At 73.5% G+C, this 46,948-nt stretch carries 40 protein-coding genes and 2 pseudogenes (1 of these 42 running past the window's edge); 28 read left to right on the top strand and 14 right to left on the bottom strand.

Translation table 11 applies throughout. The features are described from left to right. Positions 1–263: 263 nt before the first annotated feature. The gene (locus tag KBX63_RS26020) at positions 264–1,382 is read left to right on the top strand and encodes a phosphatase PAP2 family protein (protein WP_210915666.1); all 1,119 of its coding nucleotides are present in this window, start codon (positions 264–266) and stop codon (positions 1,380–1,382) included. Between the two features lie 33 nt (positions 1,383–1,415). On the opposite strand, the gene KBX63_RS26015 is transcribed toward KBX63_RS26020, so the two are convergent. The 3 genes from KBX63_RS26015 to KBX63_RS26005 form a co-directional block, all read right to left on the bottom strand. Further along, positions 1,416–2,915, bottom strand: a complete 1,500-nt coding sequence (locus KBX63_RS26015) for a PH domain-containing protein (protein WP_247663091.1) — start codon at positions 2,913–2,915, stop codon at positions 1,416–1,418. A 43-nt stretch (positions 2,916–2,958) separates the two neighbouring features. After that, positions 2,959–3,552, bottom strand: a complete 594-nt coding sequence (locus KBX63_RS26010) for a PH domain-containing protein (RefSeq protein ID WP_374102265.1) — start codon at positions 3,550–3,552, stop codon at positions 2,959–2,961. A gap of 327 nt (positions 3,553–3,879) precedes the next feature. Next, positions 3,880–4,110 (bottom strand): hypothetical protein, encoded by a 231-nt coding sequence (locus KBX63_RS26005; protein WP_210915665.1) that lies wholly within the window; start codon positions 4,108–4,110, stop codon positions 3,880–3,882. A gap of 241 nt (positions 4,111–4,351) precedes the next feature. Here KBX63_RS26005 and KBX63_RS26000 point away from each other — a divergent pair, with 241 nt between their 5' ends. Genes KBX63_RS26000 through KBX63_RS25990 form a run of 3 tightly spaced genes read left to right on the top strand, consistent with a single transcriptional unit; the run spans position 4,352 to position 7,385 of the window. Next, the gene (locus tag KBX63_RS26000) at positions 4,352–5,458 is read left to right on the top strand and encodes a MoxR family ATPase (protein WP_210915664.1); all 1,107 of its coding nucleotides are present in this window, start codon (positions 4,352–4,354) and stop codon (positions 5,456–5,458) included. Then, positions 5,437–6,438, top strand: coding sequence for a DUF58 domain-containing protein (locus KBX63_RS25995; protein WP_210915689.1), 1,002 nt, complete (start codon positions 5,437–5,439; stop codon positions 6,436–6,438). The genes KBX63_RS26000 and KBX63_RS25995 overlap by 22 nt, the downstream gene beginning before the upstream one ends. Then, positions 6,435–7,385 carry a VWA domain-containing protein gene (locus KBX63_RS25990; protein WP_210915663.1) on the top strand — a complete coding sequence of 317 codons (951 nt, stop codon included), beginning with the start codon at positions 6,435–6,437 and terminating at the stop codon, positions 7,383–7,385. The genes KBX63_RS25995 and KBX63_RS25990 overlap by 4 nt, the downstream gene beginning before the upstream one ends. A gap of 409 nt (positions 7,386–7,794) precedes the next feature. Here KBX63_RS25990 and KBX63_RS25985 read toward each other — a convergent pair whose 3' ends face one another. The 4 genes from KBX63_RS25985 to KBX63_RS36080 all read right to left on the bottom strand — a co-directional run bounded on the left by KBX63_RS25985 (position 7,795) and on the right by KBX63_RS36080 (position 11,863). Next, entirely contained in the window at positions 7,795–8,964 is a 1,170-nt protein-coding gene (locus tag KBX63_RS25985; RefSeq protein WP_210915659.1) for an acyltransferase family protein, read from the bottom strand. Beyond that, positions 8,961–9,866 carry an alpha/beta hydrolase gene (locus tag KBX63_RS25980; protein WP_210915656.1) on the bottom strand — a complete coding sequence of 302 codons (906 nt, stop codon included), beginning with the start codon at positions 9,864–9,866 and terminating at the stop codon, positions 8,961–8,963. Before KBX63_RS25980 ends, KBX63_RS25985 begins: the two co-directional genes overlap by 4 nt. A 99-nt stretch (positions 9,867–9,965) precedes the next feature. Further along, the gene (locus KBX63_RS25975; RefSeq protein WP_210915654.1) at positions 9,966–10,628 is read right to left on the bottom strand and encodes a response regulator transcription factor; all 663 of its coding nucleotides are present in this window, start codon (positions 10,626–10,628) and stop codon (positions 9,966–9,968) included. Beyond that, positions 10,625–11,863, bottom strand: a complete 1,239-nt coding sequence (locus KBX63_RS36080; RefSeq protein WP_210915651.1) for a sensor histidine kinase — start codon at positions 11,861–11,863, stop codon at positions 10,625–10,627. The genes KBX63_RS25975 and KBX63_RS36080 overlap by 4 nt, the downstream gene beginning before the upstream one ends. Before the next feature lie 155 nt (positions 11,864–12,018). Between KBX63_RS36080 and fabG the strand changes: the two genes are divergently transcribed. From fabG to KBX63_RS25950, 4 genes are all read left to right on the top strand, one after another. Continuing rightward, entirely contained in the window at positions 12,019–12,723 is a 705-nt protein-coding gene (gene fabG / locus KBX63_RS25965; RefSeq protein ID WP_210915649.1) for a 3-oxoacyl-ACP reductase FabG, read from the top strand. Positions 12,724–12,763: 40 nt separating this feature from the next. Continuing rightward, on the top strand, positions 12,764–13,531 hold the full coding sequence (fabI, locus tag KBX63_RS25960) for an enoyl-ACP reductase FabI (RefSeq protein ID WP_074312674.1): 768 nt from the start codon (positions 12,764–12,766) through the stop codon (positions 13,529–13,531). Positions 13,532–13,654: 123 nt separating this feature from the next. After that, on the top strand, positions 13,655–14,683 hold the full coding sequence (locus tag KBX63_RS25955) for a ferrochelatase (protein WP_210915646.1): 1,029 nt from the start codon (positions 13,655–13,657) through the stop codon (positions 14,681–14,683). 36 nt (positions 14,684–14,719) lie between these two features. Further along, positions 14,720–15,499, top strand: coding sequence for an HAD-IIA family hydrolase (locus KBX63_RS25950; protein ID WP_210915645.1), 780 nt, complete (start codon positions 14,720–14,722; stop codon positions 15,497–15,499). 133 nt (positions 15,500–15,632) lie between these two features. On the opposite strand, the gene KBX63_RS25945 is transcribed toward KBX63_RS25950, so the two are convergent. Beyond that, positions 15,633–16,427, bottom strand: a complete 795-nt coding sequence (locus tag KBX63_RS25945; protein WP_210915644.1) for a hypothetical protein — start codon at positions 16,425–16,427, stop codon at positions 15,633–15,635. A gap of 263 nt (positions 16,428–16,690) precedes the next feature. Between KBX63_RS25945 and KBX63_RS25940 the strand changes: the two genes are divergently transcribed. After that, positions 16,691–17,503 carry a DUF3097 domain-containing protein gene (locus tag KBX63_RS25940; RefSeq protein WP_210915643.1) on the top strand — a complete coding sequence of 271 codons (813 nt, stop codon included), beginning with the start codon at positions 16,691–16,693 and terminating at the stop codon, positions 17,501–17,503. Between the two features lie 79 nt (positions 17,504–17,582). Here KBX63_RS25940 and KBX63_RS25935 read toward each other — a convergent pair whose 3' ends face one another. After that, complete coding sequence (locus KBX63_RS25935) at positions 17,583–18,923, bottom strand: serine hydrolase (RefSeq protein WP_210915642.1); 1,341 nt, start codon at positions 18,921–18,923, stop codon at positions 17,583–17,585. 131 nt (positions 18,924–19,054) lie between these two features. Between KBX63_RS25935 and KBX63_RS25930 the strand changes: the two genes are divergently transcribed. From KBX63_RS25930 to KBX63_RS25915, 4 genes are all read left to right on the top strand, one after another. Beyond that, positions 19,055–19,528 carry an NfeD family protein gene (locus KBX63_RS25930; RefSeq protein WP_210915687.1) on the top strand — a complete coding sequence of 158 codons (474 nt, stop codon included), beginning with the start codon at positions 19,055–19,057 and terminating at the stop codon, positions 19,526–19,528. Positions 19,529–19,533: 5 nt separating this feature from the next. Further along, a complete protein-coding gene (locus tag KBX63_RS25925) occupies positions 19,534–20,640 on the top strand; it encodes an SPFH domain-containing protein (protein ID WP_210915639.1) in 1,107 nt (368 codons plus the stop codon). Between the two features lie 151 nt (positions 20,641–20,791). Beyond that, a complete protein-coding gene (locus KBX63_RS25920; RefSeq protein ID WP_210915636.1) occupies positions 20,792–21,553 on the top strand; it encodes a hypothetical protein in 762 nt (253 codons plus the stop codon). Between the two features lie 291 nt (positions 21,554–21,844). Continuing rightward, complete coding sequence (locus KBX63_RS25915; RefSeq protein WP_247663090.1) at positions 21,845–24,043, top strand: transglycosylase domain-containing protein; 2,199 nt, start codon at positions 21,845–21,847, stop codon at positions 24,041–24,043. Positions 24,044–24,138: 95 nt separating this feature from the next. Here KBX63_RS25915 and KBX63_RS25910 read toward each other — a convergent pair whose 3' ends face one another. Next, positions 24,139–25,986, bottom strand: coding sequence for a thiamine pyrophosphate-requiring protein (locus KBX63_RS25910; RefSeq protein WP_210915624.1), 1,848 nt, complete (start codon positions 25,984–25,986; stop codon positions 24,139–24,141). A 128-nt stretch (positions 25,987–26,114) separates the two neighbouring features. Between KBX63_RS25910 and KBX63_RS25905 the strand changes: the two genes are divergently transcribed. The 3 genes and pseudogenes from KBX63_RS25905 to KBX63_RS36865 all read left to right on the top strand — a co-directional run. Beyond that, a complete protein-coding gene (locus KBX63_RS25905) occupies positions 26,115–26,924 on the top strand; it encodes an RNA methyltransferase (protein WP_210915621.1) in 810 nt (269 codons plus the stop codon). 72 nt (positions 26,925–26,996) lie between these two features. Continuing rightward, positions 26,997–28,269, top strand: a pseudogene (locus tag KBX63_RS25900) (PucR family transcriptional regulator ligand-binding domain-containing protein); the annotation flags it as partial. Between the two features lie 101 nt (positions 28,270–28,370). Next, a pseudogene (locus KBX63_RS36865) lies at positions 28,371–28,805 on the top strand (PucR family transcriptional regulator); the annotation flags it as partial. A 215-nt stretch (positions 28,806–29,020) separates the two neighbouring features. Here the strand turns inward: KBX63_RS36865 and KBX63_RS25895 are convergent. Continuing rightward, positions 29,021–30,370 (bottom strand): hypothetical protein, encoded by a 1,350-nt coding sequence (locus tag KBX63_RS25895; protein WP_210915616.1) that lies wholly within the window; start codon positions 30,368–30,370, stop codon positions 29,021–29,023. A 91-nt stretch (positions 30,371–30,461) separates the two neighbouring features. Between KBX63_RS25895 and murD the strand changes: the two genes are divergently transcribed. Continuing rightward, positions 30,462–31,811, top strand: a complete 1,350-nt coding sequence (murD, locus tag KBX63_RS25890; RefSeq protein WP_210915614.1) for a UDP-N-acetylmuramoyl-L-alanine--D-glutamate ligase — start codon at positions 30,462–30,464, stop codon at positions 31,809–31,811. 18 nt (positions 31,812–31,829) lie between these two features. On the opposite strand, the gene KBX63_RS25885 is transcribed toward murD, so the two are convergent. After that, positions 31,830–32,807 (bottom strand): hypothetical protein, encoded by a 978-nt coding sequence (locus KBX63_RS25885; protein WP_307871848.1) that lies wholly within the window; start codon positions 32,805–32,807, stop codon positions 31,830–31,832. An 84-nt stretch (positions 32,808–32,891) separates the two neighbouring features. On the opposite strand from KBX63_RS25885, the gene KBX63_RS25880 reads away from it, so the two are divergent. From KBX63_RS25880 to KBX63_RS25865, 4 genes are all read left to right on the top strand, one after another. Next, complete coding sequence (locus KBX63_RS25880; RefSeq protein WP_210915611.1) at positions 32,892–33,761, top strand: hypothetical protein; 870 nt, start codon at positions 32,892–32,894, stop codon at positions 33,759–33,761. A gap of 25 nt (positions 33,762–33,786) precedes the next feature. Further along, the gene (locus KBX63_RS36280; RefSeq protein WP_210915608.1) at positions 33,787–34,683 is read left to right on the top strand and encodes a hypothetical protein; all 897 of its coding nucleotides are present in this window, start codon (positions 33,787–33,789) and stop codon (positions 34,681–34,683) included. A 107-nt stretch (positions 34,684–34,790) separates the two neighbouring features. Further along, entirely contained in the window at positions 34,791–36,089 is a 1,299-nt protein-coding gene (locus KBX63_RS25870) for an aspartate aminotransferase family protein (RefSeq protein ID WP_210915607.1), read from the top strand. Then, positions 36,086–37,579 carry a CoA-acylating methylmalonate-semialdehyde dehydrogenase gene (locus KBX63_RS25865; RefSeq protein ID WP_210915606.1) on the top strand — a complete coding sequence of 498 codons (1,494 nt, stop codon included), beginning with the start codon at positions 36,086–36,088 and terminating at the stop codon, positions 37,577–37,579. Before KBX63_RS25870 ends, KBX63_RS25865 begins: the two co-directional genes overlap by 4 nt. Here KBX63_RS25865 and KBX63_RS25860 read toward each other — a convergent pair. Then, entirely contained in the window at positions 37,551–38,948 is a 1,398-nt protein-coding gene (locus tag KBX63_RS25860) for an acyltransferase (RefSeq protein ID WP_210915605.1), read from the bottom strand. The genes KBX63_RS25865 and KBX63_RS25860 overlap by 29 nt on opposite strands. A 205-nt stretch (positions 38,949–39,153) precedes the next feature. On the opposite strand from KBX63_RS25860, the gene ngcE (KBX63_RS25855) reads away from it, so the two are divergent. The 4 genes from ngcE (KBX63_RS25855) (at position 39,154) to KBX63_RS25840 (ending at position 42,960) form a co-directional block, all read left to right on the top strand. Continuing rightward, positions 39,154–40,569: an N-acetylglucosamine/diacetylchitobiose ABC transporter substrate-binding protein gene (gene ngcE, locus KBX63_RS25855; RefSeq protein WP_210915604.1), complete on the top strand. Its 1,416-nt coding sequence runs from the start codon at positions 39,154–39,156 to the stop codon at positions 40,567–40,569. A gap of 61 nt (positions 40,570–40,630) precedes the next feature. Then, positions 40,631–41,539: a carbohydrate ABC transporter permease gene (locus KBX63_RS25850; RefSeq protein WP_210915602.1), complete on the top strand. Its 909-nt coding sequence runs from the start codon at positions 40,631–40,633 to the stop codon at positions 41,537–41,539. Continuing rightward, the gene (locus KBX63_RS25845) at positions 41,536–42,441 is read left to right on the top strand and encodes a carbohydrate ABC transporter permease (protein WP_210915601.1); all 906 of its coding nucleotides are present in this window, start codon (positions 41,536–41,538) and stop codon (positions 42,439–42,441) included. The genes KBX63_RS25850 and KBX63_RS25845 overlap by 4 nt, the downstream gene beginning before the upstream one ends. Positions 42,442–42,585: 144 nt before the next feature. After that, positions 42,586–42,960, top strand: coding sequence for an Imm51 family immunity protein (locus tag KBX63_RS25840; protein ID WP_089019942.1), 375 nt, complete (start codon positions 42,586–42,588; stop codon positions 42,958–42,960). 143 nt (positions 42,961–43,103) lie between these two features. On the opposite strand, the gene KBX63_RS25835 is transcribed toward KBX63_RS25840, so the two are convergent. Next, positions 43,104–44,093 (bottom strand): N-acetylglucosamine kinase, encoded by a 990-nt coding sequence (locus KBX63_RS25835; RefSeq protein WP_210915600.1) that lies wholly within the window; start codon positions 44,091–44,093, stop codon positions 43,104–43,106. Between the two features lie 205 nt (positions 44,094–44,298). On the opposite strand from KBX63_RS25835, the gene KBX63_RS25830 reads away from it, so the two are divergent. The 3 genes in view from KBX63_RS25830 to ngcE (KBX63_RS25820) are tightly spaced (at most 26 nt apart) and all read left to right on the top strand, a layout consistent with a single transcriptional unit that may run on beyond the window. Beyond that, positions 44,299–45,261, top strand: a complete 963-nt coding sequence (locus KBX63_RS25830; RefSeq protein WP_074307666.1) for a MurR/RpiR family transcriptional regulator — start codon at positions 44,299–44,301, stop codon at positions 45,259–45,261. Then, positions 45,258–46,007 carry a sugar isomerase domain-containing protein gene (locus tag KBX63_RS25825; RefSeq protein WP_210915598.1) on the top strand — a complete coding sequence of 250 codons (750 nt, stop codon included), beginning with the start codon at positions 45,258–45,260 and terminating at the stop codon, positions 46,005–46,007. Before KBX63_RS25830 ends, KBX63_RS25825 begins: the two co-directional genes overlap by 4 nt. Before the next feature lie 26 nt (positions 46,008–46,033). Continuing rightward, positions 46,034–46,948, top strand: the 5' portion of a protein-coding gene (gene ngcE / locus KBX63_RS25820) for an N-acetylglucosamine/diacetylchitobiose ABC transporter substrate-binding protein (RefSeq protein ID WP_210915594.1). 537 nt of this gene lie beyond the right edge of the window; 915 of the gene's 1,452 nt are visible here — the first part of the coding sequence; it begins with the start codon at positions 46,034–46,036; its stop codon lies off the right edge, out of view.

Raw genomic sequence — 46,948 nt, 5'->3', positions numbered from 1 at the left:
GTACGCGTGGCTCAACGCCTCCTGGCCATGACCGCCGCGATCTGGCACAACAACAAGACCAGCGCACCCGTCACCCGATCACTGATCGCCTACGACCACTGACCGGAATTCGGAACAACTCGTCTAGGTGCTCGCCGAGCCCGCCGAGCACTCGCCCGGCGAACCGGCCGCACCCGCCGGCCGGCACCGCCACCCACCTGTGGACCGGTCCTTCGGGTGGTCGCCGTCGGTCGATGCCGCACCCGTCGTTAACCTTGACCGCGATGGCCGTCGTGACTGACCCCCAATCCCCCGCCCGGACCGACCCGCCCGCGTCCCCGGACGGGGGCCGTCGGCGCATCGTCGCCATGACGATCTGGGCGGTCGCCTTCGTCGCCGCCTGGCTGGGCATCGGGCTGCCCACCGACCCCGCGTACGCGTTCGTGTGGATCTGGGCCGGCACCATCGCCTGGAACAGCGACCGGCCGTGGCGCAGTCACCTGCGCTTCGCCCGGGACTGGGTGCCGGTGGTGCTGCTGCTCGCCGCGTACAACCTCTCCCGGGGGTTCGCCGACAACGGGGCCACCCCGCACGCGATGGAGCTGATCGTCGCCGACCGGTTCATGTTCGGCTGGGTCACCGGCGGCGAGGTGCCCACCATCTGGTTGCAGCAGCACCTCTACCACCCGCAGCTGCAGTGGTACGACATCGCGGCGAGCTGGGTGTACTTCTCGCACTTCGTGGTGGCGCTGGCCGCCGCCGCGGTGCTCTGGCTCCGCGACCGGCACCGCTGGGCGGCGTACATGCGGCGCTGGGGCTTCCTCTGCGCCGCCGGCCTGGCCACCTACTTCATCTACCCGGCGGCGCCGCCGTGGTGGGCGGCGCAGAACGGCCTGCTCACCGAGGTCGCCCGGATCTCCACCCGGGGCTGGAAGGCGTTCGGCATGCACGGCGCCGGCAACGTGCTCAACGCCGGCCAGATCGCCTCGAACCCGGTCGCCGCGATGCCGTCGCTGCACACCGCGTGGGCGCTGTTCGTGGTGCTCTTCTTCCTGCACACCACCCGCCGCCGCTGGTGGCCGCTGCTGCTCGCGTACCCGCTGGCGATGACCTTCACCCTGGTCTACTCGGGTGAGCACTACGTGATCGACGTGCTGGTCGGCTGGATGTACGTCGGGCTGACCTTCCTGGTGGTCGGCCTGGCCGAGCGCGGGTGGGCGGCGCTGCGGGCCCGTCGCGCCGGGTCCGCCCCGGCCGCCGCGGAGCCACCGCCGGAGAAGATCACCGGCCCGGACGGCACCGCGGGCCCGCCGGAACCGACGTCCGATCGGCCGGCCAGCGGGCAGCCCGCGCCGGTCGGGACGGGCACCTCCGACCAGCCCGCGGTACCCGCCGACCGCTGACGCCGCCGGGGTCGGCCGGCGGCGGCGGTACGGTCAGCCGGGGCGGCGCGCGGCGTGCGCGCGGGCGGTCAGCTCGGCCGCCAGGCCCCATGCCTCCGCCAGATCCCGGTCCTGGGCCGCCGCGCCCGACCCGCCCGCGGTGTCCGCGTGGACGGTGGCCAGCCCGAGCCGGCGCTGGGCCGGCCCCTGCACCACCCGCACGCTCTGGATCCGGGCGTACGGCACGATCGCCACCTGCCGGGTGAGCAGCCCGGACCGGGTGGCGAAGACCCGCTCGAACAGGCCGGTGCCGAGCGCGCCGCGGCCCAGCGGGTGCAGCCAGCGGGCCCGGGGCGGCGGTGGGCTCAGCGCCAGCGCGTCGAGGCGTACGCCCGGCAGCACCTCGGTGACGATCATCGTCGCGGTCGCCAGGTCACCGACCGGCAGCAGGCGGTCCGGCCGGTTGCGGTCGTCGGCCTCCGCGACGGAGTACCCGGCCACCTCCAGCCGCAGCCGCAGCCAACCCTTCATCCGCCAGAGCAGCGGCCAGGTGGCCCGTACGGTCTGCACCCGGTCCAGCGGCACGGTCTGCGCCCTGGTCTCCAGCAGGCCGTTGTGCACCCGCAGCGTGCCGCCGTCGCGGGCCAGCCGGAAGTTCCAGTCGTCGAGGACCCGGCGGATCGGTTGCAGCAGCACACCGGCCATCGCGGTCAGCGTGCTCGCCACCGCGAGGAACGACCACGACCCCGCGGTGAGGAACTGCACCACGACGAAGGCCACGCCGAACGGGAGCAGGAACGCCTGCGGGGTGAGCAGCTGGCTGACCAGCAGGCTCTGGTTGCGTACCGCGTGCAGCGGGCGGCCCGCCGCGACCGGCGGCGGCGCTGTCCCCGGAGCCGCCGCCCGCGCCGCGAGGCCCGGCGCGGGCGGCTGGGACGCCCGGCTGGCGAGCGCCAGCAGCCGCTCGCGCAGCCGGGCCGCGTCGGCCACCCCGAGGTACGCCAGCGGCGCCTCGGTCTTGCCCCCGCCGACCACCTCGAGCCGCAGCTCGGCCAGGCCGGTGAGCTGGGCGAGCAGCGGCCGGACCACCTCCACGGCCTGCAACCGCTCCAGGGGAATCGCCCGGGTACGCCGCCAGAGCAGCCCCTCGTACACCCGCAGTTCGCGGCCCACCACGTGGTAGCCGGTGTTGTACCAGCTGATCACCGACAGCACGGTCGCGCCGAGCGCCAGCACCACCACCATGGCCGCGAACCAGCCGAAGCCGACCCGGGAGAGCGTCGACCAGGACAGCCCGGCGATCACCACGACCAGCGACTTGGCCCCGTGCAACAGCGGGCTGAGCGGATGCAGTCGCTGACGCGGCTCGCCGTCGCCACCCGCCGCCGGTGCCGGCCAGCGATGGGGCACCCCGGGCGGCACAGCCGCATAGGGCGGCGCCGTGCCGTCGGGCGGGTAGGGCGGCGCCGCATCGCCGGGCGGCGGGCCGGCGGGAGGTGCGCCGCCCGGCGGCCGGGGCGGTCCGGTGCCCGGCTCGGCGGGACGGTCGGTCATCGGACCGGCCTCCGGCGCGGCCGGCGGTCGCCCGATCGCGCGCTCACAGCCCCTCCGCCCGGTCCTCGCCGAGCGCGGTGAGCCGGTCGCGCAGCCGGGACGCCTCCGCCGGGCGCAGCCCCGGCACCCGGGCGTCGGTCGCCGCCGCCGCGGTGTGCAACTGCACGGTGGCCAGGTTGAAGGCGCGCTCCAGCGGCCCGGCGCTGACGTCGACGAACTGCATCCGGGAGTACGGCACGATGGAGAGCCGCCGGACGAGCAGCCCGTGCCGGACCAGCAGGTCGTCCTCCCGCTCGGCGTACCCCCACGCCCGGACCGCGCGGACGATCGCCACGGCCCGCCACGCGCCGAACACCAGCACGGCGGCGAGGGCGAGCCCGAACAGGCCCTGACCGCTCAATGCCCAGCCGATCGCCGTCACCGCCAGCCCGATGGCGAGCACCACGGCCAGCCGGATCAGCTCCACCCAGATCAGGTCGGAGGAGATCCGCTGCCAGCGGACCGTGTCCGGCCAGGGCTCCAGTGGCCCCCGCCCCACCGACCCGTCGGTCAACAGGGGGCCGGGTACGCCGGAGGCGGCGCCCGGTGGACCGGCGGCGGGCGACGGGCCGGGAGGCAGCAGACCGGGCGGGGGCAGGTCGGGCGGTCGCGGGTCGGCGTCGTACCCGCCGGCTGGCGGTAGCGCGCCGGGCGGCAGCGGGGCGGGCGATGACGCGTCGGGCGGGGCAGGATCCGGGCCGAGCGTGCCGGGCGCCGGGAACGCGCCGGGCGGCGGCGGAACGCCGGGCGGTGGAGGTGGTGTGGTGGACGGGGAGGCGGGGCCGGGGGAGGCCGGTGGGTCGACGCGGTCCTCCGCGCTCACCGATGGGCTCCGTTCCGCGCGCTCACGCTGCCGCCCCGCTCTGCTCGGCAGCGGCGCGAAACGCCACTCTGCTGTGCCCAGTTGTTCGCTCGCTGCGCCCGCTCACATGTCGAGGGTAGGCGATCCGGGCACCGGATTGACGGCACGCAGGAAGCCGCGTGCGTCCAGGAAGTCGCCGAGGCTGCCCCGGTGCTCGTCGCAGGCCAGCCAGGTCTTGCGCCGCTCGGCGTTGTGCAGACGGGGATTGTTCCACTCCAGCGCCCAGACGGCGGGGGCGCGGCAGCCGCGGGCCGAGCAGGTCAGGGCCTCGCCGGCGGGGGAGGGGTTGCTCATCCGGGCAAGTCTAGGGCGGCGGCCGGAGGGGTTGAGCGCCGGGCGGCCACGGGGGGAGCCGCCCGGCGACGGGGTGAATGGTACACGCGGCGGGCCGGTCCGTGTCCACCCCGTGACGGGCAATTCGGCTGCTGGGGACGGCGCGGCGGAAATCGGCTTCTCCCCACCTCGACACTCAGGAAGGCGTGCGAGTCTTGATACCGCACCAACCGCGACGACCGACCAACGCTGTGGAGGACCGGTGGCCCAGCCGACCATGCCCGATGCCCCGACGCCGAACGGGGCGGCCCCGGCGGATCCCGCGCCGGTGACCACACCCGCGCAGGACGCCACCCTGCTGGAGCGGGCGCTGTTCGAGATCAAACGGGTCATCGTCGGGCAGGACCGGATGGTGGAGCGGATGTTCGTCGCGCTGCTCGCCCGCGGCCACTGCCTGCTCGAAGGGGTGCCAGGGGTGGCCAAGACCCTGGCCGTGGAGACCCTCGCCAAGGTTGTCGGCGGGTCCTTCGCCCGGGTGCAGTTCACCCCGGACCTGGTGCCGGCCGACATCATGGGCACCCGGATCTACCGGCAGTCGAGCGAGAAGTTCGACGTCGAGCTCGGCCCGGTCTTCGTCAACTTCCTGCTCGCCGACGAGATCAACCGGGCTCCGGCCAAGGTGCAGTCGGCGCTGCTGGAGGTGATGAGCGAGCGGCAGGTGTCCATCGGCGGGGAGAGCCACCGGGTGCCCGACCCGTTCCTGGTGATGGCCACCCAGAACCCGATCGAGCAGGAGGGCGTCTACCCGCTGCCCGAGGCGCAGCGCGACCGGTTCCTCATGAAGATCGTGGTGGGCTACCCGACCGACGCCGAGGAGCGGGAGATCGTCTACCGGATGGGCGTCGCCCCGCCGGAGCCGACGGCGGTCTTCGACACGCCCGATCTGATCGCCCTGCAGCGCAAGGCGGACCAGGTCTTCGTGCACAACGCCCTGGTGGACTACGCGGTCCGGCTGGTGCTGGCCACCCGCGCGCCGGCCGAGCACGGCATGCCCGACGTCGCCCAGCTGATCCAGTACGGGGCGAGCCCGCGCGCCTCGCTGGGCCTGGTGCGGGCCACCCGTGCGCTGGCGCTGCTGCGCGGGCGGGACTACGCGCTGCCGCAGGACGTGCAGGACATCGCCCCGGACATCCTGCGGCACCGGCTGGTGCTCAGCTACGACGCGCTCGCCGACGACGTGCCGGCCGACCACATCGTGCACCGGGTGATGTCCACCATCCCGCTTCCGGCGGTCGCCCCCCGGCAGCAGGCGAGCCCGTCGTCGACCGCCCCGCCGCCGGGCGCCGGCTGGCCCGGGCAGCGGCCGTGACCTCACCCACCCCTCGACCCGCCGCCGTCCCCGATCGCAGCGAGGCCGTGCTGTCCCGGCTCCAGTTGCTGGTCACCCGCAAGCTCGACGGTCTGCTCCAGGGCGACTACGCCGGCCTGTTGCCCGGGCCGGGCAGCGAGGCGGGGGAGTCGCGGGAGTACCGCCCCGGCGACGACGTGCGCCGGATGGACTGGCCGGTCACCGCACGGACCACGACGCCGCACGTGCGACGCACGGTGGCGGACCGGGAGCTGGAGACCTGGTTGGCGCTGGACCTCTCGGCGAGCCTGGACTTCGGCACCGGGCAGTGGCTCAAGCGGGAGGTCGTGGTGGCCGCCGCCGCCGCGATCACCCACCTGACCGTGCGCGGCGGCAACCGGATCGGCGCGGTGATCGGCACCGGCGGCGGCGCGTCCGCCCCGGCCCGGCGCTGGCGGGGTGGGCCGCCGCCGGCCGGGCCTGGGGTGCTCACCCGCCTGCCGGCCCGCTCCGGCCGCAAGGAGGCGCAGGGCCTGCTGCGCGCCGTCGCCGGCACCGCGATCCAGCCCGGCCGCGGTGACCTGGGCGCCCTGATCGAGATGCTCAACCGCCCGCCCCGACGGCGGGGGGTGGCCGTGGTGGTTTCGGACTTCCTCGCGCCGGCCGAGCAGTGGACCCGGCCGATGCGCAAGCTGCGGGTCCGGCACGACGTGCTGGCGATCGAGGTGGTCGACCCGCGGGAGCTGGAACTGCCCGACGTGGGTGTGCTGCCGGTGATCGACCCGGAGAGCGGCGAGCTGCACGAGGTGCAGACCGCGGACCCGCGGCTGCGGCAGCGCTACGCCGAGGCCGCCGCCGCCCAGCGGGCCACGATCGCCGCCGCGCTGCGCGGCGCTGGCGCGGCCCACCTGCGCCTGCGTACCGACCGAGACTGGCTGCTGGACATGGTGCGTTTCGTGGCCGCGCAGCGGCACGCCCGCACCCGGGGGACGACACGATGATCCGTTTCATGCAACCGTGGTGGCTGCTGGCCGTGCTGCCGGTGCTCGCCCTCGCCGCGTTCTACCTCTGGCGGCAGCTGCACCGCCGGGCGTACGCGATGCGCTTCACCAATGTGGATCTGCTGCGCACCGTGGCGCCGAAGGGGTTGGGCTGGCGCCGGCACGTCCCGGCGACCGCGTTCCTGCTCTGCCTGCTGGTGCTGGCCACCGCGCTGGCCCGTCCGGCGGTGGACACCAAGGAGCCGCTGGAGCGGGCCACGGTGATGCTCGCCATCGACGTGTCGCTGTCCATGCAGGCCGACGACGTGGCGCCGAACCGCCTGGAGGCTGCCCAGGAGGCGGCGAAGCAGTTTGTCGGCGAGTTGCCGGAGAGCTACAACCTGGGCCTGGTGTCGTTCGCCAAGGCGGCCAACGTGCTGGTGCCACCGGGCAAGGACCGGGCGGCGGTGACCAGTGCGATCGAGGGCCTGGTGCTGGCCGAGGCGACCGCGACCGGCGAGGCGGTGTTCACCTGCCTGGAGGCGATCCGGTCGGTGCCGGCCGACGGCGCGGCGGGCATCCCACCGGCCCGGATCGTGCTGCTCTCCGACGGGTTCCGCACGTCCGGCCGGTCGGTGGAGGAGGCGGCGGCGGCCGCGCAGGCGGCCAACGTGCCGGTCTCCACCATCGCCTTCGGCACCGACACGGGCCAGGTCGACATCGGTGGCCAGCTCCAGCGGGTGCCGGTGGATCGGCTGGCCCTGGCCGAGCTGGCCGAGACCACCGAGGGCTACTTCTACGAGGCGGCCTCGGTGAGCGAGCTGAAGCAGGTCTACCAGGACATGGGCAGCTCGATCGGGTTCCGCACCGAGCCGCGCGAGGTGACCCAGTGGTACGCCGGGGTGGCGCTGCTGCTGGCGCTCTGCGCCGGTGCGCTCAGCCTGCTCTGGTCGTCGCGGATGCTGTGAGGCCGGCGGTGCCCGGGCTGGTCCGGGGCGCCGCCCCGCCGGCCGGGTGACGGGGCGGGCGTGAGCGGTGGGTCAGTGCCCGCCGCCGGCGAGCACGAAGACGATGGCCACCCAGACGGCGGCGAGGGTGAAGCCCAGCGGGGCGATGTAGCGGCTCATGGACGGCTCCGGGTGGCGGCTGGACGGTCCGCGTGCGGGGGCGGACCGCAGGGGGTGGGGACGCGCACACGAAGTCGTGACCGGGCGGCTCCCGGCGACCGTCCGGGTTCGGACGGCGCGGCACGCGCACCTCGGCGTGGGCCGGGTGGCGGGGAGCGGAGCGGGGTCAGCTCACCAGACTGAGTCGTGGCTCAGCGGGGCTGACCATCGGCCCGGCCACGACTGGGAGGATCGCTATCTCGCACAGCGATCACCTCCTGAAGTCGGGCGGGCCGGAACGTCGATCATCGTACACCTGCGCGGCCGACGGGACGCACTCGGCCGACCGGCCGGCGGCCCCTCCACCGCCCGGCCGTCGCCACCCCGACCGGCGTCCCGCCCGCACCAGCGTGACCAGCACCGCGGCGAACAGCGGCAGCCAGCAGCACCGGGCGAGCACCCAGCCCGGAGAGTCCGGTGCGGTGTGCAGTCCCGGCAGGGCCACCCCACCGCGGGCGACGAGCGCGGTCACCGCGACCAGGACCGGCTGGTGCCACAGGTAGATCCGCACCGCGTTCCGGTTCACCTCGGTCACCGCCCGGCCCGGCAACGGGCGGGCCAGCAGCCGTTCCAGCGCTGGCCGGGCGAGCAGCCCCACCCCGACCTGGGTGACGGCCAGCGCCACCGCCAGCAGCGACGGTGGGTTCAGGTTGGACACCCCGGCCCCGGGCACCCCGACCGCGCTGACCGGATAGCCCAGCGCCAGCAGCGCCGCCAGCGTGACGGCGCCGCCGGCGGCCAGCGCGCCCGCCACCCGCCCGCCGGCCAACCGCCCCTCGGCGTGCGCCAGGCCGAGCAGGTACGGCACCGCCCAGGCCGCCAGCACGGTGACCGGCGGCAGGCCGGTGCCGGTCGGCAGCAGCCGGACCGCCAGGTCGGCAGCCGCCACCACGGCCACCGCCGGTGCGACGCAGCGGACCACCCCCCACCGCGCGACGGCGGCACGCAGCGGGCCGGTCGTCGCGACGAAGAGCAGCAGCGGCAGCAGGAACCACAGCGGACTGACCGCGAGCCGTAGCGCGACGGCGAGCGTGTCGTCCGGGATGCCGGCGACGGTGGCGGCGAGCAGCATGGCGGCACCCGCACCCAGCAACGCCAGCGCCGGCAGCAGCAGCCGGCGCAATCGACGGGCCAGCCAGCCCGGCCCGCCCCGGTGGCGCGCCAGCGACCGGGCCGAGCCGAACCCGGCGGTGAAGAAGAACAACCCGAGCGTCTGCAACACCCACGTCACCGGCGCCAGATCAGGCAGCGCGGTCAGCGGGCTGGCCTGGCTCAGCCCGCCGTCGGAGGCCAGTACCAGGCCGGTGACCAGCCAGTGCCCGAGCACCACCCCGCCGATGGCGTACGCCCGCAGCGCGTCGATCGCGCGGTCGCGGCTCACCGGGCGTTCCCGGCCCGGTCGGCGTCGGCGCCGCCCAGCACGACCGCCGCCACCGCGACCAACGTGGCGCTGCCCGGCACCAGGTAGCCGTCGTGCCCGGCCACCCCACCCACCGGCAACGGCCGGGCGCCGAACGTCGGGTCGCCCGGGCGGCGGCCGTACCCGACGCCGGGCAGCCGCACCGGCGGCACCCGGCGGATCCAGTCGGTGGGCGCCTCGGCCGCCCAGAACCGCTGCCCGCCGCGCAGCTCGTCGGCGTGCTGCACTCCGGCGCCGATCCCGCCGAGGCTGACCACGTCATCAACCTGCGGCGGGGCGTCCGCCGCGGCCAGCGACACCACCAGCGCCCCGTAGCTGTGCCCCACCAGGGTGATCGTCGCGGCGGGGCGGCGCCCGGCCAGCTCCCGCAGCAGTGCGGCCAGGCCGTCCGCACCCCGCCGGGCGCTGGCGCCGGTGGCGGCGGTCAACACGCCGTCGGGTGGGTCGTAGCCGAGCCAGGCCAGCACCGCGACCCGCGCCGCCGGGTCGACCGCCCGCAGCTCCCGGTACAGCTGCCCGGCCTGCTCCGCCGGCGCCCGGCGGGCGACCCCGCCCAGCCCACGATCGAAGTCGGCCAGCGTGCTGCCGACCCCGGGCACCAGCACCGCGATCCGGTCCGCGTCGGCCAGATCGCCGAGCACCTCGACGGCACGGCCGTCGCCGCGCGGGTCGAACGTCAGGAACCGGCGCCCGCCGGCCGGCCAGTCCGCGTACGGCGGGCCAGCCGCGCGCATCGCCGCCGCCGTGACCGGGTACGCCTCGACGAACCCGGCCGCCGCGACGGGCTCGGGTCGGGTCGGCAGAACCAGGTTCACGCCGAGCAGCGCGGCCAGCGCCAGCCCGCCGGCACCTCGTCGTCGCATCACGTCCTCCCTCCGGAATGTCATCCGGAGGGAGAGTGCGCTGGTGGGCGGCGCTCGCGCGTCGTCCCGGGGAGCCGTTCCCGGGCTGGCTCCGTGGAGCTACTCGCCCGCGGCGACCAGACCCGTCTCGTACGCCAGCACCACGGCCTGGGCCCGGTCGCGCAGCCCCAGCTTGGCCAGGATCCGCCCGACGTGCGTCTTGACCGTCTGCTCGGCCACCACCAGGTCGCCGGCGATCTCCGCGTTGTTGCGGCCGCGGGCGATCAACCGCAGCACCTCGGTCTCCCGAGGGGTGAGCGCTGCCAGGTCGGTGGGGCGGGGCCGGCGACGGTCCGGACGGGCCGCGAACTCGGCGATCAGCCGGCGGGTGACCGCCGGGGCGAGCAACGCGTCCCCGGCCGCCACCACCCGCACCGCCTGCACCAGGTCGGCCGCCGGGGCGTCCTTGAGCAGGAAGCCGCTGGCCCCGGCGCGCAGCGCCTCGTACACGTAGTCGTCCAGGTCGAAGGTGGTGAGGATGAGCACCCGGGGGCGCTGCGCCGACCGGTCGCCGAGCAGCTTGCGGGTGGCGGCCAGCCCGTCCAGCACCGGCATCCGCACGTCCATCAGCACCACGTCCGGGTCGAGCCGGCGGGTCGCGGCGACGGCCTGCGCGCCGTCGGCGGCGTCACCCACCACCAGCAGGTCCGGCTGGGCGGCCAGGAGAGCGCCGAAGCCCTGCCGGACCATCGCCTGGTCGTCCGCGATCAGAACCCGGATCATCGGTCCCCGCCCTCCGAGTCGTACGGCAGCTCGGCCGTCACCGCGTAACCCCCGTCGGGCAGCGGCCCGGCGGAGAACGTACCGCCCAGCGAGGTGGCCCGCTCCCGCATGCCGGTCAGCCCGTGCCCGGCGTCCGCCTCGGTGTCCGGCCGGGCGCGCACGTCGTCGGGCGGCGCGTTCTGCACGCGTACCCCCAGACTGGACCGACCGGCGCGGACGGTGACCCGCACCGCGGCGCCGGCCGCGTGTCGGGCCGCGTTGGCCAGGCCTTCCTGCACGATGCGGTACGCGGCCAGCCCGACCGGCGCGGGCACCCGTCCGCCGTCTTCCGGCCCGACGTCCAGGGTCACCGGCACCCCGGCCCGGCGTGCCACGTCCACCATCGCGTCCAGGTCGGTCAGGTCCGGCTGCGGCGCGGTCTGCGGCCCGCTCGACTCGCTGCGCAGCACCCCCAACAGCCGCCGCATGTCGGTCAGCGCGTCGCGGGCCGAGCCGGCGATGGCGGCGAACTCCGCGGCCGCCGGCGCCGGCACCTCGGTCAGCCGGTACGGCGCGGTCTCCGCCTGCACCGCGATCAGCGACATGTGGTGGGCCACCACGTCGTGCAGCTCGCGGGCGATCCGGGTGCGTTCCTCCAGCACCGCGCGACGCTCCTGCTCCCGCTCACTCAGCTCGGTCTGCGCGGCCAGCGCACGCCGGGACAGCCGGTTACGCCGGATCAGGTCACCGACGATCGCCAGCGCGCCGAGCAGCGCCAGGACGGCGGCCCGGTTCTCGGGGTTGACCAGGGTGAGCACCGGCACCGTGGTGATCGCCACCACCCAGGCCAGCACCGGCCGGTCGACCCGCGCGACGACCACCGCGACCACCGCGATCGACCCGAGCGCCAGCGGTGGGGTCCATGGGCCGGGCGTGTCGGCCGGCGCGTTGAACGTGCACACCAGCAGGGCCAGCACCGTCAGCCGCCAGGCCAGCAGCGGACGCCGGGGCAGCGCCAGCAGCGGCGCCACGGTCATCGCCGCGAACAGCACCGCGATCGGCGTCGGCAGGCCCCAGTCGCTCTCGACGGTGAGGGTGATCCAGAAGAGGCCGAGCGCGGCGAGCAGCCCGACCGGGGCGGCGTATCGGGCCAGCCTGGGCCAGCGGGCCAGCAGCGGTCGACCGGGCGGGGCGTCCCGGCCCAGCAGGGTCTGCCGCAGGGCCTGCAGGGCCACGGCGATCGGGTGCCGGTTCACCACCGGGAGGCTACGGGCCGGCACCCCTGTGTGGCGTGCCACCAGGGGTTGATCCCGGTGTCGTACCCCAGTGTGACGCGGCTCCCGTTAGCGCTTACCTGCCGGTAACGCCTAGGCTCCGACGCGTCCGTGCTGACCATTCGCAAGGGGGAACAGTGGCCCGTACCGTGCTGGTGACCGGGGGCAACCGGGGAATCGGCCTTGCCATCGCACAGGCCTTCGCCAAGCAGGGCGACCGGGTGGCGGTCACCCACCGCAGCGGCGACGCCCCCGAGGGGCTGTTCGGCGTACGGGCGGACGTCACCGACGCGGCCTCGATCGACGCCGCGTTCACCGCCGTCGAGGCCGAGCTGGGGCCGGTCGAGGTGCTGGTCTCCAACGCCGGCATGACCGCCGACACGCTGCTGCTGCGGATGACCGAGGAGCAGTTCACCGGTGTGCTGGACACCAACCTCACCGGTGCGTTCCGGGTCGCCAAGCGCGCCTCCGGCAAGATGCTCCGGGCCAGGTGGGGCCGCATGATCTTCATCTCCTCGGTGGTCGGCCTCGCCGGCGGCGCCGGGCAGGTCAACTACGCCGCCAGCAAGGCCGGCCTGGTCGGCGTGGCCCGCTCGATCACCCGGGAGTTGGGCAGCCGCAACATCACCGCGAACGTGGTGGCGCCCGGCTTCATCGACACGGACATGACCGCCGTCCTGTCCGAGGACCGCAAGGCGGAGATCCGCAAGTCCATCCCCGCCGGCCGGATGGCCCGCCCGGAAGAGGTCGCCGCGGTGGTCACCTGGCTGGCCGGGGACACCGCCGGATACATCTCCGGTGCCGTGATCCCGGTCGACGGTGGTCTCGGCATGGGCCACTGACCAGCGCTCTTCGACAGACAACGTACGGAGGAACCCCCGGATGTCCGGACTGCTCGCCGGTAAGCGGCTGCTCGTCACCGGTGTCATCACCGACGCCTCGATCGCCTTCTCGGTGGCGAAGCTCGCTCAGGAGAACGGCGCCCAGGTCGTGCTCACCGGCTACGGCCGGCTCTCCCTGGTCGAGCGGATCGCCAAGCGGCTGCCCGAGCCCGCGCCGGTGATCGAGGTGGACGTGACCAACACGGAGCACCTGGCCAACCTCGCCGACCGGGTCCGCGAGCACGTCGACGGGCTCGACGGCGTCGTGCACTCGATCGGGTTCGCCCCGCAGAGCTGCCTGGGCGGCGGCTTCCTCGACGCCCCCTGGGAGGACGTGGCGACCGCGCTGCACGTCTCCACCTTCTCGTACAAGTCGCTGGCCATGGCGGCGCTGCCGCTGATGTCCGCCGGCGGCGCGGTGGTCGGCCTGACCTTCGACGCGACGAAGGCGTGGCCGGTCTACGACTGGATGGGCGTGGCCAAGGCCGGCCTGGAGTCCGCGTCCCGCTACCTTGCGCTGCACCTGGGCAAGCAGGGCATCCGCAGCAACCTGGTCGCCGCCGGGCCGCTGCGCACCATCGCCGCCAAGTCGATCCCCGGCTTCGACCAGTTCGAGGACGCCTGGACCGAGCGGGCCCCGCTCGGCTGGAGCCTCACCGACCAGGAGCCCGCCGCCCGCGCCTGCCTGGCGCTGCTGTCCGACTGGTTCCCGGCCACCACCGGCGAGATCGTGCACGTCGACGGCGGCTACCACGCCATCGGCGCCTGACGTGTAAGGAAGGGCACCCTGTTAACGCCTGCGGTCCAGCAGGGGGCCCTTCTTGACACCGGGGATCACCCGGACCAGGGGGCGTCGGCGGGCAGTCCCGGCCGAGGGGCAAGAATGGAACCCATGGCGTACGACGCGGTGGTGCTGGTGTCCTTCGGCGGGCCGGAGCGGCCCGAGGACGTGGTGCCGTTCCTGCAGAACGTGACCCGGGGCCGGGGCGTGCCCCCCGAGCGGCTGACCGAGGTCGCCGAGCACTACCTGCATTTCGGCGGGGTTTCCCCGATCAACCAGCAGTGCCGTGACCTGCTGGCCGCCGTCCGCGCCGACTTCGCCGCACACGGCATCGACCTGCCCGTCTACTGGGGCAACCGCAACTGGGACCCGCTGCTCGCGGACACCGTGACCCAGATGCGCGACGACGGCGTCACCCGGGCGCTCGCCTTCGTCACCAGCGCGTACGGCGGGTACTCGTCCTGCCGGCAGTACCAGGAGGACATCGCCGCCGCCCGGGCCGCGGTCGGCCCGGGCGCCCCGGTGATCGAGAAGCTGCGCCAGTTCTGGGACCATCCCGGCTTCGTCGAGCCGCACGTCGACGCGGTCCGGGCCGCGCTCGGGCAACTCGACCCGGCGAAGCGGGACACCACCCGGCTGGTCTTCACCGCCCACTCCATCCCCACCTCCATGGCGGCCAACGCCGGCCCGCACGGCGGCCGGTACGAGGCGCAGCTGCACGAGACCGCCCGGCTCGTGGCCGCGGCCGCCGCCCCCGACCTGCCGTACGAGCTGGTGTGGCAGAGCCGCTCGGGCCCGCCGCAGGTGCCGTGGCTGGAGCCGGACATCAACGATCACCTGGCGGCGCTCGCGCAGGGCGGTACCACCGGCGTGGTGGTCAGCCCGATCGGGTTCGTCTCCGACCACCTTGAGGTGGTGTGGGACCTGGACACCGAGGCGCTGGAGACGGCCAAGCAGCTCGGCCTGGACTTCGCCCGGGCCGACACGCCGGGCACCGACCCGCGCTTCGTGGCCATGGTGCGCGAGCTGGTCACCGAGCGGACCGACCCGGACGGCGCGCAGCTGCGCCGCCGCCTGGGCGAGCTGCCGATGTGGGACACCTGCCCCACCGTGTGCTGCGTGCCGACCCGCCGCCCCTGACCGTCCACCCGCCCACCGACACCCCGAGGATCATCGATGCAGGACCGTAAGCCCGTGCAGAGCTGGCTGACCGACATGGACGGCGTGCTCGTGCACGAGGGCCAGCCGGTGCCCGGCGCGCCGGAGTTCATCAACCGGCTGCGCTCCTCGGGCAAGCCGTTTCTGGTGCTGACCAACAACTCGATCTACACCCCGCGTGACCTGACCGCCCGGCTGAGCCGGATGGGGCTGGACGTGCCGGAGGAGTCGATCTGGTCCTCCGCGCTGGCCACCGGCCAGTTCCTCGCCGACCAGCGGCCGGGCGGCACCGCGTACGTGATCGGGGAGGCCGGGCTGACCACGGCGCTGCACGCGGTCGGTTACGTGCTCACCGACTTCGCCCCGGACTACGTGGTGCTCGGCGAGACCCGCACCTACAGCTTCGAGGCGATCACCAAGGCGGTCCGGTTGATCAACGACGGGGCCCGGTTCATCTGCACGAACCCCGACGTCACCGGCCCGTCGATGGAGGGCGCGCTGCCCGCCGCCGGCTCGGTCGCCGCCATGATCTCCAAGGCGACCGGGGTGGAGCCGTACTTCGTCGGCAAACCGAACCCGATGATGATGCGCTCGGCGCTGAACACCATCAACGCGCACTCCGAGAGCACCGCGATGATCGGCGACCGGATGGACACCGACATCCTCTGCGGTCTGGAGGCCGGGCTGGAGACCATCCTGGTGCTCACCGGGATCAGCAGCCGCACCGAGGCGGAGCGTTACCCGTACCGCCCGTCCCGGATCATCAGCTCCGTGGTGGATCTGCTCGACGAGATCTGACCGACCGGCCCCGGCCGCTCGTCGCCAGACGCCGGTGCTGCCGGCGTACCACCAGGATCATCCAGACGAAGAACAGCATCTCGACGGTGGCGAATATCAGAAGGACCGCGGTCTCGACCATGGTCGCCTCCCGTCAGGGGCGCAGCGGGGCGTTGCAGGCGGCCACCAGCGCCTGCCGGCAGGCCGTGGTGAGCGGGCGGAGTGCGGCGTCGCGCTGCTGCGCCTCGTGGTTGTTGATCGCGCCGCCGGGCGCGGCGTGCCCGGCCAGCGCGAGCACCCGGTCGAGCACCGCGGCGCGGGCGAAGAGTCGGCGGGCCCGGGGGTCGAAGCCGGGTGGCAGGTCGGTGGCGCCGTCCGGGCGGCGCAGCGCGGCCAGTGCCCCGGCCAGCTCGGGCCGCCACTGGGCGACGTCGAGGCGGGTCAGCGCGGCGGTGGTCTCGGCCAGCGCGGCGGCCAGCTCGGCTTCGGCCTCGGCGGCGCCGGGCAGCGACAGTGAGGCGGCGGGCGCGTTGGCCGGCAGCGGGTAGACCCGCCAGAGCACCGTCTCGAAACAGTCCCCCGAGCCGGAGGTGTGCAGCCGGACCTGTGGGATCAACCCGAGCCCACCGGCCACCACCGCCTCGCCCGCGACCAGCGCCGCACCGGCGAAGTCGCCGGGGCCGGGCAGCCCCCGAGGGTCACCGGGGGCGGGCAGCACCAGGCGGATCTCGTCCGGCGAGAGCTTGGCCAGGGTGGGCAGCGCGGCACCCAGCGGGACGTCGGTCCAGGTGCCGGGGGCGTCCGCCACGAGGTGCTCCTCGTCGCCGGCGATGGCGTTGGCGACCTCGTCGTACGGCACCAACCCGGCGCGCCACGCGCGCACCCAGGCGACGAACCGGCTCGACCGGCGCGGCGTGAGTGTGGCCGCGCCCGCTGTGGGGGTGGACATGCCGAAAGGGTACGTGGTCACCGCCGGCCCTGTCTCGACTGCCGCTCCGGCCGCCCTGCCTGCCCCGAAGTGCCCCCTTCGCCCTACTCCCGGCCCGCCCTCCACTCGCGTCGATCATGGAGCCGTGGTGGGCGGTCGCGGCTTGTTCGTGGCGTTTCGCGGGGGCACCACAACTCCATGATCGATGGAGTGGAGGGCGGGGGTGCACGGCACGGCGGTGTGTCGGGATGGTGGCCGGGGATGGCGGGGTTAGCGTGATCGACATGGCGGGGCGATACGGCGAGGACGTGTTGGCGGGCGACTGGCGGCGGCGGAAGGTCACCCCCGAGGTGGACGCCGAGCCGGATCTCGTGGTGGAGGACGCCCACTCCGGGTTCTGCGGGGCGGTGGTGGGCTTCGAGGCCGGCGCGGTGGTGCTGGAGGACCGGCACGGCCGACGGCGAAACTTCCCCCTGCTGCCGGCGGCGTTCCTGCTCGACGGTCGCCCGGTGACGCTGCGCCGCCCGACCCGCGCGCCGGTGCCGGCGGCCCGCCGGCGCACCGCGTCCGGCTCGGTGGCGGTGGACAACGTCCGCGCCCAGGTGGCCAAGGCCAGCCGGATCTGGGTGGAGGGCATCCACGACGCGGCGCTGGTCGAGCGGATCTGGGGCGACGACCTGCGGATCGAGGGCGTGGTCGTGGAGCCGCTGGACGGCATCGACGCCCTCGACGCCGAGGTGCGCGACTTCGCCCCCGGCCCGACCCGGCGACTCGGCGTACTCGTCGACCACCTGGTGCCGGGCAGCAAGGAGAGCCGGATCGTGGCCCGGGTGACCTCGCCGTACGTGCTGGTGACCGGGCATCCGTACGTGGACGTCTGGCAGGCGGTCAAGCCGGCGGCGCTGGGCATCGCGGCGTGGCCGGTGATTCCGCCGGGGCGGGCGTGGAAGGAAGGGGTCTGCGCGGCCCTCGGGGTGGCCGAGCCGGCCGACATGTGGCGGCACATCCTGTCCCGGGTGAACAGCTTCGCCGACGTGGAGACCCCTCTGATCAACGCCATGGAACGCCTCATCGACTTCGTCACCGAGCCAGCCTGACCCACCCGCGCCGCGCCGCGCCCTAGACGGCGCCTGCGCCACCCGAGCCCGCCGGCTCCGGGAGGACGGATCTTGCCCGTTAGCCGACCAGCGAGGTGGCGGGCCAGGGCTCCTGGTCGGGGGTACGGGTGTGGACGAAGGTGGCGATGTCCAGGGCGACCGCCCGGCCGTGCTCGTCGCGCAGGACGGTGAGGATCTCGCCGTCCTGTCCGCCGGCGCGGCCCCGCCAGCGGTCCGGTCCCTCGGCGACGAAGCGCAGGTCCGGCGCGCCGCCAACCGGGCCGGCGCGCAGCTCGCCGGCGGCGTCCGCGGACACCTCGATCTCGGTGCCCATCCACCACCAGCGGCCGGTCAGCTCGGCGAGCTCGGCGGGCGGTGCGGCTGCGGCCGGCCGCCACGGGGTGACCGGCGCCGGTTCGGCGTCCAGCACCAGGGTGAGCAGCCGCCGGCCGAGCGTGCCGAGGTGCCCGGTGCGCAGGCCGTACGAGTTGGCGAAGCCCACCACGGCGGTGCGGGTGGGCCGGTGCACGGCCAGCGAGGCGATGTAGCCGGGCATCGAGCCGCCGTGCCCGACGTACACCCGGTCGCCTTCCCGGAAGAGTTCCAGCCCGAGGCCGTGCCCGTGGGTCCAGGACTCCAGGTCGCTGATCACCACGGGGGAACACATCTCGGTCAGCGTCTCGGTGGCCAGTACCGACGGGTCCGGGTCGGCCAGGAACGCCGCCCAGCGGCCCAGGTCCTCGATCGTCGACCAGAGCTGCCCGGCCGGGGCCATCGCCCCGGTGTCGGTGCGGGGCTCCTCGCGCAGCGTGTCGTGCCACGGGTGGACGACGTAGCCACGGGCGAACGGTTCGGTGGCCGCGTACGTGGTGCGGCGCATCCCGAGCGGGGTGAGGATCCGCTCGGCGAGCAGGTCCGCCCAGGGCATCCCGGTGAGCCGTTCCAGCACCCCGCCGAGCAGCCCGTACGCCAGGTTGGAGTAGTGGTACGTGGCGTGCGGTGGGTAGGCGATCTTGTCGGCGGTGAGCGCGGCGAGCAGGGTGGTCAGGTCGCCGCCCGCGGCCCGCTCCCACCAGTCGCCCTCGGGTTCACGCTGCATGCCGCTGGCGTGCCCGAGCAGCTGGCGCAGGGTGAGCGTGCCGACGCCGGTGCCCGGCAGGTGTCGTTCCAGCGGGTCGTCCACGGCCAGCCGGCCGGCGTCGCGCAACTGCATGATCAGCGTGGCGGTCATCGTCTTGCTGATCGAGCCCAATCGGTACTGCAGGTCGATGTCCGGGCGGGGATGCTCACCGGCGACGGCCAGGTGCGCCAGCGTGCCGTCGCGGACCACGCCGAGCACCAGCGACGGGGCGCGGCCGTCGGCCTGTGCCTGGGCCACCTGGGCGTCGATCTGTCGGGTGGTTTGGGGCAGCAGGATCAACGGGATCTCCTCGCTCGTCGGCTCTGGCGGTCAGCGATGTGTGGGGTGTTTCGGCGGGCCAGGTGGGTTTCGCCGAGCCTACTGATCATCGCGGGGCGGCCGCGCGTGCATTTGCGTGTCACGATCGTGGTGTGGACGCCGTGGTGTGGATCGTGTTGGGTGTGCTGCTGGTTGTCGCCGAGGTCTTTACGACGACGCTTTTTCTGATCATGTTCGGGGTCGGCGCGTTCGCCGCCGCGGGCGCCGCAGCTCTGGGTGCGCCGGTGGCGGTGCAGGCCCTGGTGTTCGCGGTGGTGTCGGCGTTGAGCCTGGTGGTGGTCCGGCCGGTCATCCGGCGGCATCAGCGGTCGGCACTGGACAGCGGCGAGCAGCCGTTCGGCGTGGAAGCGATCGAGGGTTCCACGGCGTTGGTGTTGGAGCGGGTGGACGCCGAGCACGGCCTCGTCAAGATCGACGGCGAACTGTGGAGCGCCCGGGCGTACGACACGACGCAGACCTACGACCCCGGTCAACGGGTGCGGGTGATAAAGGTCCGGGGCGCGACCGCCCTGGTCTGGCAGGACGACGTTTCTTCCGCCGGCGAGCTGCCGGAAGCGAGAGGGTGAACGGGATGACGGTCATAGGCGTACTGCTGATCGCAGTGGCGTTGATCGCTGTGGTGACCCTGGCCAAGGCGGTGCGGATCGTGCCGCAGCAACGCCAGGACGTGGTGGAACGGCTCGGTAAGTACAAGCGCACGCTCAGCCCCGGCCTCAACCTGCTGGTGCCCTTCGTCGACGCGGTGCGCACCAAGGTCGACATGCGGGAGCAGGTGGTCAGCTTCCCGCCGCAGCCGGTGATCACCTCGGACAACCTGGTGGTCTCGATCGACACGGTGCTCTACTTCAAGGTGGTCGACGCGGTCCGGGCGACCTACGAGATCTCCAGCTTCCTGCAGGCCATCGAGCAGCTCACCGTCACGACGCTGCGTAACGTGATCGGCTCACTGGACCTGGAGCGGGCGCTGACCAGCCGGGACGAGATCAACCGGCACCTCTCCGGCGTGCTGGACGAGACCACCGGCCGCTGGGGCATCAAGGTGACCCGGGTGGAGATCAAGGCGATCGAGCCGCCGGCCAGCATCCGCGACTCCATGGAGAAGCAGATGCGCGCCGAGCGGGACCGTCGCGCGGCGATCCTCACCGCGGAGGGGCACAAGCAGTCGCAGATCCTCACCGCCGAGGGTGACAAGCAGTCCGCGGTGCTGCGCGCCGACGGTGACCGGCAGGCCCGGATCCTGCAGGCGGAGGGTCAGGCGAAGGCGATCCGGACCGTCTTCGACGCGATCCACCAGGCGAACCCGAGCCAGAAGGTGCTCGCCTACCAGTACCTGCAGGCCCTGCCCCAGATCGCCCAGGGCAGCGCCAACAAGGTCTGGATCGTCCCGGCGGAGCTGACCAAGGCCCTGGAGGGGATGGGTGGCGCGCTCGGTGGGCTGAGCCAGATGGTGGGGGACCTGCCCGCGCCCGAGGCGGCCGACCACGCGAGCCAGGTCGAGCGCGAGGCCGCTGAGGCCGCCGCGGCCGCGGCCGCCGCGGCCCGGCAGATCCACGACGAGGTACGCGTCGCCGAGGCGCAGGCCACCGGTGGCAAGGGGCCCCAGGGGCTTCCCGCGCCGGAGCCGGTCTCCCCGGCCAGCCTGGTCAACGACCCGACCGACCAGCGCGAGCGCGAGTGATCCAGTAGGCCGGCCGTCCGGCCGGGTAAATGCGAGAAAGACTCATGGGGCGCTCCGACGCCTGCCACGATCGGTCCTAGGACGGGTGGTGACCAGGCAATCGGGGCGCCCCGGCGCGTCCCGCACCGCTCGTGGACGAGCGAGGTGACGCATGAAGGATCCGGCGAATCGGATGTGGTCCTCGGCCCCGGTGCCCGGCGCGCACGATCCGGCCGGCCCGCTGGGCTCCCGCCGTAGCGGCGGCGGGTTCGGCGTACTGCCGTTCGTCGGCGAGCCGACCCCGGCCGGGCCGGCAACGAACGCCAGCTGGGCCTGGTCGGTGCGCCGGTTCGCGCGGGCGGCGGTGTGGCTGCTGCCGGCGTACGCCATCCTCTACGGCGCGGTGGCGATGGCCAGCGACGGCGGCGTGGGCAACGACCCGTATCCGGCCGACGGCCGGGCGGTGTACCTGATCGGCTGGGTGGCCGCGGTCTGGCTCGGCCTGCTCGCGCTGCTGGCCCTCACCGGGCTGCTGGCCGCGACCCGCAGCCGCCGGGTGGCCGCCGCCGGGCTGCTGGTCAGCATTGCCGGCACCGTGCTGATGCTGCCCTTCGCCGGGCTCGCCGAGCAGACGCCGGTCTTCGGCGCCACCGCGCGTTCGCTGGTCCTGGTGGGTGCCTCCTTCTACAGCGTGGGCTGGTTCCTCACCGGGTGGGCGGTGGCCCGTTCGGGCACGTTCAGCCTCGGCGACGGGGTCATGCTGATCATCGCCGCGCCGCTGCTCGGTTTGGGGGGCGCCCTGATCGGCTCGTTGCAGACGTTCGGCGCGATCTTCGTGCTGATCGCCGGCATCGGGATCGGCTACCGATCCGGCCGCCTGATGCCCCGCGAAACGGCCCGCGACGCAGCCAGCGCCAGCCTCTCCACCCCCTGACGCCCTGCCCGGACCGCGCCTGGGCGAGCGCTCCGGTCGCTCTGCGTCGCGCCCCGCCCCGCCCCGCCCCGTCAATCATGAAGTTATTGCCCTCAGTATCGGCGTGTCCCGGCAACAACTTCATGCTCACCGGCGCGGGGCGCGGGGCGCGGGGCGCGGGGCGCGGGGCGCGGGGCGCGGGGCGCGGGGCGCGGGGGTTGGTGGGAGTTGGCTGGTGGGGGGCGGTGAAGTTGCTGACAATCCGGGGTTGGGGGTGGTCGGTTGGCGGCTTTCATGGCAATCCTGGGGAGCATGGCCGCCTCCCGCTCGCCGCTGTCGCGGCTGTTCACCGTGCTGCTCGCCGGCTTGCTGGCCGGGCTCGCCCTGGCAGTCGCCGCGTTGCCGGGCAACCTGCTGCTCGGGTTCGCCACCCGCTCCGCGATCGGGACGTACGCCGCGTTGCCCGACGCGCTGCGCACTCCGGCCACCCCGCAGCGCTCCTACCTCTACGCCAACGACGGCAAGACGCTGATCACGACGTTCTACGACGTGAACCGCACCGACGTGCCGCTGTCGGAGATCGCCCCGGTGATGCGGCAGGCGATCGTGGCGGCCGAGGACCGGAGGTTCTACGACCACGGCGGCGCCGACCTGCGCGGCCTGGCCCGGGCGCTGGTGGCCAACGTCAAGGGTGGCGGCACCGAGCAGGGCGGCTCGACGCTGACCATGCAGTACGTCCGTAACGTGCTCAAGACCGACCCGACCCGCACCGCCGAGGAGCGCGCCGCCGCCACCGATCCCACCATCGGGCGCAAGATCCAGGAGATCCGGTACGCGGGCGCGCTGGAGCAGAGCCTCGGCAAGGACGAGATCCTCAACCGGTACCTGAACATCGCCTACTTCGGCTCCGGCGCGTACGGGATCGCGGCGGCCAGCCAGCGCTACTTCGGAAAGCCGCCGGCGAAGTTGACCCTCGCCGAGTCGGCCCTGCTCGCCGGCCTGGTGCAGTCCCCGGACGCGTACAGCCCGATCGACGGCGACAAGGACGAGGCGCTGGCCCGCCGGTCGTACGTGCTGGACTCGATGGTCGCCACCGGGGCGATCACTGCCGGGCAGGCCGCGCAGGCCAAGGCGGAGCCGCTGACCCTGCACCCGACCCAGCAGCCCAACGGCTGCACCGCCGTGGCTCAGGGCCACGACGACTGGGGCTACTTCTGCGACTACCTGCGCCGGTGGTGGGTGACCCAGCCGGCGTTCGGGGCCACCGTGCCGGAGCGTGAGCAGGCCCTGCGTGCGGGCGGCTACACCGTGGTCACCTCGCTGGACCCGAAGGTCCAGGCCACCGCGCAACAGCAGGCCACGAAGGTCTACGGGTACGACAACAAGCGCGCCCTGCCGATCGCCGCCGTGCAGCCGGGCACCGGGCAGGTGCTGGCGATGGCGGTCAACCGGCACTACAGCCTGGCCGACAACCCCGCCGGGCAGGCCAACCACCCGAACACCGTCAACCCGCTGATCTCCGGCGGCGCCAGCGTCGACGGGTACCAGGCCGGCTCCACGTTCAAGCTGTTCACGATGCTCGCCGCACTGGAGTCGGGCCGTACCCTCTCCACCGGCTTCGACGCGCCCGCCAAGCTGCCGACCCGGTACGCCGCCGAGGGCCCGGGCAGCTGTGACGGCCACTGGTGCCCGGCCAACGCCAACCCGGACTGGATGGACGGGTACCGGATGATGTGGGACGGCTTCGGCCGTTCGGTGAACACGTACTTCGTCTGGCTGGCCGAGCAGGTCGGCCAGGACAAGGTGGTGGAGATGGCGCAGCGGCTCGGCATCACCTTCCGCGCCGACTCGGACGCCGCATTCGCCAAGGACAACGCCGCCAACTGGGGTTCGTTCACCCTGGGCGTGGCCGCCACCACTCCGCTGGACCTGGCCAACGCGTACGCCACGGTCGCCGCGGAGGGCACCTACTGCACGCCGGTGCCGGTGGTCTCGGTGACCGCCGCGAACGGTGACAAGGTGCCGGTCGGGCAGCCGTCCTGCAAGCGGGTGCTCGACGCCGACGTGGCCCACGCCGCGACCGACGCCGCCCGCTGCCCGGTCGGGCAGCAGTCACCGTACGGGCAGTGCAACGGCGGTACGGCCACCACCGTGAACGACATCCTCGACGGCCGCCCGGTGGCCGGCAAGACCGGCAGCTCGGAGGAGAACGCCACCGAGACGTTCGTCGGCTTCACGCCGCAGGTCGCGGTCGCCGGCATCGCCGCCAACCCGGACGATCCGACCGACTCGGTGGGTTCCGCGGTGCAGGCCAAGGTGATCGACGCGGTCGCCCGGGTCATCGCCACCGCCGTCAAGGGCCAGCCGGAGAAGGCGTTCGTCGCGCCGAGCCGCGAGCTGGCCGGCGAACCCCGCCGCCCGGTCGAGCGGCCTCCCGTCGTCCCCGACCGTCGGTCCGACCGGGACGACCCCCGGTCGCTGCTCCAGCGCTGGCTCGACCGCCGCGGCTGACCGCCGCCCCGTCCGTTGCTCGCGGTCCTGCACCTGGTGGTCGATGCGCCCGGAAAGCCCGGGCGGCAGGTGCACGATCGCGGAGGTCGGGCTGGTCAGCTTTCGCGGCGGCGGGGGCGGTAGCTGGCGAGGGTCGCGGGCAGGCCGCGTCGGATGATCCCGGCCCAGTCGGTGTCGCCGCGTAGCACCGCCGCCGCGGTCTTGCGCGCCTGCTCGGCGGTGAAGTGCGGTGGCAGCATCAGCTCGGCCGGGTCGACCAGTGCATTGATCACCATCGGCCGGTCGCTGGCGAGCGCCCGGTCCCAGAGGCCCGGCACCTGGTCGGGGGAGTCGACCAGTTCGCCGTGCAACCCGAGCACCTGGGCCCACTGGTGGTACCCGATGTCCGGCAGCTGCTGACTGTCCGGGAACATCGGCGTCCCCTCGCTGGAGCGCTGTTCCCAGCTGACGAACGCCAGATCCCGGTTGTTGAGCACCAGCACCACGAACCGCGGGTCGGCCCAGCTCCGCCAGTACTTGGCCACGGTGATCAGCTCGTTGACGCCGTTCATCTGCATCGCCCCGTCGCCGATCAGCGCGACGAGGGGCCGGTCGGGGTGGGCGAACTTGGCGCTCAGCGCGTACGGCATGGCGCCGCCCATGGACAGCAGCGTGCCGGAGAGGCTGGCCAGCATCCCCGGGCGGACCTGCACGTGCCGGGCGTACCAGGCGGTCGCGGTGCCGCAGTCCACGGCGAGCATCGCGTCGTCGGGCAGCCGCTCGCTGAGCGTGCTGAACAGCAGCTGCGGGTTGACCGGGTCGGCGTCCTGCTCGGCCAGGTCGCGCTGCACCCGGCGCCACGCCGAGGTGGCCTCGGTGATCTCCGCCCGCCACGTGGTCGGCCCGGGACCGGGGCCCAGCTCGCGCAGCAGCGCCCGCAGGGTGGGAGCGGCGTCGCCGGTCAGGTTGACCTCGGTCGGGTACCGCAGCCCGAGCTGGGTGCCGTCCAGGTCGATCTGCACCGCGCGGGCCTGTCCGGGTGGCGGATAGAACTCCGAGTACGGCATGTTGCTGCCCACGATCAGCAGCCGGTCGCAACGGCTCATCAGCTGCCAGCTCGGCCGGGTGCCGAGCAGCCCGATCGCGCCGGTCACCCAGGGCTCCCGGTGGTCGACGGCGGTGAAGCCGAGCAGCGCGGTGGCCACCCCGGCGCCGAGCCGCTGGGCGATCTCGTGGACCTCGTCCTTCGCGCCGAGCGCGCCCTGCCCCACCAGCATCGCCACCCGTTCCCCGCCGCGCAGCACCTCGGCGGCCCGACGCAGGTCCGCCTCGGGCGGCACGGTCGGCGTGCTGCTCGGCACGTTGCTGGTCTGGTAGTAGCCGTGTGCGTGCGGCGGGTCCGGGACGGCCGGCTTGCCCTGGAGGTCCGCGGGGAGCACCAGGGCGGTGACGGTACGCCGGGCCAGCGCCGTGCGGCACGCCCGGTCGATCAGGTGGCGGACCTGTGCCGGGTGGTCGAGTTGGGCCAGGAACGCAGCGGCCACGTCCTTGTAGAGGGCGAGCAGGTCGACCTCCTGGTAGTAGCCGCCGCCCTCGGCGGTGACCACGGTGTGCCCGACCAGGGCGATCACCGGCTGGTGGTCGAGTTTGGCGTCGTACAGGCCGTTGAGCAGGTGGATGGCTCCGGGGCCGCTGGTCACCAGCGCGCAACCCAGCGGCCCGCCGCCGTACTTGACGTGCGCCGAGGCGGCGAAGCCGGCGGTCTCCTCGTGCCGCACCTGGACGAACTGGGCCCGCTCGTCAGTGCGTTGCAGGGCGGAGGTGAGGCCGTTGATGCCGTCGCCGGGGTAGCCGAAGTAGCGGTGCACGCCCCAACTGAAGAGGCGGGCGACGATGTGGTCCGCGACGGTCGGGTGCTTGGGCAGGGCGAGCGGTTCGCCCGGCGTGGTGTGGTCTGGGCTCACCTGGCTGGTCCTTCCGGTCGGATCCGGTACGCCGCCCGCCATTCCCCTTCCTTTACGGACAAAACACCCCGGCGACGTGGACTGCACCGGCCCGGAGCGGCGGACCGGGCGTCCGGCAGAATCGTCGGGTGCCCGTCCACCAGATCACCGACCCCGATGACGACCGGATCGCCGACTACCGCGCGCTCACCGACGTCGAGCTGCGCACCCGTTGGGAGCCACCGCACGGCCTGTTCATCGCCGAGGGGGAGCTGGTGCTGCGCCGGGCGCTGCGCGCCGGCTATCCGGCCCGGTCGTACCTCGTCGACGCCAAGCGGATCGACCAGCTCGCCGACCTGGACACCGGCGACGCGCCGGTCTACGCGGCGACGCAGGACGTGCTGGAACGCGCCACCGGCTTCCACGTACACCGGGGGGTGCTGGCGTCGTTCCACCGCCGGCCGCTGCCGACGGCCGCCGAGGTGCTCGCCACCGCGCGCCGGGTGGTGATGCTGGAGGACGTCAACAACCACACCAACCTCGGCGCGATCTTCCGGGCGGTGGCGGCCCTCGGCGTGGACGCGGTGCTGCTCTCGCCGAGCTGCGCCGACCCGCTCTACCGGCGCAGCGTCCGGGTGAGCATGGGCGAGGTCTTCGCCGTGCCGTACGCGAAGCTGGATCCCTGGCCGGACGCGTTCGCCGAGGTCCGGGCGGCCGGGTTCACCGTGCTGGCGATGACCCCGGCGCCGGACGCGGTGCCGATCCAGCGCCTCGACGCCACCCAGCGGGCCCGCTCGGCCCTGTTGCTCGGCGCCGAGGGCGCCGGCCTGACCCGGGCCGCCATGGACGCCGCCGACGTCCGGGTGGTCATCCCGATGCGCCGCGGCGTCGACTCACTCAACGTGGCCGCCGCCACCGCGGTGGCCTGCTGGGAGCTGAGCCGCGACGACCCCTGGTGAGGGCGGGGACGCCCTCGTCAGCCGATGGACGCGGAGCAGATCCATCCGGTGACCGTGCCCGCCGGCGGCGGCATGTCGAGTTCCGGCGTCACGGACGGTAGCGTGGCGGCCGTGTTCCCTACCGTCCGTGAGGTCCTTGCCCTCGACCCGGTCCGTCACGGCGCGCCGCGCGTCGTGGCCGGGGACGCCGCGCTGGACCGGCCGGTCCGCTGGGTGCACGTCGCCGAGGTGCCGGACATCGCCACCCTGCTCGGCGGCGGCGAGCTGGTGCTCACCACCGGCATCGGGCTGCCCGGCGACGACGCGGGGCTGCGCGCGTTCATCGGCGACCTGGCCGACGTCGGCGTCTCCGGGCTCGTCGTCGAGCTGGGCCGCCGGTACGTCAGCGGGGTGCCCCGGGTGATGGCCGCCGCCGCCGAGCGGCGCGGCCTGCCCCTGGTGGAGCTACGCCGGGCCACCCCGTTCGTGCGGATCACCGAGGCGGTGCACGCGCTGATCGTCGACGCGCAGCTCACCGAGCTGCGCGCCACCGAGGAGATCCACCAGCGGTTCACCGACCTCTCGGTCGAGGGCGCCGACGCCGCCGAGGTGATCCGGCAGGCCGCCGAGCTGTCCGGTTGCCCGGTGGTGCTGGAGAACCTGTCCCGGCAGGTGCTGGGGTACGACCCGGCGGGGGAGAGCGCCGAGCTGCTGCTGGACGGCTGGGAGCAGCACTCCCGGCGGATCCGGCCCGCCGGGCGGACCGCGTACGACCCCGACAGTGGCTGGCTGGTGACGGTCGTCGGCGCCCGGGGGCAGGACTGGGGACGGCTGCTGCTGCGCTGGCCGGCCGGCGGGGAGCTGCCCAGCCGTCGGGGCACCGACCCGGTGGAGCCCGACGCTCGCCCCGGCAGCGGGCCGCCGACCCGGCTCACCATCCTGATCGAGCGGGCCGCGTCCACCCTCGCGCTGGGCCGGCTGATCCGCCGCGACGCCGAGGGGCTGGAACGGCAGATTCACCGCACCCTGCTGACCGCGTTGCTCGATCACTCCCGACCGGTCGATGAGGTGGCGTTGCGGGCCAGGGCGCTCGGGGTGGTGCTGGAGCGCCGGCACCTGGTCGGCGTGATGGTCCGGCACCGGGCCGACGACCCGGCCGGCGAGGGCGGCCCCGAGGCCGGCCCGGCCAGGCTGCGGGACCTGTCCGAGGCGGTCGGCCAGGCGTTGCGGGAGGCGAAGCTGACCGCGCTGACCAGCGCCGTCGACGACCACTCGGTGGGCGCGCTGCTGGCCCTGCCGGACCCGGCCGCCGAGGACCGCGCGCTGTCCGCATTCGCCGCCGCGCTGCGCCGGGTACGTCTCGACGCCGGCGCGGTCCGGACGGCGTCCGGCGCGGACGCGTCCCGGGTGGTGTCCAGCGCCGACCCGTCCCGGGCCGCCGGCGGTGCTCCGAGCGGGGTGATCGTGGCGGCCGGATCCGGGGTGGGCAGCCTGCGGGAGGCGCGACGGTCACTGGTCGAGGCGCGCCAGATCGCCGAAGCAGCCCGCCGGGACCGGCGTGACCTGCCGATCTTCCGGCTGCCGCACGTCGGCCTGGCCGGCCTGCTGCACCTGCTGCGTGACGAGCCCCGGTTGCAGACGTTCGTGGAGCGCGAGCTCGGGGCACTGCTGGAGTACGACGCCGGGCACCCCCGGGAACGGCTGCTCGACACCCTGCGCGCGTACCTGGAGCAGGGGCGCAACAAGTCCGCCGGTGCCGCCGCCGCCCACCTGTCCCGACCGGCCTTCTACGAGCGCCTGGCCCGGATCGCCCGGATCCTCGACGTCGACCTCGACTCCGTGGAAGCCTCCCTCTCCCTACACGTGGCCCTCCTGGCCCTGGACGCAGTCCGCACCCCCTGACCCCCCCCCCGCCTCCCGTGCCCTCCTGCGCCGCCGCCGCGCCCCTCCCGCCAGCGGCCGCGTTGATCTAGGGCAAATCACCGTGAGTTGATCTCCCCGAGCAGCGATACGCCCTAGATCAACGGGGAGTGGGGGCGGCGGCGGGGCGCGGGGAGCGCGGGCGCGGCGGCGGCGCGGGGAGCGGGAGTGGGAGCGGGAGGGGGAGGGGGAGGGGGTTAGGTGAGGGTTGTCAGGGCTTTGGCGTAGGTCGGGGGGATGTGGTTGGGGCCGCCGGGGGTGAAGACGTCCGAGGTGGCCACCGCGGACCAGGCCGTTGCCGGAACGGCGTCGACCAGGGCGCGGACCACCGGGGCGTCGCGCCACTGGTCCTGCTCGGCGAGCAGGCCCAGAGCCACCACCGACTCCTCGACCTCACCCACGCACTCGAACGGCTTGTGCCCGTCCACGCCCAGCAGCTCCCGGTAGCCGGGGATCTGCTCGGGGTCGGCGAGCAGGTCGCCGCCGAAGATGTGGGTGACCCGCTCCCGCGGCATGAACGGCGCCATGGCCAGGAAGACGAACCGGCACTTCGGGCAGTTGCGGCACCAGCGCTCGCTCGCGTCGCGCAGCTTGAACGCGGCGTTGCAGCTGGTCACCACGTCGTCGTACCGGGTGAACTCGGCGAACAGCCGGGCGATGTGCAGCTCGGACAGCGAGCGCAGCAGCGAGAAGTACGGCTCGGTCAGGCCGGCGTGCTCGGCCAGCGCCGCGCGCAGCAGCCCCTCCGCTTCGACGCCCTTGGACCACTGGTGGTTGATCTCGTGACGGTTCCAGACCAGGTTCGGGTCGGACGCCGAGCGCTCGTTGGACATCACCACCGGGCCGAGCCCGTGCAGCACCGCGGTCGCCACCGCGATCAGCGAGTTGATCGCGGTGACCGGGATGTGGCCGTTCAGCGCGCCGGCCGCGTTCAGGTCGAACAGCACCGGGTCGATCCGCCTCCGGGCGGCCAGCGGGGTCAGCCCGGACGCCTCGTTGACCGAGACGATCACGTGGTTCGGGTTGACCGAGAACGGCACCGGGTCCAGCTCGGCCCGGCGCAGCGCCTCCAGGCTGACGATGGAGTCCTTGCCGCCGCCGACCGCGGAGAGCGGGCGGCGGTCGGAGTTGTCGTACACCCGGGCCGGCGTCACCGCACCGGCCGGCACCTCCGGGCGCAGTTCCAGCACGTGCGGTAGCTGGTTGCGGTACGCGTACTCCGCCAGGCCCCTGGTGTAGACGGCGGTGACGTAGTCGGCGGTGGCCGCGCCCAGCGGCGCCGGCAGCACCAGCCGGGGCGGCGCGGCGGCCTTGTAGTAGCTGACCCCGGCGACCAGGTGCAGCAACTCCAGCACCCGGCCGAGGGTGGCCACCGTCTCGTCCGACGGCGGCTCCGCCGGCAGCGGAAGGGTGATGACCTCGGTGAACCGCTGCTCGCCGGCCGGGCCGGTCAGGGCGTAGTCGAACAACACCTCGCCAGTGGCGAAGTCGATCGAGTAGGACGGGAAAGTGAAGGCGTCCATCCGCCGGAGCTGCTCGTTGGGCACACGCCATACTAGGCCCTGGTTCGTCCGGCCGTGTCCGGCTGCGCCGGACCGTGCCCGCCCCACCGCCGCCGCGACCACCGAGGAGAGCCCCGTGCGCCTGTCTGACCTGCGCGGACGTACCGTCGCCGTCTGGGGTACCGGCCGCGAGGGCCGGGCCGCGGTGACCGCGATCGCCGCGCACGGCCCGGCCGAGCTGGTCGCCGTCGACGACAGCGCCAACTTCCTCTCGCTGCCGTGGGACGGTCCGCTGGCCGAGGCGGCCCCGCTGGTCACCGGCGAGGCGGGCTTCGAGCGGCTGGCCGCCGCCGACGTGGTCGTCCGCTCGCCAGGCGTGCCGCAGACCCACCCGTGGCTGGTCGAGCTGCGCCGGCGCGGCGTCACCGTCACCCAGGGCACCGCCCTGTGGATGGCCGACCACGCCGCGCGCACCGTCGGGGTCACCGGCAGCAAGGGCAAGAGCACCACCTCCAGCCTGATCAGCCACCTGCTCACCGCGATGGGCCGGCCGAACGTCTTCGGCGGCAACATCGGGGTGCCCACCCTTGACCTGCCCGAGGCCGAGCTGTACGTGCTGGAGCTGTCCAGCTACCAGTGCAGCGACCTCACCGACTCGCCCCGGGTGGCCGTGGTCACCGCGCTCTTCCCCGAGCACCTGGACGCGCACGGCGGGGAGCGGGAGTACTACCGGGACAAGCTCAACCTGCTCGCCCACGACCCGGAGACGATCGTGGTGAACGGCGCCGACCCCCGGCTCGCCGCCGAGCTGGGAGACCGCCCGGCGGTCCGTGCCGGTCGCCCCGACACCACCAACGTCGCCACCGGCGCGGACGGCACACCCTGGTTCCACCTCGGCGACCAGCCGCTCTTCCCACGCGCCGTGCTGCCGCTGGTCGGCCGGCACAACGAGGGCAACCTCTGCGTCGCGCTCGCCGTGCTCGACGCGCTCGGCGTGGACGTGGTGGCCGACAAGGACCGCCTCGCCGTCGCGGTCGCCGAGTTCCAGGGGCTGGCGCACCGGCTCACCGAGATCACCGACCCGTCCGGGCTGACGTTCGTCGACGACACCCTGGCCACCAGCCCGTACGCGGCCATGCACGCCATCGACGCGTACGACGGCCGGCCGTTGACCGTGATCGTCGGGGGCAGCGACCGGGGTCTGGACTACACGCCCTTGGCCGAGCACCTGGCGGAGCGGGAGCTGACCGTGATCGGCATCCCGGACAGCGGTACCCGGATCGTGGCCGCCCTGGACGGGCTCCCCGGGGTGCGTACGGAGGTGGTCGACGACCTGGTGGCGGCCGTACGGCTGGCCCGTAAGCTCACCCCGGCCGGCGGCGTGGTGCTGCTGTCACCGGCCGCCCCCAGCTATGGCCAGTTCCGCAACTTCGAGCACCGCTCGGAGGTCTTCGCCCAGGCCGTCGCCGACACCGCCGGTGCCTGACACCGCGCCCGGCCGGGCTCAGCGCGGGTCGGGCCGGTCGTGCAGGGCTCGCATCGAGCGGATCGCCGAGCGGATCTCCTGCAGGTAGCGCCCGGGGGTGAGGGTCTGCTCCGGCAACACGGCCAGGTCGGCCAGCGCCGGGTCCACCCCGACGGTGTCGATACCGCAGCCGTACGGCACGGCCAGGGTGCGTAGCGCGTCGCAGTGTTGGAACGGCACGTAGATCGGCGCGGTGACCATCAGCACCTCGTCGTCCGGGGCGAGCTGGACGTGCCCTGCCCAGAACCGCTGCGTGTCGGCGGTGTGCGCCCGCCGCCGGTGCGGATCGCTGGACGGCGCGGCGAGCACCCGTACCGGCGGCAGGCCGGCTGGCCGGTAGGTCCGCGACGACCAGGAGTGGTGCGGGTGCCCGGCGTCGACACCGTCCTGCTCCGCCGGGGCGGTCACCTGGAACACCCGCCGGACCGCCGAGTCGAGCACGTCCACCTCGGTGTCGTCGGCCGGCAGGCCGGCGTCGGCCAGCGTCCGGCGTTCCCAGTCGGTCAGCGGCCGGAAGCTGCCCAGCACGGCGACCTCGCCGTCCACCCGCAGGCCGCCGCGCAGCAGGTGCGCGGCGTATCCGACCCGGCGTACGCAGGCGTGCGCCAGACCGCCGAGCACCACCAGGTGGGCGTACGCCGGTCGAACCGGCGGCACCGGCCGGATCAGGCCGAGCGCGGCCGCTGAGGCGAGCACCAGCTCGGCGGTGTCGGGCTCGAGGTCCGGCTCCCGGGCGTCCGGCCGCTCCCGGCCGCCCCGGAAGTCCCAGTGTCGGGCGGAGAACTCGTCCAGGAATCGGAGCACGTCGGTGAGATCGCCGTCCGGCCAGTTGCCGCCGAAACGCTCGACCAGCTGGCGCATCGGGTCCGCGCAGACCCACGCGGTGATGCCGGCGGCCATCCCGTCGGCCGGCTCGCCCGGCGCCCTGGTCGGCAGCGGTACGGGCAGCTCGGGCACCGCCGGATCGTACCGGCCGGCGGGACAGGGGTCGTTGCCGTCCCGTCGTACCCTGACGGCAGCCGGCGCCCGGGAGGTACCTCGATGGCCGATTTGCTCCACCGACCACGTGGCGGCCGGGTCGGGCCGGCCGGTGGGTTCGTCCGGCTGCTGGCGCACACCGACCCGGTGGCGCTGATCGGCATCCTGCTGTCGATCTCGCTCTCCGTCATGTTGGACCTGACCAACGCGGCGACCGGGGTGGAGTCACTGCTCGCCGGGCTGATGGGCACCACCGTCTCGCTGCTGGTGGACTCGCTGGCCCGCGCCGAGCGCCGCTTCCACCTGCGAACGTTGCTGGAGGGCCCGTCCTGGCTGGTGCACGCGGTGCCCGAGGTGGTCACCGGCACCCGCGAGGCCGTCGAGCGGCATCCGGGCACCCGGGTCGCCGAGGAGGCCCGGCGCCGCTTCGAACGGTTCCGGGTGCAGACGGAGCAGTTGCGCGCCGGGCGGATCATCCGGCCGGGGGACGACTGCCAGGACCTGCTCGGCACCACCCGGGAGTGCATGCGGCGGCTGGACGCGGTGACCAATGTGATGCCGAGGGCCAGCGGCGAGTTGAGCTGGTGGCGCGGCGACATCGGGCGGCACTACTGGGCGGCCAACGTCGAGGCGCTGGCCCGGGGCGTACGGATCACCCGGGTCTTCCTGCACGTCGGGCTGAGCGACGAGCTGAGCGAGCTGGTGCGGGCGCAGCACCGGGCCGGTGTGCGGGTGGGGTTGCTGCCGTGGGGCGTGGTGGAGGCCTCCCGGCACGTCAACCTGACCCTGTGGGACGGCACGGCGTGCTGGGAGGGTGGGATGAGCGCGCACGGCGAGATCACCGAGAACCAGTTCTCGGTCAACGCCACGGACCTGGCCCGGCTGACCGACGTCTTCGAGGTCTGCGTCGAGGCCGCGACCTTCCTGGACTGACCGCGACCGGAGGGCGGCCCCGCCGATGACCGTGAGTGCCGTGCTGCTGGTGACGGCGGTGGTGTGGGCGGTCAGCCTGATCCGGTCGGTGCGCCTGCGGGCGTTCGTCTACAGTCTCCCGCTGCCGATGTCGCTGGCCCTGGTGAGCACCGGGCACCGGGTGGAGGGCGCGCAGCTGCTCGGGGTGCTCGGCCTCAACCTGTTCTTCGTCGTCGTGGCGGTCACCCACCATCGGCTGCGCTGGCCGATCCTGCTCGCCGACGCCGCCGGGATCGCCGGGTACGTGGCGTTCAGCGCCGGCCTGCTGGCCGTGCCGGTGCCGTTCGCGCCGGCGCTGGCCGGCACCGTGGCGCTCTGGGCGCTGGCGATGCTGCTGATGCGCCGGCGCCAGGCGGCGCGGGCAGCGCCGGCGGACCTGCGGGCAGCGCCGGCGGACCTGCGGGCAGCGCCGGCGGACCTGCGGGCAGCGCCGGCGGACCTGCGGGCAGCGCCGGCGGACCTGCGGGCAGCGCCGGCGGACCTGCGGGCAGCGCCGACGGACCTGCGGGCAGCGCCGGCGGCGGCGCGACGCCTGCCGGCGCCGGTCAAGCTGCTGGTCATCCTGCTCGGCGCGGCGCTCACCGGGCTGCTCGGCGAGCTGCTGCGCGCGATGGTGGTGACCTTCCCGTACTCCGGGGTGCTGGTGGCCGTCGAGAGCCGCCGTGACCTGGTGGCGTTCACCCGGCACTTCGCCCGCAACAGCCTGGCGCTGGTCGCGTTCCTGGCGGCGTACCACCGGTGGCAGGACGGTTCGTCGGTCGCCGCCCTGGCGGCCGGCTGGGTGGCCTTCGCGCTGGTGGCCGTGGCGCTGCACGTGGCGGCGCGCGGCGGTGTGGCCCGGCGCCGCGCGGCGTTGCCCGCCGCCGGTCCGTCGCCGGTCTGACGCACTGTCAGGAGCGGACGCGCCCTGCGCTACACAGTGGCAGTTGTCCACACCGGCCGCCGGTGGGAGCGTGCGGTATCCACGAACGCCGCTGAAGGGTTGCCACGATGACCGACGACCTGCTGGCCCGGCACCGGGCCGTGCTCCCGTCCTGGATGCCGCTGTACTACGCCGAGCCGATCGAGCTGGTCTCCGGCTCGGGTCGCCGGGTCACCGACGCCCAGGGCCGCAGGTATCTGGACTTCTTCGGTGGGGTGCTGACCAACATGATCGGCTATGACATCCCGGAGATCCGGGAGGCGGTCGAGCGGCAGCTCGCCACCGGCATCGTGCACAGCTCGACGCTCTACCTGATCCGGCAGCAGGTGGAGCTGGCCGAGAAGATCGCGCAGCGCTCCGGTATCCCGGACGCCCGGGTGTTCTTCACCAACTCCGGCACCGAGGCGAACGAGGCGGCGCTGCTGGTCGCCACCAACCACCGGCGCTCGCACCAGATCCTGGCCGTGCGAAACAGCTACCACGGCCGGTCGTACGCGGCGATGGGCGTCACCGGCAACCGCAACTGGTCGGCCAGCGGGCTCAACCCGCTCCAGGTGGCCTGGCTGCACTCGGGTGACCGGGTGCGCGGCCTGCTCGCCCGGCTGAGCGCCGAGGAGCAGGTCGACGCGGCGGTGGAGGACCTGCGCGAGGTGCTGGCCACCCAGACCGCCGGCGACGTGGCGGCGCTGATCGCCGAGCCGATCCAGGGGGTGGGTGGTTTCGTGCACCCGCCGGACGGGCTCTTCGCCGGCTGGAAGAAGGTCCTCGACGAGCACGGCATCCTGTTCATCGCCGACGAGGTGCAGACCGGCTGGGGGCGTACCGGGGAGCACTTCTGGGGCTACCAGGCGCATGGGGTGACCCCCGACCTGCTCACCTTCGCCAAGGGCATCGGCAACGGGTTCGCGCTGGCCGGGGTGGTTGGGCGTGCGGAGGTGCTGGAGTCGGTGCCGGCGATCAGTTTCTCCACGTTCGGCGGCAACCCGATCTCCACGGCGGCCGGCAACGCGGTGCTCGACTACCTGATCGCGCACGACCTCCAGGCGAACGCGGCTCGGGTCGGCGCGATCCTCGCTGACGGCCTGCGCGCCTCGGTCGGTGGGCTGGACTGCGTCGCGGAGGTGCGCGGCAAGGGGTTGATGCTCGGCGTCGAGTTCGTCCGGCCGGGCACCAGTGAGCCCGACCCGGCGCTGACCAACCGGGTCTTCGAGGCGTGTCGGGAGGGTGGCCTGCTCGCCGGCAAGGGCGGCCTGTACGGCAACGTGCTGCGGATGGGTCCACCGTTGACGCTGACCGAGGAGGAGGCCCGCGAGGGTCTGGCGATCCTCACCGACGCGATCCGGTCGGCGGCGGGGGTGGTGGCGTGAGCACCCGGATCGGGCACTTCATCGACGGCAAGCGGGTCGGCGGCACGTCCGAGCGGCGGGGCGACGTGTTCGACCCGGCGACGGGTCGGCGTACCGCCGAGGTGGAGCTGGCCTCGGCCGCGGACGTCGACGTCGCGGTGCGGGCCGCCGCCCTCGCCGCCCGGGCCTGGCGGGACGCGTCGCTGGCGAAGCGGTCGGCGGTGCTGTTCGCCTTCCGGGAACTGGTGCACGCCCGCCGGGACCGGCTCGCCGAGGTGATCACCGCCGAGCACGGGAAGGTGCTCGCCGACGCGGCCGGGGAGGTGCAGCGCGGCCTGGAGGTGATCGAGTACGCCTGCGGCCTGCCCTCGGCGCTGCGCGGCGCGTTCAGCGAGAACGTCTCGACCGAGGTCGACTCGTACACGATCCGGCAGCCACTCGGGGTGGTCGCGGTGATCTCCCCGTTCAACTTCCCGGTGATGGTGCCGTTGTGGTTCGTGCCCGTCGCGGTGGCCTGCGGCAACGCGGTGGTGCTCAAGCCGAGCGAGAAGGACCCCAGCGCGGCGTTGCTGCTGGCCGAGTGGTTCGCCGAGGCGGGCCTGCCCGACGGGGTGTTGAACGTGGTCAACGGCGACAAGGAGGCGGTGGACGCGCTGCTGGACCACCCGGAGGTGCGGTCGGTGTCGTTCGTCGGCTCCACTCCGATCGCCCGGTACGTCTACCAGCGCGGCACCGCCGCGGGCAAGCGGGTGCAGGCGCTCGGCGGGGCGAAGAACCACATGGTGGTGCTGCCCGACGCCGACCTGGACCTGGCCGCCGACGCGGCGGTCAACGCCGGGTTCGGCTCGGCGGGGGAGCGGTGCATGGCCATCTCGGTGCTGGTGGCGGTGGAGCCGGTGGCCGACGCGCTGGTCGAGCGGATCGCCGCCCGGATGGCCGGGCTGCGCACCGGCGACGGCCGGCGCGGCTGCGACATGGGCCCGCTGGTCACCGCCGCGCACGCGGCGAAGGTGCGCGCCTACGTGGACGCCGGGGTGGCCGCCGGCGCGGTGCCGGTGGTGGACGGGCGGGACGTGACGCCGGACGGCGACCCGGCCGGCTTCTGGCTGGGGCCGACGCTGTTCGACCGGGTGACCCCGCGGATGTCGATCTACACGGACGAGATCTTCGGCCCGGTGCTCGGTGTGGTCCGGGTCGGCTCGTACGACGAGGCGGTGGAGCTGGTCAACGCCAGCCCGTACGGCAACGGCACGGCGATCTTCACCAACGACGGCGGTGCGGCCCGCCGCTACCAGCACGAGGTGGAGGTGGGCATGGTCGGGATCAACGTGCCGATCCCGGTGCCGATGGCGTACCACTCGTTCGGCGGCTGGAAGTCCTCGCTCTTCGGCGACCTGCACGCGCACGGGGAGGACGGGGTGCGCTTCTTCACCCGGGGCAAGGTGGTCACCAGCCGGTGGCTGGACCCGCGCCACGGCGGGGTCAACCTCGGGTTCCCCACCCAGACCTGAGCAGCCGCAGCACGCCCGCCCCGGCCAGGTACGCCAGCAGCGCCGGGACGGGCGTGCCGAGCGGCTCCGGTGCTCGTGCCGGTGCCGCGCTGTTGATCAGCAGCGCGGCAACCACGGCGGCGTAGCCGGCCACGGTCAGCACCATCCGGGTCCGGGTGCCGCCGCCGGCCCGGCGGCCGGTGCGGTGCCGGCTGCTGCGCGCCTCCACCGGCCCGAAGATGGCGACCAGCACCGCCAGGACCACCGCGAGCAGCAGCAACCAGGGCACCCGCCACGCCCACCAGGCAGCCGTCCCGACCTCCGGGGTGGGCAGTGTCCCGGTCGCGTCGAGCAGGCCGATCAGCAGGATGGCGGCGGTCAGGTGCCAGAGGAAGACGGTCAGCACCACCAGGTTGACCCCGATCACGAGCTGCCACGGGCCGGTGCGGCGCAGCAGGCGCTCCGCCGGGCCGCGCAGCAGCAGGATCAGGCCGAGCTGGGCGGCGGCGACGGCCAGCAGCGCGAGGCTGGGCGGGGCGGCGTTGTCCAGCCGCTCGCCGGGCACGTGCAGCATGGACACCGGCCAGGGGCCGAGCACGGTGAGCAGCGGCAGCGCGGTCAGCCCGGCGGCCAGGAACACCACGCCGGCACGGCGGGAGGTGGGCAGGCGGCGCCGGCGTACCCCCGGGCGGTCGGGTGCCGACGGCCCGGCGGCGTCGGCCACGCCGGGCGGTGCGGAGCGGGTGTCGTGCCAGGCGAAGCCGAGCTGGTGTACGGCCAGCCAGCCGAAGAGGTAGTTGCCGTACGAAAGCTCCTCCGACCCGGTCAACCGGCCCAGGTCGCCGAGGCCGACCAATCCGACCAGCGCCAGCGGGACGGCGAGGCCGAAGCGGCGGTGCAGCGCGTACATCGGTGGGGTGAGCGCGACCACCGCGAGGTAGGCGACCAGGAACCAGAGCGGGATGGTGGCGAACCAGACCACCTCGCGGATCCGGGTCGGGTCGGCGCCGAGCAGCCGGGCCACCGCCGCCGCGGCGCTGAGCACCAGCACCAGCACGCTGGTGGGGCGGACCAGTCGGGCGCTGCGGTCGACCAGCCAGCCGGCGGCGTCGCCACCCCGGGCGCGCAGCCGGGTCAGCGAGGCCGCGTTGGCGTAGCCGCCGACCAGGAAGAAGACCGGCATCACCTGGGCCACCCAGGTGAGCGGGTACGCCCACGGCAGGTCGCCGAGCGCGGAGTGCCCGGTGGGCCGGCCGGCGGCGTCCCGCTCGATCACCGTGACGCCCCAGTGTCCGAGTACGACCATGGTGATGGCGAGCGCCCGCAGCAGGTCGACGTACCGCTCCCGGTCTGCCGGGGTGCGCTCGGCGAGCTGGCGCAGGCGGCGCATCGCTTCAGGCTATGCGACCGGGTGCTGGCCGGTGGTGATAACGGTTCGGCCGCCGGGGGTTGAAGTCCGCGCGTCGCTGCCGTAGAAATTCTTCAACGACTTTGTGTCAAATGAAGACAAGCAACACAACATCCCCCAGCGCCTCGATGCGACGGACGCCACCCCCATCACCCGGCGACCGCCCGACCCGACCCGAGGAGAAATCATGAACAGGCGTGACATCCTGCGGCGCAGCGCCGCCGCCGGCCTGTTGGCCACCCCCGCCGCCGGCCTGCTGGCCGGCTGTGCCACCGGCGGCGGCGACGACAACGACGACACCGCCGCCTACAAGGGCACCAAGAGCGAGCAGAACCCGCTCGGCGTCAAGGAGGACGCCCCGCTCGAGGTGGTGATCTTCAGCGGTGGGTTCGGTGAGGAGTACGCCAAGGCCCACGAGGCCATGTACACCGAGAAGTACCCGAAGGCGAAAGTCAAGCACTCCGCCACCCAGGAGATCAGCAAGACCCTCCAGCCGCGTTTCGTCGACGGCTCCCCGCCGGACGTGGTCAACAACTCCGGCACCGGCCAGATCGACTTCAACGGCCTGGTCAGCCAGAACGCCCTCGCCGACCTCGGCGAGCTGCTCGCCGCCCCGAGCCTCGACGTCCCCGGCAAGACGGTCAAGGACACCCTGCTGCCCGGCGCGGTCGAGATCGGCTCGTACGACGGCAAGTTCCTGGTGCTCAACTACACCTACACCGCCTACGGCATCTGGCACTCCAACAAGCTCTTCACCGAGCGCAAGTGGGAGTACGCCAAGACCTGGGACGAGCACATCGCGCTCTGCAAGCAGATCAAGGCGGCCGGCATCGCCCCCTGGACGTACGCCGGCATCCACCCGCGCTACATGAGCTGGCCGCTGATCTCCACCGCGATCAAGTTCGGTGGCCCGTCGGTGGCCCTCGCGCTCGACAACCTGGAGCCGAACGCCTGGAAGTCCGACGCGATGAAGGCCGCCGCCGACGCGTGGCACCAGATCGTCAAGGACAAGTACATCCTGGAGGGTTCGCCCGGCCTGGACCACAAGCAGTCGCAGACCGCCTGGTGCCAGGGCAAGGCCGCCTTCATCTCCTGTGGCTCCTGGCTGGAGAGCGAGCAGAAGGACGTCACCCCCGCCGGATTCAACATGACCATCGCGCCGACGCCGAGCCTGGGCAGCGGCGACAAGCTGCCGTTCGAGGCGATCCGCGGCACCGCCGGCGAGCCGTTCATGGTGCCGGCCAAGGCCCGCAACGTCGCCGGCGGCCTGGAGTACTTCCGGACGATGCTGTCGAAGAAGGGCGCCCAGGACTTCACCCGGAAGGTCGCCAGCCTGACCGTGGTGGCCGGCGCCAGCGACGGGGTGGAGTTGCCGTACGGGCTGAGCAGCGTGGTCAAGGCCCTCGACGCGTCCGGGACCAACGGGTTCAACTGGGTCTACAACAACTATTACCGCAAGCTGGAGCGCAACCTCGTCGACGCCGCGTGCGGCGAGTTCTTCAGCGGCCGGATCGGCCCCGCGGACTTCCTCGACCAGTGCCAGAAGGGCGCCGACTCGATCGCCCAGGACAGCACGGTCAAGAAGTACAAGCGGGCTGCGTGACACCCCGGCCGGTGGGGGCGGACCGCCCCCACCGGCCGCACCACGGAAGTAGGTCCTCATCGTGAGACATGGCAAGTGGCCGCTGATCGTCACCTTCCTGGTGCCGCCGGTGCTGCTGTACGTCGTCTTCGTCGTGTCGCCGTACCTCCAGGCGTTCCAGATCTCCACGACTGACTGGCTCGGCTACTCCGCCGACGCCAACTCCGTCGGCCTGGCGAACTTCAAGACCCTGTGGCACGACGGGTACGTCTGGAACGCGTTGCAGAACAACGCGATCCTGCTGGCCCTGGTGCCGGTGCTGACCATCGTGCTGGGGATCTTCTTCGCCACCATGCTCGCCATGGGCGGGCGCAAGGGCCGCGCCGGGGTGACCGGGGTACGCGGCGGCGCGTTCTACCGCACGGTGTACTTCTTCCCCCAGGTGCTCTCCGTGGTGATCATCGCGCTGCTCTGGAAGGAGGTCTACCACCCGAACAAGGGGCTGCTCACCAGCGCGCTGCACGCCCTCGGCCTGCCCTCGCCGACCTGGCTCGGCGACCCGGCGACCGCCTTCTGGTGCGTGCTCGCGGTGATGGTCTGGAGCAATGTCGGCTTCTACGTGGTGCTGTTCGGCGCGGCCATGTCGGCCGTGCCCAAGGAGATCTACGAGGCGGTGCTGCTCGACGGGGCGTCCCGGTTCACCACGCTGCGCCGGGTCACGCTGCCGCTGCTGTGGGACACCGTCCAGGTGGCCTGGGTCTACCTGGCCATCTTCGCCCTGGACGGGTTCATCCTCGTGCAGCTGATGACCAACGGCGGGCCGAACTTCTCCACCGACGTGATCGGCGTACGGATGTACGACACCGCCTTCGGCAGCGAGACCAAGTTCGGCTACGCCTCGGCCATCGGTGTGGTGATGTTCTTCCTGACCCTGTCGGTGGCGGTGCTGTCGCTGCGGGTAGGCCGGCGCGATCGGATCGAGTACTCGTGACCACACTGGACAAGCCCGCTCCCGCCGCCACCGCGCCGACGCCGGCCGCCGGCCGGGACCGCCCCCTCCGCCGGGAACTCGGCGTGGCCAACGTCTTCTCGCACGGCTTCCTGCTGCTCTGGGGGCTGCTCACCGTACTGCCGCTGCTGTGGATGTTTCTCAGCTCGTTCAAGACCAACGGCGAGATCCTGGCCGACCCGTGGGGGCTGCCCGGGGCGCTGCACTGGGACAACTGGGCGCGGGCCTGGACCGGCGCGCACATCGGCCGGTACTTCCTCAACAGCCTGGTGGTGGTGGCCGGCTCGGTGAGCCTCACCATGCTGATGGGCGCCACCGCCGCGTACGTCTTCGCCCGGTACGAGTTCCGAGGCCGGCAGTTCGCCTACTACCTCTTCGTCGGCGGGCTGATGTTCCCGGTGTTCCTCGCCCTGGTGCCGCTCTTCTTCGTGGTCCGCAACGCCGGTCTCTTCGGCACCTGGACCGGGCTGATCCTGGTGTACGCGGCCTATTCGCTGCCGTTCACGGTGTTCTTCATGACCGCGTTCTTCCGGACCCTGCCGACCTCGGTGGCCGAGGCCGCGATGGTTGACGGCTGCGGCCACTTCCGGCTGTTCTTTCGAGTGATGCTGCCGATGGCGCGTCCGGGACTGATCAGTGTGGCGATCTTCAATTTCCTCAGCCACTGGAACCAGTTCCTGTTGCCGCAGGTGTTGATGCAGGGCGACGAGTCCAAGTGGGTGCTCGCCCAGGGGCTCTTCGCCCTGTCGGTCAGCCAGGGCTACGCCGGTGATTACGCCCGGCTCTTCGCCGGACTGAGCATCGCCGTGCTGCCGGTGCTCGCCGTGTATGTGGGCTTCCAGCGACAGGTGCAGACCGGGCTGACCGCGGGCCAGCTCAAGTGATCCCGGCGACGGACGCCCGGTTTTCCTTGCCGGGCCCGTCCGATTCCGATCGCAACTCGACGGGCGACCGGCAGCCGCGGCGGTGTCCGGGGTGTGGCAGATGACACGGGCAGCGCAAGCGGCGTCGCTCGTAGCATCGGGCGGGTGATCGACCAGAGCACCTTCGCCCCGTTCGTGCTGGTGGAACACGACGACCCGCCCGTGCGCAACTGCGGCGGGCGAAGCCGGTGCCGGTACAACCTCGTGCTGCACGACCGCGACATGCAGCCGGTGGCGTCGACCTTCGCGCTCGCTGGCGTCGCGGGCGACGGCTGCGGCTGGAACGGTTTCGCCGAATCGCTCGCGGCCGCCGAGATGCCAGCGGTCGCCGAGCTGGTGAACTTCCTTTCCGACCCCGGGACCTTCGTGCTCACCAGTCACCACGTCGACGCCCTGCGCCAGCTGGCCGGGCGGCTCGCCGCGGCGTACCACGACCCCGAACTACTCGCCCACCTGCTGCGACCGGCTCGCGAGGCCTGACCGGCACGCGATCACCGTCGTGCGCTGGCGTCTCCCAGCGCACTCGCCAACCCGCCGCGCGCCCGCGCCGTCCGCGCGCCCGTCCCGTTCAGGGCGGGCCGCCGGGCCGTGGGAGGGGGATCCGGCCCGGCGAGCGCGAGGCCTCAGGCGGTGGGCGGGACCAGCAGGGCGTGCAGGGCGGCCGGATCGGTGACCTCCGGCAGCGACAGGGCGGCGAGCCAGGCCGCAGCGGCGGCGCCATCGCCAGCGGAGAAGACCCGCGCGTCCGGCCACCGCCGGCCGACCTCGGCCCGGACGGCCGTGGCCAGCGGCGTGTCTCCGGTGAGCAGACCACCGCCGAGCACGACGGGGGACACCGCCCCGGGGGGGCGGATCCGGTTGGCGCTCTCGGCCAGGTGCCCGGCGGCCTCGTCGATCAGCCCGGCGGCGACCGGCTCGTCGTCCAATGCGGCGGCGACCACCAGGGGCGCCAGCCGGGCCAGCTCCACCGGGGGTCGCCGGGTGACCGCCTGGATCAGCCTGTCGACCGTGTCGCGCGGGCGGGCCGACACCTCGGCTGAGCCGAGCAGCTCGGTGAGCACTGCGACGGCGAGCGGCCCCGGCGCCCGGCCGGAGTCCAGGTCGGCCAGGAGTCGCCGGACGGCCTCCCGGCCCAGCCAGAAGCCCGAGCCGGCGTCGCCGAGCAGCCAGCCGTGCCCGTCCGCGACCCGGTCCAGTCGCAGCGCGCACACCCGGGCCGCGATCGCCCCGGTGCCGGCTATGAGCACCGTGCCGTCCGGGCTCGCGGTGCCCGAGGCGTACGCGACCAGCGCGTCGCCGTGCACGTCGTACGGGCAGCGCAGCCCGGCGTCGCGCCAGGCCTGGTCGAAGGCCTGCCGGCCGGCGGGTTCGGCGAGCAGCCGGGCGGCGCCGGCCAGCCCGATGGTGCCGGCCGCCACCCGGGTCGGGTCGACGTCGGCGAGCGCACCGCGCAGGGCCGTCAGCAGTTCTGCGGCGGCCCGCTCGGCGCCGTGGCTGGTGGGGTTGCCCCCGCCGGCGCGGCCGGTGCCGAGGCGCTCGCCGGTGAGGGTCAGGACGGTCGCCCGGGTGGACGTACCCCCGACGTCGAGGCCGACCACGACGGTGTCGGACATCGGCACGGCCTCCTTGCGCTGCGCGGCGATGGGCCCCGTTCATGCTGGTCGGCGCCGTCACGCGGGGCAAGATCTGGCCGGCGCGGCGGCTTGTGCGCCAGGTAACAGTTTGAAAACTTCGCCCACAGTCTTGACACGGAGGGGCGGTTAGTAAGAACTTTTACCACTAACAGTTAACAAGCTTTTCGGAAAGGTCAGGCGTCGCATGGTTGATCACGAGGTGGACACCTCCGCGGGGACCGCGGTGGTCGACGCCGACGCGTTCGACCGGCGGGGCGCGCTCGGGTCCGCCTCCGACGGAGTGCTGGCCCGGGTCCGCAACGGGCTCGGTGAGCTGACCGGCGCGCTGCGCCGGGTCGCCGAGCACGTGCTGAGCGACCCGGAGGCCGCCGCCCGATCCACCATAGTGGAACTGGCCGAGCGCAGCGGCACCTCACCGGCGACGATCACCCGTTTCTGCCGGGCGATGGGCTTCGAGGGCTACGCCGACCTGCGGCTGGGCATCGCCTCCGAGACCGGCCGGGCGCGTTCGGCCGGCTGGACCGTCGACATCGGTCGGGAGATCCAGCCGAGCGACCCGCTGGCCCGGGTGCTCGACCAGATCATGGCCGCCGACACCCGGGCCATGCACGACACCGCCGCGCTGCTCGACCTCGCCGAGGTGGAGCGGGCCGCGGTGGCGATCGCCGGCGCCAGCAGGGTGAACATCTTCGGCGCCAGCGGCAGCGCGCTGGTCGGCGAGGAGATGCAGTTCAGCCTGCACCGCATCGGGGTGGCCGCGTGGGCCTGGAACGACGTGCACGAGGGGCTGGCCAGCGCCGCGCTGCTGCGCACCGGAGACGTGGCGCTGGGCATCTCGCACACCGGCCAGACCCGGGAGACGATCGAGATGCTCGCCGAAGCGGGCAGTCGGGGTGCCACCACGATCGCCCTCACCGGCTTCCCCCGCTCACCGTTGGCCGAGCTGGCCGACATCGTGCTGCTCACCGCCAGCCAGGCGACCACCTTCCGGCCGGACGCGCTCTCCGCCCGCCACCCCCAGCTGGTGGTGCTCGACCTGCTCTACATCGCCGTCGCCCAGCGCACCCACGACCGCGCGCACGCGGCCTTCCGGCGTACCGCGCAGGCCGTCGACGGGCACAAGGCCGCGAAGGGAGCCCTCGCATGATCAGCGCCCAGGGGTACGCGGACGCGGTCCGCCCGGTGCTCGACCGGCTGCTCGACACCGAGGCCGACGGCATCACCCGGGCGGCCGACCTGATCGCCGGGAGCCTGCGCGCCGGCGGTGTGCTCCAGGCGTTCGGCGCCGGGCACTCCGAGGCGTTCGCCGCCGAACTGGTCGCCCGGGCCGGGGGGTTGGTCCCCACCAACCGGCTCTCGGTGCGTGACCTGGTGGTGCACGGCGACGCCCCGCCGGGCGTGCTCGCCGACCCCAAGCTGGAACGCGACCCCTCCATCGCCCACCAGATCTACGCGCTCGCGGCGCCCCAGCCGCGTGACGTGTTCGTGGTGGCGTCCCAATCCGGCATCAACGGCTCGGTGGTCGAGCTGGCGGCGCTGGTCACCGAGCGCGGTCACCCGTTGATCGCGGTCACCTCGGTCGAGCACACCGCACGGGTCGCCCCGCGGCACCCGTCCGGTCGACGGCTCGCCGACCTCGCCGACGTCGTGCTGGACAACGGCGCGCCGTACGGCGATGCACTGCTGCCGCTCGAGGGCGGCGGCGCGGTCTGTGCGGTCTCCTCAGTCACCACTGCGCTGCTGGCGCAGCTGCTGACCGCGGAGGTCGTACGACGGTTCCACCAGGCCGGAGAGGTGCCCCCTATTTACCTCTCGGCCAACGTCCCCGGCGGGGACGAGCACAACATCGCCCTCGAGTCGCGGTACGCCGGGCGTCTCCGGCGCACCGCCTGACCCGAATTCCACAAGGAGAGACGACGATGTCGATTACCCCCGAGCACCCGGCCGAACTCGACCGCCGCACGGTGCTGCGTCGCGCCGCCGCCGTGGGCATGCTCGCCACTCCGGCCATCGGCCTGCTCAGCGCCTGCGCCACCAGCAGCGGCGACGAGGAGAACGAGCAGGTCGGCGGCGGCACCAAGAGCGCGACCAACCCGCTGGGCGCCAAGGAGGACGCCCCGATCGAGGTGGTCATCTTCAACGGCGGTTACGGCGAGAAGTACGCCACCGACGTGCACGAGCCGCTCTACAAGAAGGCGTTCCCCAAGTCCGAGGTCAAGCACCAGGCGACCCAGGCGGTCTCCACGGTGCTGCAGCCGCGGTTCGCCGGCGGTAACCCGCCGGAGTTCGTCAACAACTCGGGCGAGAAGTTCCTCGACTTCGGTGCGCTCGTCAACGACGGCCAGCTGCAGGACCTCACCGAGCTGTGGGACGCGCCGTCGGTCGACGACGCGAGCAAGAAGGTCCGCGACACCGTCATCCCGGGCGTCGTCGAGCAGGGCATGTTCAACACGGCCGACGGGGGCCGCAAGCCGTTCGTCCTGTACTACGTCTCGACGGTCTACGGGATCTGGTACTCCGGCAAGCTCTTCAAGGACAACGGCTGGACCGCACCCACCAACTGGGAGCAGTTCAAGGCCCTCTGCGAGCAGATCAAGGCCAAGGGCATCACCCCGTACGGCTACGCCGGTGCGAACGCGGCCTACTACCAGTGGAACGTGATCCTCACCCAGGCCGCGAAGATCGGCGGCACCGACGTTCTCAAGAACATCGACAACCTGGAGGACGGCGCCTGGAAGCAGGACGCCGTCAAGCAGGCCGCGGAAGCCTGGGCCGAGATCGGCGCGAAGTACTCGGACAAGAGCTTCGAGGGGCTCAAGCACACCGACGTGCAG

The organism is Micromonospora sp. U21 (assembly GCF_018070045.1).
Classification (GTDB): domain Bacteria; phylum Actinomycetota; class Actinomycetes; order Mycobacteriales; family Micromonosporaceae; genus Micromonospora.
This window is presented reverse-complemented; position numbering and strand designations above follow the sequence as displayed.

What these genes read in the sequence shown, in the direction of transcription:
- KBX63_RS26020 (WP_210915666.1), top strand. Translation starts at nt 264, where the DNA reads ATGGCCGTCGTGACTGACCCCCAATCCCCCGCCCGGACCGACCCGCCC.
- KBX63_RS26015 (WP_247663091.1), bottom strand. Translation starts at nt 2,915, where the DNA reads ATGACCGACCGTCCCGCCGAGCCGGGCACCGGACCGCCCCGGCCGCCG.
- KBX63_RS26005 (WP_210915665.1), bottom strand. Translation starts at nt 4,110, where the DNA reads ATGAGCAACCCCTCCCCCGCCGGCGAGGCCCTGACCTGCTCGGCCCGC.
- KBX63_RS25990 (WP_210915663.1), top strand. Translation starts at nt 6,435, where the DNA reads ATGATCCGTTTCATGCAACCGTGGTGGCTGCTGGCCGTGCTGCCGGTG.
- KBX63_RS25980 (WP_210915656.1), bottom strand. Translation starts at nt 9,866, where the DNA reads ATGCGACGACGAGGTGCCGGCGGGCTGGCGCTGGCCGCGCTGCTCGGC.
- KBX63_RS25975 (WP_210915654.1), bottom strand. Translation starts at nt 10,628, where the DNA reads ATGATCCGGGTTCTGATCGCGGACGACCAGGCGATGGTCCGGCAGGGC.
- fabI (WP_074312674.1), top strand. Translation starts at nt 12,764, where the DNA reads ATGTCCGGACTGCTCGCCGGTAAGCGGCTGCTCGTCACCGGTGTCATC.
- KBX63_RS25955 (WP_210915646.1), top strand. Translation starts at nt 13,655, where the DNA reads ATGGCGTACGACGCGGTGGTGCTGGTGTCCTTCGGCGGGCCGGAGCGG.
- KBX63_RS25950 (WP_210915645.1), top strand. Translation starts at nt 14,720, where the DNA reads ATGCAGGACCGTAAGCCCGTGCAGAGCTGGCTGACCGACATGGACGGC.
- KBX63_RS25945 (WP_210915644.1), bottom strand. Translation starts at nt 16,427, where the DNA reads ATGTCCACCCCCACAGCGGGCGCGGCCACACTCACGCCGCGCCGGTCG.
- KBX63_RS25940 (WP_210915643.1), top strand. Translation starts at nt 16,691, where the DNA reads ATGGCGGGGCGATACGGCGAGGACGTGTTGGCGGGCGACTGGCGGCGG.
- KBX63_RS25925 (WP_210915639.1), top strand. Translation starts at nt 19,534, where the DNA reads ATGACGGTCATAGGCGTACTGCTGATCGCAGTGGCGTTGATCGCTGTG.
- KBX63_RS25920 (WP_210915636.1), top strand. Translation starts at nt 20,792, where the DNA reads ATGAAGGATCCGGCGAATCGGATGTGGTCCTCGGCCCCGGTGCCCGGC.
- KBX63_RS25915 (WP_247663090.1), top strand. Translation starts at nt 21,845, where the DNA reads ATGGCCGCCTCCCGCTCGCCGCTGTCGCGGCTGTTCACCGTGCTGCTC.
- KBX63_RS25880 (WP_210915611.1), top strand. Translation starts at nt 32,892, where the DNA reads ATGGCCGATTTGCTCCACCGACCACGTGGCGGCCGGGTCGGGCCGGCC.
- KBX63_RS36280 (WP_210915608.1), top strand. Translation starts at nt 33,787, where the DNA reads ATGACCGTGAGTGCCGTGCTGCTGGTGACGGCGGTGGTGTGGGCGGTC.
- KBX63_RS25870 (WP_210915607.1), top strand. Translation starts at nt 34,791, where the DNA reads ATGACCGACGACCTGCTGGCCCGGCACCGGGCCGTGCTCCCGTCCTGG.
- KBX63_RS25860 (WP_210915605.1), bottom strand. Translation starts at nt 38,948, where the DNA reads ATGCGCCGCCTGCGCCAGCTCGCCGAGCGCACCCCGGCAGACCGGGAG.
- ngcE (WP_210915604.1), top strand. Translation starts at nt 39,154, where the DNA reads ATGAACAGGCGTGACATCCTGCGGCGCAGCGCCGCCGCCGGCCTGTTG.
- KBX63_RS25835 (WP_210915600.1), bottom strand. Translation starts at nt 44,093, where the DNA reads ATGTCCGACACCGTCGTGGTCGGCCTCGACGTCGGGGGTACGTCCACC.
- KBX63_RS25830 (WP_074307666.1), top strand. Translation starts at nt 44,299, where the DNA reads ATGGTTGATCACGAGGTGGACACCTCCGCGGGGACCGCGGTGGTCGAC.
- KBX63_RS25825 (WP_210915598.1), top strand. Translation starts at nt 45,258, where the DNA reads ATGATCAGCGCCCAGGGGTACGCGGACGCGGTCCGCCCGGTGCTCGAC.